General features: G+C 36.7%; 55 protein-coding genes, 5 tRNA genes and 5 rRNA genes (1 of these 65 running past the window's edge). 40 read left to right on the top strand and 25 right to left on the bottom strand.

Annotated features, from left to right (window positions below):
- Nucleotides 1–16 precede the first annotated feature (16 nt).
- From PFY09_RS15915 to PFY09_RS15965, 11 genes are all read left to right on the top strand, one after another.
- Nucleotides 17–781 (top strand): enoyl-CoA hydratase/isomerase family protein, encoded by a 765-nt coding sequence (locus PFY09_RS15915; RefSeq protein ID WP_116095989.1) that lies wholly within the window; start codon nt 17–19, stop codon nt 779–781.
- Between the two features lie 119 nt (nt 782–900).
- The gene (locus tag PFY09_RS15920) at nt 901–1,518 is read left to right on the top strand and encodes a hypothetical protein (protein ID WP_108411091.1); all 618 of its coding nucleotides are present in this window, start codon (nt 901–903) and stop codon (nt 1,516–1,518) included.
- 4 nt (nt 1,519–1,522) lie between these two features.
- On the top strand, nt 1,523–2,059 hold the full coding sequence (locus PFY09_RS15925; RefSeq protein ID WP_271160339.1) for a hypothetical protein: 537 nt from the start codon (nt 1,523–1,525) through the stop codon (nt 2,057–2,059).
- Nucleotides 2,056–2,346, top strand: coding sequence for a winged helix-turn-helix domain-containing protein (locus PFY09_RS15930; RefSeq protein ID WP_076395182.1), 291 nt, complete (start codon nt 2,056–2,058; stop codon nt 2,344–2,346). The genes PFY09_RS15925 and PFY09_RS15930 overlap by 4 nt, the downstream gene beginning before the upstream one ends.
- 66 nt (nt 2,347–2,412) lie before the next feature.
- Nucleotides 2,413–2,703, top strand: a complete 291-nt coding sequence (locus PFY09_RS15935) for a hypothetical protein (RefSeq protein WP_271160340.1) — start codon at nt 2,413–2,415, stop codon at nt 2,701–2,703.
- Nucleotides 2,704–2,707: 4 nt separating this feature from the next.
- The gene (locus tag PFY09_RS15940; RefSeq protein WP_408640173.1) at nt 2,708–2,857 is read left to right on the top strand and encodes a hypothetical protein; all 150 of its coding nucleotides are present in this window, start codon (nt 2,708–2,710) and stop codon (nt 2,855–2,857) included.
- 285 nt (nt 2,858–3,142) lie between these two features.
- Nucleotides 3,143–3,448, top strand: a complete 306-nt coding sequence (locus tag PFY09_RS15945) for a hypothetical protein (RefSeq protein ID WP_271160341.1) — start codon at nt 3,143–3,145, stop codon at nt 3,446–3,448.
- Between the two features lie 9 nt (nt 3,449–3,457).
- A complete protein-coding gene (locus PFY09_RS15950; RefSeq protein WP_271160342.1) occupies nt 3,458–3,943 on the top strand; it encodes a Coq4 family protein in 486 nt (161 codons plus the stop codon).
- Between the two features lie 9 nt (nt 3,944–3,952).
- Nucleotides 3,953–5,329 carry a DUF4153 domain-containing protein gene (locus PFY09_RS15955; RefSeq protein ID WP_271160343.1) on the top strand — a complete coding sequence of 459 codons (1,377 nt, stop codon included), beginning with the start codon at nt 3,953–3,955 and terminating at the stop codon, nt 5,327–5,329.
- A gap of 168 nt (nt 5,330–5,497) precedes the next feature.
- Nucleotides 5,498–6,037: a hypothetical protein gene (locus PFY09_RS15960; protein WP_271160344.1), complete on the top strand. Its 540-nt coding sequence runs from the start codon at nt 5,498–5,500 to the stop codon at nt 6,035–6,037.
- Between the two features lie 52 nt (nt 6,038–6,089).
- Nucleotides 6,090–6,602 carry a hypothetical protein gene (locus PFY09_RS15965; RefSeq protein ID WP_271160345.1) on the top strand — a complete coding sequence of 171 codons (513 nt, stop codon included), beginning with the start codon at nt 6,090–6,092 and terminating at the stop codon, nt 6,600–6,602.
- Between the two features lie 79 nt (nt 6,603–6,681).
- Here PFY09_RS15965 and PFY09_RS15970 read toward each other — a convergent pair whose 3' ends face one another.
- From PFY09_RS15970 to PFY09_RS15980, 3 genes are read right to left on the bottom strand one after another with little or no spacing between them, the layout of a single operon-like run.
- On the bottom strand, nt 6,682–7,365 hold the full coding sequence (locus PFY09_RS15970; protein WP_271160346.1) for an FKBP-type peptidyl-prolyl cis-trans isomerase: 684 nt from the start codon (nt 7,363–7,365) through the stop codon (nt 6,682–6,684).
- 29 nt (nt 7,366–7,394) lie between these two features.
- Nucleotides 7,395–7,844, bottom strand: a complete 450-nt coding sequence (dtd, locus tag PFY09_RS15975; RefSeq protein WP_108410163.1) for a D-aminoacyl-tRNA deacylase — start codon at nt 7,842–7,844, stop codon at nt 7,395–7,397.
- Between the two features lie 9 nt (nt 7,845–7,853).
- The gene (locus tag PFY09_RS15980) at nt 7,854–8,225 is read right to left on the bottom strand and encodes a helix-turn-helix domain-containing protein (protein WP_271160347.1); all 372 of its coding nucleotides are present in this window, start codon (nt 8,223–8,225) and stop codon (nt 7,854–7,856) included.
- 167 nt (nt 8,226–8,392) lie between these two features.
- Between PFY09_RS15980 and PFY09_RS15985 the strand changes: the two genes are divergently transcribed.
- Complete coding sequence (locus PFY09_RS15985; RefSeq protein WP_271160348.1) at nt 8,393–8,626, top strand: hypothetical protein; 234 nt, start codon at nt 8,393–8,395, stop codon at nt 8,624–8,626.
- A gap of 62 nt (nt 8,627–8,688) precedes the next feature.
- Complete coding sequence (locus PFY09_RS15990; RefSeq protein ID WP_271160349.1) at nt 8,689–9,789, top strand: hypothetical protein; 1,101 nt, start codon at nt 8,689–8,691, stop codon at nt 9,787–9,789.
- A gap of 153 nt (nt 9,790–9,942) precedes the next feature.
- On the opposite strand, the gene PFY09_RS15995 is transcribed toward PFY09_RS15990, so the two are convergent.
- Nucleotides 9,943–10,395, bottom strand: coding sequence for a hypothetical protein (locus tag PFY09_RS15995; RefSeq protein ID WP_076395205.1), 453 nt, complete (start codon nt 10,393–10,395; stop codon nt 9,943–9,945).
- A 109-nt stretch (nt 10,396–10,504) separates the two neighbouring features.
- On the opposite strand from PFY09_RS15995, the gene greA reads away from it, so the two are divergent.
- The 7 genes from greA to PFY09_RS16030 all read left to right on the top strand — a co-directional run bounded on the left by greA (nt 10,505) and on the right by PFY09_RS16030 (nt 16,482).
- Entirely contained in the window at nt 10,505–10,975 is a 471-nt protein-coding gene (gene greA / locus PFY09_RS16000; RefSeq protein WP_076395207.1) for a transcription elongation factor GreA, read from the top strand.
- A 54-nt stretch (nt 10,976–11,029) separates the two neighbouring features.
- Entirely contained in the window at nt 11,030–11,419 is a 390-nt protein-coding gene (locus PFY09_RS16005) for an HIT family protein (RefSeq protein WP_076395209.1), read from the top strand.
- Between the two features lie 76 nt (nt 11,420–11,495).
- The gene (gene clpX / locus PFY09_RS16010; protein ID WP_076395211.1) at nt 11,496–12,683 is read left to right on the top strand and encodes an ATP-dependent Clp protease ATP-binding subunit ClpX; all 1,188 of its coding nucleotides are present in this window, start codon (nt 11,496–11,498) and stop codon (nt 12,681–12,683) included.
- Between the two features lie 77 nt (nt 12,684–12,760).
- Nucleotides 12,761–14,788, top strand: coding sequence for a T9SS type A sorting domain-containing protein (locus PFY09_RS16015; RefSeq protein ID WP_271160350.1), 2,028 nt, complete (start codon nt 12,761–12,763; stop codon nt 14,786–14,788).
- A gap of 6 nt (nt 14,789–14,794) precedes the next feature.
- Entirely contained in the window at nt 14,795–15,016 is a 222-nt protein-coding gene (locus PFY09_RS16020) for a signal peptidase (protein ID WP_076395213.1), read from the top strand.
- A 61-nt stretch (nt 15,017–15,077) separates the two neighbouring features.
- Complete coding sequence (locus PFY09_RS16025) at nt 15,078–16,364, top strand: peroxiredoxin family protein (protein ID WP_076395215.1); 1,287 nt, start codon at nt 15,078–15,080, stop codon at nt 16,362–16,364.
- 44 nt (nt 16,365–16,408) lie between these two features.
- Nucleotides 16,409–16,482 (top strand) — tRNA-Met (locus tag PFY09_RS16030).
- Nucleotides 16,483–16,626: 144 nt separating this feature from the next.
- On the opposite strand, the gene PFY09_RS16035 is transcribed toward PFY09_RS16030, so the two are convergent.
- From PFY09_RS16035 to PFY09_RS16085, 12 genes are all read right to left on the bottom strand, one after another.
- Nucleotides 16,627–17,925 carry an HlyD family secretion protein gene (locus PFY09_RS16035; protein WP_076395216.1) on the bottom strand — a complete coding sequence of 433 codons (1,299 nt, stop codon included), beginning with the start codon at nt 17,923–17,925 and terminating at the stop codon, nt 16,627–16,629.
- 79 nt (nt 17,926–18,004) lie between these two features.
- A complete protein-coding gene (locus tag PFY09_RS16040) occupies nt 18,005–18,202 on the bottom strand; it encodes a bacteriocin-like protein (RefSeq protein WP_271160351.1) in 198 nt (65 codons plus the stop codon).
- Between the two features lie 24 nt (nt 18,203–18,226).
- The gene (locus PFY09_RS16045) at nt 18,227–18,457 is read right to left on the bottom strand and encodes a bacteriocin-like protein (RefSeq protein WP_076395221.1); all 231 of its coding nucleotides are present in this window, start codon (nt 18,455–18,457) and stop codon (nt 18,227–18,229) included.
- 28 nt (nt 18,458–18,485) lie between these two features.
- Nucleotides 18,486–18,665, bottom strand: a complete 180-nt coding sequence (locus PFY09_RS20865) for a bacteriocin-like protein (protein WP_076395223.1) — start codon at nt 18,663–18,665, stop codon at nt 18,486–18,488.
- A gap of 70 nt (nt 18,666–18,735) precedes the next feature.
- Entirely contained in the window at nt 18,736–20,928 is a 2,193-nt protein-coding gene (locus tag PFY09_RS16050; protein WP_076395225.1) for a peptidase domain-containing ABC transporter, read from the bottom strand.
- Between the two features lie 80 nt (nt 20,929–21,008).
- Nucleotides 21,009–21,209 carry a bacteriocin-like protein gene (locus PFY09_RS16055; protein WP_076395228.1) on the bottom strand — a complete coding sequence of 67 codons (201 nt, stop codon included), beginning with the start codon at nt 21,207–21,209 and terminating at the stop codon, nt 21,009–21,011.
- 13 nt (nt 21,210–21,222) lie between these two features.
- Nucleotides 21,223–21,396 (bottom strand): bacteriocin-like protein, encoded by a 174-nt coding sequence (locus PFY09_RS16060; protein ID WP_157967282.1) that lies wholly within the window; start codon nt 21,394–21,396, stop codon nt 21,223–21,225.
- A 25-nt stretch (nt 21,397–21,421) separates the two neighbouring features.
- On the bottom strand, nt 21,422–21,619 hold the full coding sequence (locus PFY09_RS16065; protein ID WP_076395230.1) for a bacteriocin-like protein: 198 nt from the start codon (nt 21,617–21,619) through the stop codon (nt 21,422–21,424).
- Nucleotides 21,620–21,723: 104 nt separating this feature from the next.
- Nucleotides 21,724–23,229, bottom strand: coding sequence for a thioredoxin domain-containing protein (locus tag PFY09_RS16070; RefSeq protein WP_271162353.1), 1,506 nt, complete (start codon nt 23,227–23,229; stop codon nt 21,724–21,726).
- 134 nt (nt 23,230–23,363) lie between these two features.
- A complete protein-coding gene (locus tag PFY09_RS16075) occupies nt 23,364–24,461 on the bottom strand; it encodes a TlpA disulfide reductase family protein (RefSeq protein ID WP_271160352.1) in 1,098 nt (365 codons plus the stop codon).
- Nucleotides 24,451–25,878, bottom strand: a complete 1,428-nt coding sequence (locus PFY09_RS16080) for a TlpA family protein disulfide reductase (protein WP_271160353.1) — start codon at nt 25,876–25,878, stop codon at nt 24,451–24,453. The genes PFY09_RS16075 and PFY09_RS16080 overlap by 11 nt, the downstream gene beginning before the upstream one ends.
- Nucleotides 25,829–26,080: a bacteriocin-like protein gene (locus tag PFY09_RS16085; protein WP_271160354.1), complete on the bottom strand. Its 252-nt coding sequence runs from the start codon at nt 26,078–26,080 to the stop codon at nt 25,829–25,831. The genes PFY09_RS16080 and PFY09_RS16085 overlap by 50 nt, the downstream gene beginning before the upstream one ends.
- Nucleotides 26,081–26,329: 249 nt before the next feature.
- On the opposite strand from PFY09_RS16085, the gene PFY09_RS16090 reads away from it, so the two are divergent.
- Nucleotides 26,330–26,701, top strand: a complete 372-nt coding sequence (locus PFY09_RS16090) for a helix-turn-helix transcriptional regulator (protein ID WP_271160355.1) — start codon at nt 26,330–26,332, stop codon at nt 26,699–26,701.
- A gap of 114 nt (nt 26,702–26,815) precedes the next feature.
- On the opposite strand, the gene PFY09_RS20870 is transcribed toward PFY09_RS16090, so the two are convergent.
- The 4 genes from PFY09_RS20870 to PFY09_RS16105 form a co-directional block, all read right to left on the bottom strand.
- Nucleotides 26,816–26,953 carry a bacteriocin-like protein gene (locus PFY09_RS20870; protein WP_408640174.1) on the bottom strand — a complete coding sequence of 46 codons (138 nt, stop codon included), beginning with the start codon at nt 26,951–26,953 and terminating at the stop codon, nt 26,816–26,818.
- A gap of 14 nt (nt 26,954–26,967) precedes the next feature.
- On the bottom strand, nt 26,968–27,111 hold the full coding sequence (locus PFY09_RS16095) for a bacteriocin-like protein (RefSeq protein WP_165796748.1): 144 nt from the start codon (nt 27,109–27,111) through the stop codon (nt 26,968–26,970).
- Nucleotides 27,112–27,123: 12 nt separating this feature from the next.
- Nucleotides 27,124–27,285 carry a bacteriocin-like protein gene (locus PFY09_RS16100; RefSeq protein ID WP_271160356.1) on the bottom strand — a complete coding sequence of 54 codons (162 nt, stop codon included), beginning with the start codon at nt 27,283–27,285 and terminating at the stop codon, nt 27,124–27,126.
- A gap of 99 nt (nt 27,286–27,384) precedes the next feature.
- Nucleotides 27,385–27,822, bottom strand: coding sequence for a hypothetical protein (locus tag PFY09_RS16105; protein ID WP_271160357.1), 438 nt, complete (start codon nt 27,820–27,822; stop codon nt 27,385–27,387).
- Nucleotides 27,823–27,950: 128 nt separating this feature from the next.
- Here PFY09_RS16105 and PFY09_RS16110 point away from each other — a divergent pair, with 128 nt between their 5' ends.
- Complete coding sequence (locus tag PFY09_RS16110) at nt 27,951–29,798, top strand: tetratricopeptide repeat-containing sensor histidine kinase (RefSeq protein WP_271160358.1); 1,848 nt, start codon at nt 27,951–27,953, stop codon at nt 29,796–29,798.
- Complete coding sequence (locus PFY09_RS16115; protein WP_271160359.1) at nt 29,795–30,406, top strand: response regulator transcription factor; 612 nt, start codon at nt 29,795–29,797, stop codon at nt 30,404–30,406. The genes PFY09_RS16110 and PFY09_RS16115 overlap by 4 nt, the downstream gene beginning before the upstream one ends.
- 268 nt (nt 30,407–30,674) lie before the next feature.
- Here PFY09_RS16115 and PFY09_RS16120 read toward each other — a convergent pair whose 3' ends face one another.
- From PFY09_RS16120 to PFY09_RS16135, 4 genes are all read right to left on the bottom strand, one after another.
- Entirely contained in the window at nt 30,675–31,634 is a 960-nt protein-coding gene (locus tag PFY09_RS16120) for a DUF3810 domain-containing protein (RefSeq protein WP_333781127.1), read from the bottom strand.
- Between the two features lie 91 nt (nt 31,635–31,725).
- Nucleotides 31,726–33,171: an MFS transporter gene (locus PFY09_RS16125; protein ID WP_076395237.1), complete on the bottom strand. Its 1,446-nt coding sequence runs from the start codon at nt 33,169–33,171 to the stop codon at nt 31,726–31,728.
- Between the two features lie 41 nt (nt 33,172–33,212).
- The gene (locus tag PFY09_RS16130) at nt 33,213–33,941 is read right to left on the bottom strand and encodes a lysophospholipid acyltransferase family protein (RefSeq protein WP_228408161.1); all 729 of its coding nucleotides are present in this window, start codon (nt 33,939–33,941) and stop codon (nt 33,213–33,215) included.
- Nucleotides 33,942–33,944: 3 nt separating this feature from the next.
- Nucleotides 33,945–34,403, bottom strand: a complete 459-nt coding sequence (locus PFY09_RS16135) for a GtrA family protein (RefSeq protein ID WP_076395241.1) — start codon at nt 34,401–34,403, stop codon at nt 33,945–33,947.
- A 233-nt stretch (nt 34,404–34,636) separates the two neighbouring features.
- Here PFY09_RS16135 and PFY09_RS16140 point away from each other — a divergent pair, with 233 nt between their 5' ends.
- The 8 genes from PFY09_RS16140 to PFY09_RS16170 all read left to right on the top strand — a co-directional run bounded on the left by PFY09_RS16140 (nt 34,637) and on the right by PFY09_RS16170 (nt 47,401).
- Nucleotides 34,637–34,903 carry a hypothetical protein gene (locus PFY09_RS16140; protein WP_087710611.1) on the top strand — a complete coding sequence of 89 codons (267 nt, stop codon included), beginning with the start codon at nt 34,637–34,639 and terminating at the stop codon, nt 34,901–34,903.
- Between the two features lie 180 nt (nt 34,904–35,083).
- Nucleotides 35,084–35,935 (top strand): ATPase, encoded by an 852-nt coding sequence (locus PFY09_RS16145; protein ID WP_076395245.1) that lies wholly within the window; start codon nt 35,084–35,086, stop codon nt 35,933–35,935.
- 21 nt (nt 35,936–35,956) lie between these two features.
- Nucleotides 35,957–38,251, top strand: a complete 2,295-nt coding sequence (locus PFY09_RS16150) for an NADP-dependent malic enzyme (RefSeq protein WP_271160360.1) — start codon at nt 35,957–35,959, stop codon at nt 38,249–38,251.
- Nucleotides 38,252–38,502: 251 nt separating this feature from the next.
- Nucleotides 38,503–38,706 (top strand): bacteriocin-like protein, encoded by a 204-nt coding sequence (locus PFY09_RS20875; RefSeq protein WP_408640191.1) that lies wholly within the window; start codon nt 38,503–38,505, stop codon nt 38,704–38,706.
- A gap of 171 nt (nt 38,707–38,877) precedes the next feature.
- Nucleotides 38,878–39,462: a Holliday junction branch migration protein RuvA gene (ruvA, locus tag PFY09_RS16155; protein ID WP_271160361.1), complete on the top strand. Its 585-nt coding sequence runs from the start codon at nt 38,878–38,880 to the stop codon at nt 39,460–39,462.
- Between the two features lie 6 nt (nt 39,463–39,468).
- Entirely contained in the window at nt 39,469–46,560 is a 7,092-nt protein-coding gene (gene sov / locus PFY09_RS16160; RefSeq protein ID WP_408640175.1) for a T9SS outer membrane translocon Sov/SprA, read from the top strand.
- 111 nt (nt 46,561–46,671) lie between these two features.
- Nucleotides 46,672–47,049, top strand: coding sequence for a glycine cleavage system protein GcvH (gcvH, locus tag PFY09_RS16165; protein ID WP_076395258.1), 378 nt, complete (start codon nt 46,672–46,674; stop codon nt 47,047–47,049).
- Between the two features lie 25 nt (nt 47,050–47,074).
- On the top strand, nt 47,075–47,401 hold the full coding sequence (locus tag PFY09_RS16170) for a VanZ family protein (protein ID WP_256041052.1): 327 nt from the start codon (nt 47,075–47,077) through the stop codon (nt 47,399–47,401).
- Between the two features lie 434 nt (nt 47,402–47,835).
- Here the strand turns inward: PFY09_RS16170 and PFY09_RS16175 are convergent, their stop codons facing one another.
- Nucleotides 47,836–47,979, bottom strand: a complete 144-nt coding sequence (locus PFY09_RS16175) for a hypothetical protein (RefSeq protein WP_271160362.1) — start codon at nt 47,977–47,979, stop codon at nt 47,836–47,838.
- Between the two features lie 628 nt (nt 47,980–48,607).
- Between PFY09_RS16175 and PFY09_RS16180 the strand changes: the two genes are divergently transcribed.
- From PFY09_RS16180 to PFY09_RS16220, 9 genes are all read left to right on the top strand, one after another.
- Nucleotides 48,608–50,122 (top strand): 16S ribosomal RNA (locus PFY09_RS16180).
- A 273-nt stretch (nt 50,123–50,395) separates the two neighbouring features.
- Nucleotides 50,396–50,469 (top strand) — tRNA-Ile (locus PFY09_RS16185).
- 83 nt (nt 50,470–50,552) lie between these two features.
- A tRNA-Ala gene (locus PFY09_RS16190) sits at nt 50,553–50,626 on the top strand.
- Nucleotides 50,627–50,784: 158 nt separating this feature from the next.
- Nucleotides 50,785–53,539 (top strand): 23S ribosomal RNA (locus tag PFY09_RS16195).
- A 195-nt stretch (nt 53,540–53,734) separates the two neighbouring features.
- A 5S ribosomal RNA gene (gene rrf / locus PFY09_RS16200) occupies nt 53,735–53,842 on the top strand.
- Nucleotides 53,843–55,310: 1,468 nt separating this feature from the next.
- Nucleotides 55,311–56,827 (top strand): 16S ribosomal RNA (locus tag PFY09_RS16205).
- A 292-nt stretch (nt 56,828–57,119) separates the two neighbouring features.
- Nucleotides 57,120–57,193: transfer RNA gene (locus PFY09_RS16210), tRNA-Ile, on the top strand.
- An 83-nt stretch (nt 57,194–57,276) separates the two neighbouring features.
- A tRNA-Ala gene (locus PFY09_RS16215) sits at nt 57,277–57,350 on the top strand.
- 158 nt (nt 57,351–57,508) lie between these two features.
- Nucleotides 57,509–57,671: ribosomal RNA gene (locus PFY09_RS16220) — 23S ribosomal RNA — on the top strand; it runs 2,592 nt beyond the window's last position.
- The 16S, 23S and 5S rRNA genes sit together here with 4 tRNA genes alongside, the layout of an rRNA operon.

Raw genomic sequence — 57,671 nt, forward strand, 5'->3', positions numbered from 1 at the left:
CCAATTAAAACTAAAAATGAACGAATTTGTAGTATCAGAACTAAAAAACAACATTGCCGAAATTACATTCGGAACTCCGAAAAGCAACTCGCTTCCGGGAGCCATTCTCGAAAAATTAGCACAGACCATTCTGGATGAAGGTGCGAAAGAAGAAGTAAAAGCCATTCTTGTAAAAAGTGAAGGGGAAAAAGCTTTCTGTGCGGGAGCAAGTTTCGATGAACTTCTGGAAATTGAGGAACTCGAAAAATCCACAAAATTTTTCGGAGGTTTTGCCAAAGTTCTGAATGCAATGAGAAACTGCGGAAAAATAGTCGTTGTTAGAGTTCAGGGAAAAACCACAGGTGGCGGAGTTGGAATTGCGTGTGGGGCGGACTACTGTTTTGCAACCAAAGACTCTGCATTAGCCTTAACGGAAATTAATCTCGGAATCGGGCCATTCGTGATCGGACCGTATGTGGAAAGAAAAATCGGAAAGTCTCAGTTTTCGGCAATGGCAATTGATGCGGATTTCAGATCTGCAGAATGGGCAGAACAGCACAATATCTATCATTCGGTTTCAGAAACTATTGAAGAAATGGATACCAAGCTGGAAAAATTCCTTCAGACTCTGGCTTCAAGAAGCAGCGATGCTTTAGCTTTAATTAAAAAGGTTTCATGGGAAGGAACAGATCATTTTAACGAACTGATGCCTGCAAGAATTCATATGAGTGCAAGTCTGATTCTGGAAGATTCTGCAAAAAAGAATATTGAATCCATTAAAGAAAGATTAAGAGCAAAGTAATTTATACATTGAGCCGTTGAGAAATCAGCGGCTTTTTTTTGCAATAAATTCTAAATTTCCCAAAAAAATATTTTGCAGATTCAAAATAAATAATAACTTTGTAATTCAAAGTTCTTTTTATGGAATCAAAAAACTATCACGAAGACTTATCACACATTCGCTCTATGATGGAGCGTTCTTCCAGATTTATTTCTTTGAGCGGGTTGTCCGGAGTTGTTGCGGGATTAGCGGCAATTATAGGAGCAGTGTATGTATATTTTGTTTTTCAGAGAGAGGGAATTGATTATTTTGATGGGGAAAGAAATATTTTCGGACCTTCTTTGGTGAAAGAACTTGTCATCATCGGCATTGTTATTTTAGGGGTTGCATTGCTCAGTGGTTATATTTTCACAGCCAATAAAAGCAAAAAGAAAGGTTTGAAGATCTGGGATGCGACAACTAAAAGACTTTTGGTTACCTTTGCAGTTCCTTTGGTAACGGGAGGTTTCTTTTGTCTGGCGCTTCTTTATCATCATCTTTTTGTGTTTATTGCTCCGGCAACACTGCTGTTCTACGGACTGGCTTTGGTAAGTGCGGAAAGATACACATTAACAGATATAAAATATTTAGGTTATTGCCAGATTGTTTTAGGATTAATTTCCTTGTTCTTTTTAGGATGGGGACTGGTTTTCTGGACGATTGGGTTTGGTGCTTTGCATATCGTGTATGGATTGATAATGCATAAGAAATACAAATAGAATTGTGAAAAAATGGGGGATATTTTTAATCATTATTTTTGCAATGGTCATCTGCAGAACTTATGTATTTTGGGTATTTTTCTCTTACGACACAATTAAAGAAAGAACGGTTTTAGATATTGCCAACGAGAAACTGAAAAATCGGTTAAAGGAAACTGGAAGTAATACATCTGTAGAAGATCTCATTCAGGATTCTTTGAAACAAACTGCTTCTACCCTTAGTTTTTCATTTGATAAATGTGATCATGAAACGGATAAATTAGTAGAAACCAAAAAAGCAAACTGTATCGGTTACTCAGCATTTTTAGCTTCTGTTATTCAGTTTAAATTGAAGCAGAGCGGACTGCAAAATGATTGGAAGGTTCATCATAACGTCGGAGAAATTTATTTAATGAATGAAAATATCAACAGACATTTTAATTCTGAATTTTTCAGAGATCATGATTTTGTAACCGTTGAAAATGTAAAGACAAAGGAAATTATAGGTGTTGATGCAACAGTGTATGATTATTTCAGAATAGACAGGATAAAATTAAAATGATAAATATAAATCAACTCAACAAAGAATTCGAAAGCCGTGTAAGATTGGGCATTATGTCCGTTCTCATGGTAAACGACTGGGTTGATTTCTCAGAAATGAAAAGCCTGCTGGAAATTACGGACGGAAATCTTGCCAGTCACAGCAATGCGCTGGAAAAAGCAGCATATATAGAAGTGAAGAAAGAATTTGTAGGCAAGAAACCCAAAACATCGTATCGCGTAACCCAAAGTGGAAGAGAAGCCTTTACAGAACATCTTAATGCTTTGGAAAAATTACTCGGAAAATAGAGATTAAATTTTTTTATTTTTAAACTTTGAAACACAAAGTACTTTTAATAATTTAAAACAAAAATTATGACTTTAGAAAAACAAAAAACAGCTATCATTTTCGCAGTTCCTGCATTATTAATGCTCACTGCATTTTTTGCCAATCTTTTTGCAGAAGGCTGGAACTGGTCACCCGCTGATTTTGCTGTTGCGGGCGGACTGCTTTTCGGAACCGCATTTTTTATCAATCTGGTCATCCGATCGAAAAGAGCTTTGCCGTATAAACTGCTGATCTGCTTTGTGATTTTATTAGTTCTGGCTTTAGTCTGGATCGAGCTGGCTGTCGGGCTTTTCGGAACTCCTTTCGCGGGAAGTTAACCATGTGAAAAACAGAAAATATATTTCCGGAGAAATTGATCTTAAAGATGGAAAAATGCTTTACATCAACCGCGCTTTGGGACATTCTTTTCAGGTTCGCTTTATGGTGCGTCCGGAAATTACGGTTTTTAAACTTATAACTGATGAAAGATAAATATAACCATATTGCATTGATTTATTTCTCTATAAGTTGGTTAATCGGAATTTTAATTATAGCAGGCATGATATTAAAAATTAGTGATGATCTTGTCTTGACTTTGATTTTTTTATCAGCAATTAATCTGATCATTAATCTAATTTCAATCGTTTTGCTGTTTACTTTTATATTTATTTTTCCTGAAAACCGTGTTCAATTTAAAAATTCTTTGGTATTAATGATGTTTAATTTTCCAATCCTCTCTTTTCTATACTTAATATCAACAATATAAATCAATAAACAATGAATGAAAAAACGATAATAAACATCGGAAAAACTCTGTTTTGGCTTTCATTCGGGCTGGGAAATATTTGTCTTTTCGGATATATTTTGACTAAGCTTGATTATTTTGTGATGGGCGGAATTGTAGTTCTTGAAGGTGGATTTATAGTCAATCTTACCACCACTTTGATTTTGATCATTTATGGAATTTTTAATAAACCTCAAATGAAAGTTTGCTTTAAATCTATTTTAATAATGCTGATCAATATTCCAATAGCTGTAATATATGCATATGTTGGGATTTTCACAGTGTTTTCTAAATTTTAAATATAAATTATGAAAAAAATACGCATACAATTTCTTCTGTTCGTTTACAACAAAACCCAGAAGCTCTACAGGAAATATTTCAAGAAAAAGAAAAGGCAGTGGCAATTTACCGAAAAACAACTGCTGGAGTTTCAGGAAGATTCTCTGGGCAGAAAATTGGGAGAATTTTATAAAAAACATGGTTTTACGATGATTCCCAAAATGGAAAATCACGATGTTCATCATCTTATTACAGGATGCGGAACCAATTTCGAGGACGAAATCGCCATGCAGTTTCTCCTGTTGGGAAACGGAAAATTGAACGCTCATCTTTTGGCTGCGATTGTTTTGGGAAGCATCATTTTACCGGAATACTACAAAATCTACATCAAAGCCTACAAAAAAGGACAAAATATGCGGCCTTTTCACCAATGGGATTTCGAAGCGCTGCTTTGGCAGAATTTTGAGCACCTGAAAGATTTTATTCAGCAAAAAAACACAACTGTACTATACTAAAACTAACCTATGAAAACACATCATTATATATTTCTTACGACCTTGCTTTTTGTCATTGTATTTTATGATCAGAATGTAGGTCTCAATCTCGGAATTATCGGAATTATTTATGCCGTGCTTACTTTCTTCAGGACTCCTGAACGAAACAGAACCAAAACATTTATTTTTCTTTTTGCAACTAGCATTATTTCGAGTGCTGCGTTTGCGTGGTATGGAGATTTCCCTTCATTTTTAGCGGTGGCAACTTCACTTTTATTACTAGGCTACCGCTCAAGAAACCGCAGGACGAAAATCCTTTTGCTGGTTCCTGTTTTTGTGACGAACTGCTTTACTTCATTTTTCAGGATTCTGAATTTCGATGCATGGCTTCCCAAAAGAAACGTTTCCGGTTTGTGGCAGAAAATGCTGGCTTTTGTAATAATTCCTTTAATTCTGATCTCTGTTTTCTTCGGGATTTATTCCGCAGCAAGCGATCATTTTGCCAATTTGTTTAATAATATTGAGCTTGATATTAATTTCTGGCAGCTATTGGTAATGATTGTTTTAGGATTTTTCATTGCCTTTAATTACTGGAATTTTGCGGTTGAACGATTTATTTACAAGAGCAACCGATTGCTGGATAATAATTTCGGGGAGAAAGATAAAATCCAGAAAGCAACCTATTCTTTTCTTGATCTGGATGCAGAAAGAATGAGCGGCGTGATCTCTTTATTTTCTTTGAATATTCTGCTCGTATTTTTCATTTTCACCTACAATTATGAACAGTTTTACGAGTCTGTAAAAAGTCCTGTGAAGCTTTCCGAAGAAACACACGAAAGAGTAAATGCCGTAATCATATCCATCATCATGTCGATTATGATCATCATGTTTTATTTTAAATCAAATTTCAATTTTGATCCGAAAGCAGGGCTGATGAAAATTTTAGCCAAAATCTGGATTTTCCTGAATGTCATCCTCGTTATTTCTACTATGATCAAAAACTCAGAATACATCATTAATTATGGTTTTACCTACAAAAGATTAGGAGTGTATGCATTTTTAATTCTGGCTTTAATTGGGTTGTTTACCACATTTATTAAAATTCAGAAGCAGAAGAGAAATGTTTTTCTTTTCAATACGATGGCCTGGTATATTTACGGAGTAATCCTCGTTTGCAGCTACATCAATTGGGGCGGAATCATCACTTCTGAAAATATGAAGCGTAAAGATTTTGCTTTAAACTACCATAAAACTCAAATTAATTTCAGCGAAAAACAATTATTAAAATATGCGGAAGAGAAACATGATAATACTTTAAAATCCGAAATTTTAAATTTAGAAAGAGTTAAATTCCAACAAAATGAAACGTTTCTTTCTAAAGTTCTGTATTATCAGAATTTGAAATAAGCTGATCGTTGTTCAAACCTCACAGGTTTCAAAAACCTGTGAGGTTTTTTTAATCAATCAGAAAAGATTGTCATCAAAAAATCATCTAAATAATCAATGGAACAATTTTGGCATCTTAATAAACTTTAAAAATCAAGACGGCTTAGATCGTGCTTAAAAATTATTATTATGAAAAAATCCTTATTGCTCATCCCGTTACTTATTGTTTCATGTCAAAAAGAATCTGCTCCGGCAGAAACTCAGAAAAATGATTCAGTAATCGTAAGCGAACAATCTGATACTGCTCCGAAAATGGATTCCGCAGCCGTAAAAATGAAGGATTCTGTGATCAACAACGCGCCGAAAACCAAAGAAGTTCTTAAAACCGGAGTCATGAGAAGTGTGAAGGACGGAAAGATTACCAGAACGGTAGATGCAGAACAGTTTCCGTTAACTTTAGGAGAAGAATTTACAAAAGACGGACAGGAATTTATTCTTAAAATCATCAATTTCGATCAATCTAAAATAAAGGCAAAAATTTCGACCAATGAAAAGGATTTCAACATCCGCTTTAACCAGATCAAACTTCCCAACGGAGATTATGACGGACCTTTCGGAAGAGAAATTACATATGACGTCAAAGGTAAAGGGGAAGTGTGGCTTATGATCGGGAAAAGCAATATGGCTTCCGGAAATACCAAAGGCAGTTTTACCGTAAGTGTAGAATAATTTTCATCATTTTGGTACAGTTTCTGCAAAGACAATCTTAAAATTCATCATTATGAAAAATATATTTTTGACGGCGGCAGTAGCTTCAGTAGCTCTGGTAAGTTGTGGAACGGTGCAGTCGTTGGTTCAGAATACATTTCCTTATACAGCCAATGTGTTAGTTTCCACAGGAGTTCCCGCAGATAAAGAAGTTTCTTCTACTTCCACCGCTTCCAACGTTCAGACTTGGTTTGGAGGAAATAACAATGCAAACATTAAAGACGTAAGAATATCGGATGCAAAAGTTTCTGTTGTTTCTCCTACAGGAGGAAGCCTGAATGCTTTCAAATCCATAAAAGTGTACATATCATCCAGCGGAACGGCCGAAAGACTGGTTGCTTCGAGATCCAATATTTCTACAGATGCTTCAAGTTTGAATCTTGATCTTGCAACTTCAGGATTTTTGGATGAGGTGGTAAAAAGTACGGGGGTTACCGTAAGAACGGTTTATGAACTGAAGAACCAGACAAGTTCTGACATGAACCTTAGAATCGCACTAAATTTCAGCAGCGTTCCTGCAAATTAGTTTTTTTATAAAAGTTTATTTAAAAAAAACGTCTTTCAGATTTCTGAAAGACGTTTTTGCTATTTTTTAACAGGAAAGATTATTTAAAATCTACCAGTTCAACATCAAAAATAAGAGTGGCTCCCGGAGGAATTACGCCACCTGCTCCGTTATCTCCGTATGCAAGATCAGACGGAATGTAGAATCTGTATTTTGCACCTTTCGACATCAGTTGGATTCCTTCTGTCCAGCCTTTGATCACCCCTGAAATATTTAATTCGATCGGTTGTCCTCCGTTTTTATCCGTAGAATCGAAAACGGTTCCGTCCATTAATTTTCCGGTATATTTTACGTTTGCAGAGCTTGAAGCTGTAGGTTTTCCTTTACCGTCACCTTCTTTAAGAACTTCATATTGTAAACCGCTTGCTGTGGTTTTTATGTTCTTGTTCAGTTTATTTTTAGCTAAAAAATCGGCACCTTTCTTTTTGTTTTCCTCTGCTTTTACTTTTGCTTCAGCCTGTTTTTTTTCGTTCTGCTTCTGCATAAAGCCCTGTAAAAAAGTTCCCATTTCTTCTTTCGGGAATAAACTTGGCTTATCTCCGAAAGCATCTTTAAAACCTTGTGCCAATAATTCAGGATCTGCCGGAAAGCCCTGCTTCTTCATGTTTTCAGCAATATCAAGACCGATGTAGTAAGAAGCTTTCTGCTCGTCTGTATAAGATTTCTGAGCGAATGCAAGATTTACTCCTGTTAAAAGAACTAAGGTAAATAACGTTTTTTTCATTGTTGAATGTAAATATATTTTCTGCGAATTTAAGCTTTTGTAACGGAATCCATCACAATTGTTACCGGACCGTCATTAATTAACGAAACTTTCATGTCTGCTCCGAAAATTCCGCTCTCGGTTTTCAGTCCGGATTTTGAAATTTCTTCTTTAAAATAATCAAACAAAGGAATGGCTTTATCCGGCTTTGCTGCTTTAATAAAAGAAGGGCGGTTTCCTTTTTTGTAATCGGCAATCAACGTAAACTGACTGATGCACAATATCTCTCCCTGAATGTCCTGAACGGAAAGATTCAGTTTGCCATCTTCATCCCCAAAAATCCTGAGGTTTAAAATTTTCTGTACAAGCCAGTCTGCATCGCTTTTTTCATCATTTTCATCAATTCCTACCAGAAGCATTAGTCCGTTTCCGATTTCCCCGACAATTTTTCCATCCACTTTTACGCTGGATTCTGAAACTCTTTGTATGACAACTTTCATTACAAATTTTTAGCTGTTCTTTGTTTTCCAGAATTCTACCTGTTCTTTCAGCTCTCGGATGCGTTCTTCATACATTTCAATTACTTTCTCAGATAATTGATTGATGGTGATGTGAGTATCATTGTTAGTATTGTTTTGAATTACAGAATCTGTATCTTGATTATTTTGAATCAAACTATCTGCACCAATGAAAAGTTCTTCAGGTTTTATATCCAATTCTTTACTCAATTTTTCAATATGATTAACCCAAGAGTTTGTTTCACCAGTTTCTATACGGCTGTATGCTGAACGGGAAATCTGTAGTCTTTCAGCCATTTCTTCCTGAGAAAAACCTTTAGTTTCTCTCAATCTTCTTATTTTACTTCCTATCTGAATGTTCATTGTGATCTAATCTAATATTATACTGATAACAAAAGTAACAAAAACTATCTTTCCAATTCATAAAATTTATTCCTCCCGAAAAAAGAGAATAGATTCCCGAAAATAGAACAGTAAGGTATCGGAATAAAATATATATTTGAAGCATCAAATTTTTAATTCAATACAAAATGAAAAAATCTTATTTCCTGATGCTTATGGCATTGGTATTCTTATTGCAGGGATGCAGAACAGAAACTATTAACGAAGAAAACAACCAGTACAACCATGAGGTTACCAAAGCATTGTATGATATGCAGAAGGTTCCGCAATTCAGCTCTTTTATTTCCCGCGCAAAAAGCAAAAAAGAGAATTCCAAAAACAGTCTTAGTGTTGTAAATGATAAGAGCAAAGTACTTGTATAACAAAGCCGGACATTACCTCTTATTCTACCCTTGTACGGAATGCAGATTCTGGCTTTGAAATTTTGGTGTATTCTGTTGATAAAAACGGAAAAGAATCTTTTTACAAAGCAAAATATATCCCTGAAAATAAAACGGTAAATAACAAAATAGAAAATTTTACAGGGAAAGTAGAATTTAGTAACGAAACTGATGAACTTTTACAAACGGTTCGTTACAGCAATGGCGTTGTAGTAAATACAAGTGAAAAAACGGGTATAAATTCCAAATCTTCACCCTGCCATTATTATGTTACCATTACTGCCGTTAGATGTACAGCAGGAGATGGACACGCGCCGGGAGAAGCGTGCAGCGGTACAGCAGATCAGCAGCCTTATTATGATGTATATGTAAGCCAATACTGTAATCAGGAGCAGGACGCCGGAGGTTTTACAACAGGCAGCGGAAGCTATGGAGAGACGGGCGAGTATGGAAGTTATGGCGGAGGATTCAATGCTTTGGAACTTATCATGAATAATACAGATGCCTATCACTGGAATTTATTTAATCAGCTAAGTGCAGATAACAGAACTAAAATTTATGAATTGCTTATGTATAACGCAATAGACGGAAGTATGTATAATTTTATGATTAGTTTTTTTGATCAAAATCCTACTACTACTGTTCAGCAGTTTCAAGATTGGTTTTCCAATCAAAATAGTTTATCCTTCGATAGCACTGTAAATGGAAATAATTCTATTTTATTTAATAATTTACAAGATTTTAAATCAAGTTTAGCATTAAAAAACAGTAATTTAATAACTGAAAGTTCGGTTTTACAAGATAACGGTTCGGAAAAAGTAGTTTCAGCAAGAGTAAAACGAACAGGAGTTTGGGGAAGTGGAGAAGAGGTTAGAATTAAATTAAAAAAAGTTAATAATGTTTGGGCTTTTGACAGTGTAACATCTACTGAATATGGCTTAACTTTGGGTGTTTGGAGTTTCACTCAGCTAGACTATAGCCAAAATACAAGTTCAAATATTTTAACTGTTGAAGTAACTGGTCTTGAAAATTATAATGTATTTTTAGAAGGTTTAGGAACCGTGTATAAAGATAGGGTTATGATAAAAGTTAAAATTAACATTAATACGGGGAATATTGTTAGTATTGAATTTATAGATTTATAAAATATGGAAACAATAAGTGAGTTCAGCTTTGGTTTATTTTTTTTACAGATTATAGCATTAATTTTTCTTATTATAGTCTGCTATTTCGTATACAAAATTTATAAAAAGCTAAAATAAAAACCAAACCGCAGAAAATCTCTGCGGTTTTTATTTCTAATAATAAATATTTAAAATTTTCCCTGAAGGATCATAATTGTAAAGATACGTTTTCGGCTGTACATTGGCTACAGCAGTGGGTTGTCCGGTTAATAAAATCCATTGGGCATTGTCTTTCGGGCAGACAATTCTGATGTTGTCCTGAACTTCCAGAGTCGTATTGTTATCGGGACAAATGTGAGGGGCGTTTCTGTCGTAGGCTTTAAAAGAATTGTCCGATGCTCTTACCACAATTAGTCCCTTCGTTCCGGATTGCTGCTCATTGATGTAAACCCAGCCACCAACCTGATTTAGTGCATAGTAAGCAGGGAGGTTCAGATTTAGCGTAACGTTGATCGGGTTGTTTGGAAAGCAACTTACGGTGTCTTCACGGCTTCCGCAGGAATGTATAGATAAATTACTGAAAATCAATAATGTGATGATAGATAATATTGAAAAAGTTTTTTTCATTTCAATTTAAATTTTTATATATTTGTAAAAATTAAACGATTATTACACGAAAACATTGTCCGGCAAATGTCGGATTATTTTTTTATACTAAAACTAAATTTTGAAAATTATGGCAAGCTATGTTACAAAGGAGGGATTAGAGAAAATGAAAGCTGAGCTGGAACAGTTGGAAACTGTAGAGAGACCAAAAATTACTCAGCAGATCGCAGAAGCAAGAGACAAAGGAGATTTGTCGGAAAATGCAGAATATGATGCGGCAAAAGAAGCTCAGGGAATGCTTGAAATGAGGATTTCTAAGCTGAAAGATGTGATCTCCACTTCAAAAATCATAGACGAAAGTCAGCTCGATACTTCAAAAGTTTCAATTCTTACCACAGTAAGACTTAAAAATAATGCAACCAATCAGGAACAGGTGTTTACACTGGTTCCGGATAACGAGAGCGACCTGAAATCCGGAAAGATCTCAGTAAACACACCGATTGCAAAAGGATTGCTTGGAAAAGCGGTAGGAGAAACGGCAGATATTACTTTACCAAACGGAAACAAACTGTCTTTTGAAGTATTGGACATTACCCTGTAATGAAAGAAAAAGAACTGAAGTTTAATTTCTAATCAAAAACATTTTTAAGTAAAAATGAGCACAATATTCACAAAAATCATCAATGGCGAGATCCCCTCATATAAAATTGCCGAGGATGAAAACTTTATTGCATTTCTGGATGCAATGCCTTTAGTAAAAGGACACACGTTGGTTGTTCCCAAAAAAGAAGTTGATTTAATTTTTGATCTGGACAGTGAAGAATATAAAAATCTTTGGGGTTTTTCTCAGAAAGTTGCCAAAAAAATTAAAAAAGCAATTCCGTGTGTAAGAGTGGGTGTGGCGGTTGTAGGATTAGAAGTTCCTCATGCACATATTCATCTCATCCCGTTAAATACCGTGGAAGACATGAATTTTAAAAATGAGCGTTTAAAACTTACGGGTGAAGAATACACTGAGATTCAGAACTCTATTATTAATTCTTAAAAAATAACAGAAACTCGTAAAGCAGATTTTTACGAGTTTCTTTACTCTATACCTTATTATATATTACGTATAAAAAATGAATTCAAACCAATGTTCTTTCTGCGGAAGAAAGAGAAATGAAGTGCAGATGCTGATTTCGGGTCAAAACGGCTTTATTTGCGAAAATTGTATCGAGCAGGCTCATGCAATCGTGAAAGACAGCAGTTCAAAATCAGGTTATGCTCCGGCAGAAAATATAAACGAACTTAAGAAACCGAAAGAGATTAAAGAATTTCTCGATCAGTATGTCATCGGGCAGGATCAGGCAAAAAAACAATTGTCGATTGCTGTGTACAATCACTACAAGAGATTACTTCACGCTCAGGACGAAAACAGAGAGGTAGAGCTTGAAAAATCAAACATCATCATGATCGGTGAAACGGGAACAGGGAAAACGCTGCTGGCAAAAACCATTGCCAGAGAACTGAATGTTCCTTTCTGTATCGTGGATGCTACGATTTTAACGGAAGCTGGTTATGTAGGTGAAGATGTGGAAAGTATTCTTTCAAGGCTTTTAATGGTTGCCGATTATGATGTGGAAAAAGCGGAAAAAGGAATCGTTTTTATTGATGAAATTGATAAAATCGCCAGAAAATCAGATAATCCGAGTATCACAAGAGACGTTTCCGGAGAAGGAGTTCAGCAGGGATTACTGAAACTGTTGGAAGGCAGTATTGTAAATGTTCCGCCACAGGGAGGAAGAAAACATCCGGATCAGAAATATATTCAGGTGAATACACAAAATATTCTGTTTATTGCAGGAGGAGCTTTCGACGGGATCAAAGAGATCATCGAAAGAAGAATGAACAAGCAGGCAATAGGTTTCAGTTCGGAAAAAATTAACAAAACGGATGAAGACGAGTACATATTAACAAATATTAATGCCATCGATCTTCGTTCTTTCGGTCTTATTCCTGAACTTTTGGGAAGATTCCCGATCATTACTTATCTTGATAAGCTTACGAAAGAAACAATGGTAAGAATTATGAAGGAGCCTAAAAATTCAATTGTCAATCAGTTTATCGAACTTTTTAAAATGGATGGAGCCGATCTGAAATTTACAGACGGGGCTATTGAAAAAATTGTAGAAGAAACTATTGAAAAAGGATTAGGTGCAAGAGGCTTGAGAGGAACCACCGAAAAGGTGCTTGAGGATTATATGTTCTCCATAGGTGAACAACAGGAAATAGTATTAACGGAGGATAATATTTTTGTTAATAAATAAAATATTTTTGTTTTTTAGTAAAAAAAACATAACTTTGCATTTGAGATATTGTATTAACACACAAATATTTATATACAATGAGAAAAAGTTTATTTGCTATTGGTTTATTGGCAGCTACTTATTCTGTTCAGGCGCAGAATGTTCTAGTACACGTAGATGACGCTGCTACTACGTATGTGAGTGAAGGTACTTTGGTATATAGTGGAGGAGGAATCCAGACCAGAGGAGCTGGTATCGTAGATGTTCATGGGAACGTTATGGTAGATGCCACCCCGACAGATGCTTTCAAAACAATTACCACCGGTGGTGCCAACAAAACAGATGGTGGAAACATCGTCTTAAGACTTAATACACCGGGAAGTTACGATTCTTCCACTTACGGTCAGCTTTATATTAATGGTATTTCTGCAGGCAATCTTACCGGTGTGGTAAGTAAGGAATACAGAACCGCTAAGAATGGTAATGGAAACTATTTCCAACAAATGGCATTGCCTTTTGCCGGAAAAGCGTACAGTACTTTATCAACAGAGTTGAACAAGACTTTCGGGACTACAAGAACCCTTAACAATCCGGGATTTGTTAACAATGATTTGATTTTATCATGGAATAACGCAAGTGCGGTTTCTGATCATGTTACAAATCTTGCCAACACAACTCCTAATTCCCCGGCATATTATATGCTAGGATCAAGATCAAACAATCTTGATTTAAGTACTCCGCCATCAACTTTACCAACTATTGCACCTACCCCTACAGGTACTGTTTATACCTTAAACGGAGCTCCTGTACGTTCTGAAGATCTTACAGCAGTGAGTCTGCAGAATGCAGGTAATGTTTCTTTTGGAACAAACGGACTTGGTTACAATACTTATGGAGAGCAATATGCAACTTATCTTCAGGATCAGTTCTCTAATACTACTGGAAAATTCGTAGGAAATTTCGGTAAAAATATTTATCAGTTTGGTAATCCATATTTTACTAACCTTGATTTATCCAGAATAGGATATGTTGAAAGTGGCGGCGTTACAGACGGAAACGCTGTATCTAATATATGGGGAGTAAAATATACTACCGGTACAGTAGTTAGTTACGCAGGAGGAAGCAATGGAGGAGGGGGAACCTATACTACCGGAGCTCAGGTTCAGACGTATACTACATTAGGAGTTCCTGTAGGAGATACAGGACTTATCATCAAGCCGATGCAGACTTTTGTATTAAAGCTTAGAGATAATACAGCACAGACATTGAATTTCTCTACCCTGAGAAGATTCAATAGCACTGTTAGAGCTGCAAATGTAGACTACAATGTAAATGCTGCTAAATCTTCAGCAAATACAACCTTCGGACAAAAAGGAACTACCAATACTGTAAAACAACTTGGTGTAATTGCTCTGGATGCTAATGGTAAAGAAGTTGGAAGAACATATTATGTGGTAAATCCTAATTTTACAACAGGACACCAGACATCATCTGCAACAACAGTTCAGGCTTCTGCTACAGGAGGAGATGTTATCGGTACTTTTGAAGAAGCTCCAAATGGCGGGTATGATAACAATAATCTTAACTATTGGTTGTATATTAATGAAGCTAACGAAGTTAATTTCTTAGGTAAGAACATTAAACTGGTTAATTATAATACCAATGTAGTTAAGTCATATAAATTTGAAGTTAAAGAAAACGGTGAATTGGTAAATAACGGAGTACATCAGTTATCTTCAGGAATCGGATTCTATTATAAGGCTGCTAACGGTAATTTACAGCAAGCTGTTCAGGGTGGAACTACTTCTGCTATTACTACTGAAGCTGATCTATATTATGGAGAGCTTACTGGTGTGGTATTAGCAACAAATGATACTAAATCTCCATCAAGAACACTGGTTGTTTACAACCCTGCAATTGATAACTATATCGTTAGATTTGATCCTAATTGGAAAAAAGCAGACATCGAAGTTTATGATATGAGTGGTAAATTAGTAATCTCTAAAAAAGCTGTTGAGACTTCTAGAGACTTCGTAATTGAATTGGATAAAAATATCAAGAATTCTTACGTAGTAAAAGTTGTTTCAGACAAAGGAGATATTGTTAACACGAAAATCTTAAAATAATTGAATATGAAAACTATTAATAAACTGGTCTCTACTTTTTTTCTTTTTGCACTATCATGGGTGAGCGCACAAGCACCACCAAACCCTGGTGACGGGGGAACCGGAGGATCCGGTTCAGGAGGAACTGTAGTTTCCTCACCGATAGATATGTATGTGTATGCATTAGGAATTATTGCTGTTTTATTCATCGCATTTTTTACTAAAAAGTATACAGCTAAGAAAGCATAAAATTTTATTAAAATACTATTAAACTCTCTGATTACTCGGAGAGTTTTTTTATTTTTACGTTATGAAAAAAATTTTTACAATATCAGCTTTAGCAGCTGCATTTTCATTACAGGCTCAGTTTACAGTCTCCATTCAGGCTCCTGCCGATTTTAAAGATCAAGACGCAATTTTATATACTTTAAATGGTTCTAAGGATATTATTGTAACGAAAGAACAAAGTAAAAATAATGTATGGACTTTTAAATATCCCAAAAATTATATGGGAATGATGAAAGTCTATTTTCCCAACTCCAATAATACTTTCAATTTCATTTCAGAAAATAAAAATGTAAGTGTTAAGCTTGAAACGCAGGCTAATAAAATAAAGGATATCGTTTATCTTGATGAAGCCAATGATGTGATGAGTAAGCTTCAGGAAGGCTCACAGAAGAAAGAACTTATTCTTCCTGCTTTAGCACAGATCAAAGAATATTATAAAGACAATACGGAGTTTGGAAAAGCTTTAAAGACTGAAATCAACAGACTTTCAGGAAGCTCTTCCGGAATAGATCAGGCGCAGCATCCTTTTATCTATTATTACAATACCAATTACAGTAAATTTTTGTCTGGTGATGCTTCTAAAAAAGTAACTCAGGACGAAATCATCAATTTTATTGATAAGTCTAACGATATGTTAGAAACATCATCACTGTTGAGACCAATTTTAGTAAGTTATCTGAATTCGGGTGGCAATACTAATGTTACAGCCTCTGTGGATAAACTTTTAGATATATTAAAAGTAGAAACTCCCCGAGGACAGACCGTACTTTCTGAATTGATCGATATTTTTGATGTATATGATATGCAGGATTTCAAGGATAAATATCTTAATCTGGCTAAAAATCTAAAATGCACAATTACCGACAGGCTTGCTTCCACGTTGAAATCTAATGCCAACGTTGAAATGGGAGCAGTTTTCCCTAATTATAAGTTTAATTCACCGGTTAATACTACTGCTAAATCTTTACAGGATATTAAGGCTGATAAAAAGGTAGTTATTTTCTGGTCTTCCACGTGTTCTCACTGTGAAAGTGAGCTTCCTCAATTATTGGCTAAATACAGCGATTTGAAGGCTAAAAATGTTCAGGTTGTTGGTTTATCTTTAGATGTGGATAAAGATTCTTATTCTAAAAAGATTGCAGCATTTCCATGGGTAAATGATTCTGAACTGAAAGGTTGGAACAGTACTTACGTAGATACATACAATGTTCATGCAACTCCTACGTATTTTATTTTGGATGCTAACAATAAGATAATCAGCAAACCAGAGCATGTTGGTGATGTTTTGGAATATTTTAAGTTAAAATAAATTTGGAGGGAGTAAATATTTTTGTATATTTGCACCACCAAAACGGCGAGGTAGCTCAGTTGGTTAGAGCGCAGGATTCATAACCCTGAGGTCACGGGTTCAATTCCCGTCTTCGCTACATATGAATAAAAGGTTTCAAGAAATATCCTGAAACCTTTTTATTTGATAATCATGGTAGTTTTCTATTTATAAAAATCAGCTATTTTTAACGGAATACAAAAAATAAAACCGAAACAAGGGCGTTCCGGTTTCTATATTTGTATTAGCTTTGATATCCTAATAATTTTCTCATCTGATAAAAGAAGCGCTCAATCAACCTTAAATCCTGAGTAACAATTTCCGCACTTCCTTTTAATTCTTTATCGAAAACCAAGTTTTTATTGTAGCTGGTTTTTAATCCTTTTGGAAGAAGTACATCTACGTAGTAATTTCCTTCTTTATCGGGAGACAGAGAAATATTCTGTACTTTTCCTTCTACGATTCCGTATTCCTGATAACGGTAATTGTCGAGCTTAATCAAAACCTTTTCACCCGAAGCAATCTTACCTGAGTTGGTAGCCGGAACCGACATTCTGCCGACTAGTTTTTCCCGGTTTTTAGGAAGAATAGATAAAACGGCATCTCCTGCTTTTATAAACTGATTTTCGCCGAAAAACTGCTGAAAACTGGCAATACCATCTGTATTCGAAATAAGAAGATAATTTTGCTCCCATTGCTTCAGCGATTTTCTCAATTGTTCAAAAAGCTGTAAAGTCTGGGAAGAGTAGGTAATTTTATCTTTTTCTGTGTTAATAGCTGTTCCGCTTTTTGTTTTATTTAAATTAGAAATTCCTTCTTCCATCTGTGAAAGAGAAATGTTGATGTTTTCTAAATTTTGCTGCGCCTGTATGTATTTTATTTTTTCATTTTCAAGCTCCATGGAGGAAATAACTCCTTGATTGAATAACTCCTGAGAACGGATGTAATTTTTCTTGGTAAGCTCATATTTTGCCTGTTCAAGGCTTTTTTGCTGTTTGGTAGTGGCAATTCTTACCCTGTATTCGGAAAGACTCTGGTTAGCGGCAAGATTTTCCGGAGCGTAAGGCTGCAGTCTTGTAAACAGAGCTTCATCCTGAAAAGCTTTTGCAAAACTGTTATAATCTCCCTGAAGTTCTCCCAATTTGAAATGAGAGGTTTCGCTGAGTGGAAATGATGATAATCTATTGGGTGATAAAGAATCGATTATTTTTTTTAATGCAAGAACATCTTTGTAGTTGGCAGAAGACTGCATGACCATCAATACCTGATCTTTTTTAACTTCCTGATGATCTTTGATAAATATTTTTTCAATTTTAGAATTGGTTCTGGCTTCTAATTTCTCCGGTGGATTTTGTGAAGTCACAATAATAGGCGCAGGAATAAATTCCGGATATTTGATGACGTAGCTCATTATTAAAATAAGCACTAAAATCAAAAATATAATGGTATTTCCCCAACGGATCATCCAGTGAGGAGGTTGGGTCAAAATATCCTGAACACTTTCAGAACGAAGCTCAATATTATCTAAAATGTCTTTTTCCATATTTTAATAGAAGCAATCTTCCGTTAAGAAGATTGCTGTTTTATGCATTAGATTTAAGTTGAAATCTAAAAATTTTTAATTATTTGCAAATTTGCGGTGAGTACATATTCTGATGAATACATGCACTTCTTTTTGAGCACCACATAAGGTTGCAGCCACAATCGTACGGTTCTCCCGGAAGTGGTGGTTCAGGTGGGAAATATGCTCCGCAATCGTTTAATCCTCCTCCTTTAAGATCTTTTAAATCTTTTCTTGTTAATTTTTTTAAATTTTTCATAATTAAAATTTGTTTTAGTTTGTATTAAAGATGGCAGTTTTCTGCACTGTAAAAATTCATGTGTACGCAGGCAGACATTTTTTCACACCATGCAAGGTAATTACATCCGCAGTTATAAGGCTGTCCAGGCATTGGAGGGTCTACCGGAAAATAGTCTCCGCAATCGCTACCTCCTAAACCTTCACCCGGAAATCCGCCTCCGCTCCCTTTTACATGTTTAAGATCTTTGCGCGTTAATTTTTTAAGATTTTTCATAGTAATTTTAAATGTGATTTAAATTGAATTACTGACAAATGGGCGGATAATAATTCCCGTTAATATCCATACACGACTTTTCCTCTGCAATATACCATCCAGTACCGCCGCAGTGGCAATAATAAATAGAGTCGTCCGGATATGAGGGCCCGCCTGCTCCTTTTACGTTTTTAAGATTTTCTCTTGTTAGCTTCTTCATTTTTTTCATAAAATTTGATTTTGTAAATTATTCCTACTCTATAAGCTTTTCGGATTTCGCTATATGATATACCTGAAATTTAATTTCCAAGTTCTAACTGATTCTTTACCAATCGGTAATATTCTCCTCTCAGAGCAACCAATTCCGCATGATTTCCTTCTTCTACTACTTTTCCTTTATCTAAAACAATGATTTTATCGGCGTGTTTTACAGTGGAAAGCCTGTGAGCGATCACAACTGCTGTTTTTCCTTTGAAGAACTGTTCGAGATTTTCCATGATCACTTTTTCATTGTTTGCATCCAAAGCAGAAGTTGCTTCATCAAATAAAATATAATCAGGAGATTTATAAACCGCTCTTGCAATGAAAAGTCTCTGCTTTTGCCCGCCGCTCACTCCCAAACCTTCATTTCCGATTTTTGTGTTGTAGCTTAATGGCAATTCTTCAATAAATTCTTTAATGTTGGCGATTTCTACGGATCTCCTCAATTTTTGCTTATCTACATAATCTTCACCAACGGCAATATTATTGGCAATAGTATCATTAAAAACATATCCTTCCTGCATTACCACTCCGCAATGATCTCTCCAGAATCTCGGGGAAATATTATTGAGTTTTGTATTTCCTAATCGAATTTCTCCCTGAGAAGGTTCGTAGAATTTCATTAAAAGTTTCAAAAGTGTTGTTTTTCCGCTTCCGCTTGCTCCTACAATGGCTGTCGTTTTCTGAAAAGGAATGCTCAATGTAAGATTTTCAAAAACCGGAACATCGGAGCCGGTATATCTGAATGAAACGTTTTCCACCAGAATGTCTTTTTCCGGAATTTCGTGGGAATATTGCTCTTCCTTATTCTCCTCGTCATCCTTATCATGAATTTCACCCAATCTTTCCAAAGAAATTTTAGCATCCTGAAACTGTTTTATAAAATCGATCAGCTGAAGCAAAGGGCTGTTTAATTGTCCGATGATATACTGAACTGAAAGCATCATCCCTAACGTTAAATTTCCTTCAAGCACCAATTTTGCCGAAAGAAAGCTCACGAAAATATCTTTCATCTGGTTAATGAAATTTCCTCCTACAGACTGCCACTGTTCCAAAGACAAAGATTTTATTCTCAGCTTGAATAATTTCACCTGTAGAAATTCCCAGTCCCATCTTTTTTGTTTCTCGGCATTATGCATTTTTATCTCCTGCATTCCGTTGATCAGTTCGATCACTTTGCTCTGCTCCTGAGAAACCTGCGAAAATCTTTTGTAATCGAGTTCTTTTCTTTTGCTCAGGAAAAAACTGATCCATCCGATGTAAGCTGCCGCTCCGATAAGATAGACGATAAACAGCCTGTAATCATAAAATAACAGTACGATACTGAAAATAATAAGATTGACTAATGAAAACAGGGTGTTCAGCGAAGAACTTGTGAGAAGCTGCTCGATTCTGTGATGGTCATTAATTCTCTGCATGATGTCTCCGGTCATTCTCGTATCGAAAAAACTGATCGGAAGCTTCATGAGTTTAATAAAGAAATCGGAAATAATAGAAATATTAATCCTTGCCGAAAGATGAAGCAAAATCCAGCTTCGGATCATTTCAATTCCCATTCTTCCCATAAAAAGCATCACTTGTGCTAAAAGGACAAGATAAATGAAATTAAGATCCTGATTCTGAATACCAACATCGACAATACTCTGGGTAAGGAAAGGGAAAATCAGAGAAAGTAAACTTCCTGCCAAAAGACCTACTGCGAGCTGGATAACCAGCGATTTATATTTTAATACATATTTTGAAAGAAAAGAAAAACTGGCTTTACTTTCCTGATCATCAAATTCTGTTTGAAAAAAAGCAGGGGTGGTTTCTAAAATAAGTACAATTCCCTCTTCTGTTTTTTCATTGGCATTTTCACCGATCCATAACTTGATGAATTCTTCTCTCGTGTAGGTAATGAGTCCGTATCCGGGATCTGAAACGTAAACTTTGTTGTTTTTGTCTATTTTATAAACAACCACGAAGTGATTTTTATTCCAGTGGACAATACAGGGAAACGGAACTTCCTCTGCAAGAGATTCAAAATTAATCTGAACTCCTAAAGAACGGAACCCAAGGTCTTCCGCAGCATCACTCAATCCGAGTAAGCTGCTTCCTTCCCTTGTCGTTTCTGAAAGGTTACGAATTTGTTGGAGCGAGATACTTTTGCCATAATGTTTGCTTACAATACGAAGGCAGGTAGGACCGCAGTCTTTTGAGTCTGGTTGACGATAGAAAGGAAAAGATTTCAATGATTGACGTTTTTATTTATAAATAAGTTGCCGCCGGTTCGACGACAACTATTTCTTTCAAAAAATTAAATTTTTAATTTTTATAGAAGATCTGCATTCCATCCTGCAGGAAAGCAATAGCTTTCTTCTGAATATGAGCAGGTTTTTCCTGTGGCTGCCTCACACTCTGCTTGTGTAGCATATGGACGATAATATGGTGATTTTGGTCCAGGACATCCTTCTTTTACACCTCCTTTTACAGATTTCAAGTTTTCTCTTGAAAGTTTTTTTAGATTTTTCATAGTAATTATTTATTTAAAATGCGCATTGCGTTGCCATTTGTTGTAAACTTCTGCATAATCCGTCGAACTGACCGCCGTTTCTGCAGCATACAGAAGTTCCGGGGCAGTAATCATCTTCGGTTCTGCAAGCAATTCCACCTGTAACTGTTTTTAGTTGATTTCGGTTAAGCTTTTTTAGATTTTTCATAATTTAATGATTTGGTTCTGTTATTTTATCCAAAGATTGGATCAATGCAGAAAGATGGTTTACACTGAGTTCCACTCATGCAAAGAACTGTACATCCGTTCAGACACATTACTTCTGTACGGTTTGGGCAATACCATCCTCCCATTCCGTCACTTACCGGAGGACCGTAACCTCCCTGAATCATTCTGAGATCTTCTCTTGCAATTTTCTTTAGATTTTTCATAGTATAATAATTTGTTTGATTTCCTACTCTTTTTAAGCTTTTCGGATTCCGCTTTAAATTTTTCCTAAATTAGTGAATTTTGTATTACAAAAATTAATTACCCGTTAAATTTCTTCGTCTTCAGACAATTCATCAATAAAATAGTAAATATCTTCACGATCGTATTTATCCGGAAACTGATAACCGTTGATCAAAATGATTGGGGTAAAATTTAATCCAGCATTTCTGTTTTCGGCAGACATTTCCACAAGAGGAGTAAGATCCTCCTGAGCGGAATTCGTTCCTGCTTTTTGTCTTACTTTATTTTCATCTTTGTTTTCAAACCAATATTCTATAAGTTGTAAGAACTCCTGAGATGGTTTATTTCGGTAGGTATACATGAAATCTGAAATCAGATTCGTGAATTTCTCGTTCTGTTTATCCGGAGAATAGTTAAATCTCATCTGCACTGAAATGTCATTTGGATATTTTGTAAGTAAAGTTTCTACAATTTTATGAGCATCTTTACAAAATCCGCAGTATGGATTTGAAACAATCGATAAATGCAGTTTGGCATCTTTATTTCCTATAAAGAAAGTTTCATTATCAGAAAATGTTACTTTTTCTTTTTCTGATAGTTCTCTTTTGAAAAGTTCATAATTTCTTTTGAATCTTAAATTTTTTGCATTCGATTTTTGCAGAGTTTCTCTTTCTTCAAGCGTATTGTTTAAATACAAAACCATTGAAAATACAGCAATCCATAAAATAATACTAAGTAAAGCGGTTTTCAGATCAAAAGAGATAATTGGAAAAAGCAAAACACTGATTAAAATCTGGGCTGTTAAAATAGAAATAATCAAAAGGCAGACACGGCAAAAAGTTTTTTCAACAAATCCCTGAACATATAAAGAATAGCCGATTGCGATAACCGAAGCAAAGGTAAAACCTTTAATAATAAGTGAAGTTGCAGGAAGAAACAATCCTAAAATGGTAAGTCCAACAAAATAGATCAGAGAAAAATCTGAGAACTTAAGCCCTAAAATGCTTGTCTTATCCTGTGTAATGATTTTGCTGCAGGAATTTACAGCCTGATTTCCTGCTGTATCTCCACAAATACTTCCGATAACGGTAGAAGTATTTCCGAATTTCTGATTGAAAAGTTCTAAAGAAATATACACTCCTACCAATGATAAAACATTGAAAACCGCTTCATACCAAGCTAAATTAATTGCTGAATAGATTAAAACAACCGCAAAAATAGCATAAATAAAAGGTTTGTAGCTTGTCACGGATTTTTGCTCAACTTTATCTTTTTCAAACAGCAAAACAAAATCTGTGGATTTTTTGTGCAGTTCTTCTTTATTTAAAGTCTTTGCTTTATCGGAATAAATGGAATATTGTGTGCCGTTTTTTTTAACGAGCGAAAAAGAATTATCTACAATGGTAATAAACTCTTCAGGAAGTTCATCCCAGTATTCTTTATCTAATTCGTACGCATCATTTCGTACGCCCATGAAATTTAATGTGTCGCTGAAAGCTAAAGCAGAAGGATAATTTGGGTGTGAGTTAAACTGAAAAAGAAACTCCTGTTTGTCGAGTTTTAGATAGTTAATGAGTTTGTCCAATAGCATATTAATATTTTTCATCTAAAATAAGCAGATGTTTGAAAAAAACAAATACTTTTTTCATTTTAACGTGATTTATGTTTATTTTATTGCTTATGAATGTTTTATATTCAATTTTATAAGTGATATATACGATTTTACTATTTGCTACTAATAAAATCCTGCAAATTTTTCTCTGAAGATAGACCAACAGTAGACTTTAAAATCTTAGAATTGTTATCAAGAAGAACAGTATATGGAATCGCACCATTTAATTTGAAATGCATCTGAATTTTTTCGTAGTTTGGATCTTTTCCATTGAAGATGAATTGCCTCCAATTCATTTTTTCTTCATTGAGTGCTTTTTTCCAAGCATTTTTATCTTCATCAATTGAGATTGAAATAAATTCTAATGATTCATCTTTTTTCCTGTACATGTTTTTCAAAAGAGGGATTTCCTCTCTGCAAGGTCCGCACCAACTTGCCCAGAAAACAACCAGATGCTTTTTATATTTTGAATCCAAAATAGCAGATTTCTCACCACTGATATTTTCCAATGAGGGAAGCGATGTATTTTTCTCGGTGTATCTTTTTTTGTTGTAGGCGGATAAATTTTTAAAAGTTGTACTTTGAGTAATTTCTCCTTTGAAAAGTTTTAAATATTCATCGACCTGTTGCGGAGAAAAGCTATTTTTATTTTCATTAATCTTGTATAATAAATGATATGAAAAAGGAAACTTAATTAATTTTTCTTTAATAATTGGAAAGGCTTTAGGAGTAATATTATCAAATAAATCACCATCTACATCATAAAAAGCTTCTGTTTGTTGTCCGGCTTTTAAGGGAGGTCCTGTTACTGGTTTTCTGCCCGGAGGAAGCTGAATTCCAACTAAAGTGTCATATTTTAAATTGCCCATAATTTCAATTATCGAATCAGATAAAAATACGCTAGTTCCCCAACCTGAACCTTTATATTTTGCATTTGTCCTAAAAGAAAAAAAACGCAAAACTCCTTTTTTATCAATATGGTCAATTCCAATATAGACAGGCTCCTTTTCAAACCATTTATGAGATATTTTAAATACACCATTAATACTTTTTACACTATCTACTTTATTACTAGGATAATCTTTAAAAAGGTATACAGTTCCATCTGGTAAATTAGGAATATTACCTTTGATTATGGTTGTTTTTGCATGTTTTTCACATGATAGTAACGACAGAAAGAAAATGAACGTTATTATAGAATTAATTTTCATCCAAAATTGCTTTAAGCTTAATGTCAAAATTATTGTCACTTGGTCTGTCAAAGTCATCTGAAATTACCTCAAACTTATTATTGAATAAAAGAAACCTTGGAATTGAACTGATTTCAAAGTATTTTATAAAAGGATGACTAGAGTTGCTGATAATATAATTGGACTCATCATTTATATCCTTTTTTAGGAATACGTTCCATTTTTTTTGATCGTTATCTATACTAATACGAATGAATTTTATTTTATCACTATATTTTTTTTGTGCTATTTTCCAATTAGGTATTTCTTTAAGACATGGTACACACCATGTAGCCCATAAGTCTACTAAAATTAATTTTTCATTTTTTACTGACAATATATTTTTAATGGCAACTTCATTTAGTTTTGCATCTTTAATAGTGGAGTTTAGTATATTTTTAGACAGAACTTTCCCTTTGCTTTTCTCAGTTGCTTTTTTGAGGCTGCTTTCTCGGATATACTTTTTCATAATATCAATATCATTCTTACTTAAAGTATTATCATTTTCCATGTAATCCAAAAGAAAACCATCTAAAGCCTCTGTTTTAAATAATTTTTTATCAAGAAATTGTAAGTTATCAATCAAATGATGATTCTTATTTTTAAATGATATATACCGTAATAAATTTATTATTAAACTTTTATTTTGTACGGCATTAAGTCTGTTTAATATTAAAATATTGTTATTAACTATATCAAAGTATTTGTCTAGTTCTTCAATTACTTTCTGATTTGTAATTTTTGAAAAATCTACATTAAAAAGTTTATTGTAGAAATATATTTCTAAATAATCATTTATCGCCTTGTATTGAAAATCAGTATAATTAGTAGAATCTTGCTTAATTATAGCTAAATTATTGTCATATTTTTTTTTAAGCGACTGTATGTAATTACCAGAATTATCCGGTTCTTCAATAGAATAAATAGTATTATCCGATATTAAGGTATTCAGAATAGCATTTTTCTTATTTCCTGTATAAACGGATCCATTTTTACGAAATTCAAATGTTAAAGTATCATTTTTACTAAAAACCAAATATCTTTGAACTCTTGTTTTTCCGTTAACCAGAGCATAGGATTCAAACACTGTTGGTTTTGTTAGTGTTATTTCTTTACTTTCTTTTACATTTTTTTTAGTTCCAGAAATTGAGAAATTAAAATTTCTATGATTTACAAGAGTATTTAGAGCAAATGTTCCTGTATCATAAAATGAAACATTTGTAATTAAATTCAGTGTATCTATTCGTAATGCATTTTCAACATTATTAATATTTTTAGTGTCTTTTTTTTGACAATTTACAAATACTAATAGAAGTAAAAGGAAGAGTAATAAACTCTTCCTATATTTTTTAATGTCCATATCCATCGCAACCACAATCATAAGAACATCTAGTTCCACTGTTAGGATTTCCAATTAAATTAAGACACTGTTTATTTGCCTGTGTCTGCTGGTTAGAGCAAGAGCTTATTGTAGGGGTGTCAAAAACACCATATCCTCCACCTGCATATTGAACACTAATTCTGCATGATCCCCCTCCAGGTAATCTACCTCCATTAATTTCTTTCAAATCATTTCTCGAAAGCTTTTTCAAATTTTTCATTTGTCCATTTTTTTTGTATTAAATAATTTTTTTTGTCATACAATCCCTGACATAGGGTTCTACTGATCAGTTTTTCATCTATATCTGTACATATATAAATGAGTTTTTTTAAAGCGCTTTATCAATATTGATTTTCAAAACTATGAAAAAATATCTCACGATTAATGGATAAAAATTGCAATTTTCCTGCAATTTTTTTGCAAATTTTGCGTTTGATTTTTTATAAATTTGCAAAATAAACACAGAGGGATGATACAACAAAAACTAAAAGACCTTAGAAAACAAAGAAAACTATCTCAGCAATACATGGCAAAAATATTATCTACAGATCCTTCCAGCTATTCCCGTAAAGAAAATGGGAGATCGAAAATTTATGATGACGAATGGGAGAAACTGGCAAAAGCTCTGGATGTTTGTGTTGATGATATCAAAGAACCTGAATTTTCGGGAGTTGTTCATCATGATAACTCAAGTTTCAATGATAATTCTGAGAATTATTACAATCAAAATTTTAATATTCCAAACTCTGTTTTAGAAAGCCTGCAGGATTATATTTCATTGCTTAAAAGAGATGTTGAATTACTTAAAAAAGAAAATGAGATTTTAAAATCTCAGAAATAATTTTACAATTATCTTATAATTTGTATTCAGTTAAAAAGTTGAGAAACACCAAATGCTTCTCAACTTTTTTAATTTGTGAATTGCTTTTTCTGCAAAATTTTTCCTGAAATTTTTCTAAACCGGAGTTAAAACTCTAAGGCAGTAAGGATTTGTAGGGCAGGTTCTATCCTTACAGCATTTTACGATGTATGGAGATATTCCGCCCGTTAAAACTTTTAATTCTGCTCGGCTCAACTTTTTTAAATTTTTCATAATTCTTTTGTTCTTTACATATTACATTGTCTTGGTAATCGGCAAAGCGTACCACAACAGATAGAACCTCCGGGACAATAACCGTCATCCGTTCTGCAAGCCAGTCCTCCTAAAACCGCTTTCATTTCGTTTCGATCTAGTTTTTTAAGATTTTTCATAATTAAAGGGAATTAACGGCATAGTTCATTAGCTGGTTTACACGTTCCATCCGGACACAATTGCTGTCCTCTTTTACATTTACAGATTGCCGGCGGAAAAGGTCCTCCGCAGTCGTACCATCCTCCATTCAAAGATTTTAATTCTGGTCGGGATAATTTTTTCAAATTTTTCATAGAATATTAATTTTAATTATTCCTACTCTTTATCGCTTTTCGGATTCCGCGTTAGATATTGATGATGATTTGCAATTCATCATATTCTGTTTTTTTTAATTATTCCTTGGTAAAAGATTGCTGCATACTTACGTTTGGCGAAACAATTTCCAGTTCAATCGTATAATTTCCCGATAACAGATCAGATGTATCAATCGTATAGGAATTTGTAGGGCTAATCTGTTGCGCTTTCTTGATATTCCATGCCGAATCATAAATAGTAAATGCGCTAAGATTTCTATTTTGTGGCATTAACTGAATGATTAGTGAGTTCTTGGTTTGTCGGATAAGTAGTTCTATAGCATCTGATGTTGTTCCGCTTCCCTGTCCGCTTGTTCCCGTTGCTTTGGTTCCGTCGCCTTCAGAACTGACTGCCAGATTCAGGGTGCAATCTGTACATGAAGAATTTGACTGACCTGAAAAAGATCCTGGATTTTTTATGCTTTGCCCAAAATAGAAGGAGGAGCCTAAAAAAAGAAGTAATATTGTTTTTAACATCATAAATTGGTTTTGTTTTATCAAAAGTATTATTAATCAACTGTATACACTATCCCATAAATATGGTATATTTACTTTTTATGATGAAACATTTTATTTTATTCTGTTTATTAAGCAGTGTCTTTTTTATGGCTCAGAAAAAGGATACTGAGATTGAAGATTTCCTTACAAAATACAGAAGAAATTTAATCACAGATTTAGACTCTTCTGTGTATTACATCAACAAAGTGAAAATAATCAGTGAAAGAAAAGGGGATAATTTTTATCTTTCTAAAGGATTGTATGGACTGGGATATTGTTTTTACCAGAAAGGAGACATTGAAAAAGCACAATACTATATTAAAAAATCGATTCCTGTTGCTTTTCGTTCAGATAATTTTCAGACTCAGGCTCTTGCTTATAACCAATTGGGACTTATTGAAAATAATAAGAGCAATTACCAGCTTGCAATACAGCTGTTTTTAAAATCATTAAAAATTTCTGAAAAGCGGGAGCTTAACGAAAAAAGCTTTGCCTTAAAAAATTTGGGAAATCTGTTTTTATCTCAAAATGATACTGTTCAGGCAATACAATATTTTCAGGAAGATTATCGGTTTACAAAAGAGAAGAATTTAATTTCTGAGCAGTTTGGAAGCAGTAATAATTTAGGCATGATTCTGCGGAAAAAAAATCCGGATTCAGCATTGATGTATTTCACAGATGCACTTTCGATAGCCAGACAACTGGATCAGAAAAAGTGGCAGTATGACATTCATATCAATCTGGCTGTCTTTTTTATGGGCGATCAAAGGAAAAATCTGGATGCTGCTTTATCGCACCTCAAGGCTGCAAAAATATTGATTGAAGATATTGGAGATTCGAGCTTAAATTTTTTATACTACTATAATTTAGGAGGATATCATTATAAAAAAAGACAGTATTCTGAGGCGATAACTTATTATTTAAAAGCAGAGAAAATTGCAGATAATCCTGCGATTCCGTTGGATTATAAAATATCATTGATGGATGATCTCAATACAGTTTTCAGTAAAAACGGAGACTACGAAGAAGCTTATCAGTACCTGAAAATCTACAATAAATTGAATGACAGTGTTTTTAGCGTTGAAAAAAACCGAAACATCAATGAAATTATTACCAGATACGAAGTTGATAAAAAAAACAGCCAGATTAAGCTCCTGAATCAGCAGAAAGAACTGCAGGCTAAAAAGAATAAATTAGTGGTTGTTACCTCTCTTTTATCTATTTTTATATTAACGGGTTTTTTATATTTCGGATATAAAAGAGCTCAGTTTCTTAAAAAATTAAGGCTTCAGGAAAATATTAATCATCAACAGGAAAAAGAAAGATTATTAAGAGAGCAGGAACTTAAAGAAATGACTGCTCTTGTAAAAGGACAGGATATTGAACGGAATAGAATTGCCAAAGATCTTCATGACGGTGTCGCGGGTGATTTGGCAGGAATAAAACTCTTATTGGCAAAAGAGAATGCGGATCTTAACAATAAAAATTTAGATAAAATTCAGGACAATATTTCTAATTTATTTCAGGAAATAAGGGAGATTTCTCATAATCTGAGTATTAATAATCTGAGAGACAAAAATCTTAAAGATCTTTTACTGGATTTGAAAACCATTTATGAGCAACGCAATGAATTCAGTTTTTATCTTTACATCTATCCTGAAAATGCATTGGATGATTTAAGCGAAATTAAAAAAATAAACCTTTACAGAATTTTGCAGGAATTGCTGAATAATATTTCCAGACACGCCAAAGCAACAGAAGTAGAGTTGTCCGTCAACAGAGATCTTAATGATATTAATATTTTCATTACGGATAACGGAGTCGGGTTTTCTATGAATGAAAAAGGAGTAGGGCTTAAAAATATTCAGGACAGATTGGAAATCATATCAGGTGAAATAAATATACAGTCTACTAAAGACAAAGGAACAACTGTAATTATTGATTTAAAACAATGAGAAGTACAATAAAAATTGCCATTATAGATGATCATCTTATTTTTTTAAAAGGTCTCACTATGCTTCTGGAGCAGGAAGAACATTTTAAGGTAATTTATTCCTGCAATACTTATTCTGATCTGATGAGAAATTTACAATCTGAAATTCCGGATCTGTTGATTACTGATATTTCCATGCCTCAAATTAACGGAATCGAACTGTCTAAAATGATAAGAAAGCTTTATCCGACCGTTAAGATCCTGATTATGAGTTCTTATTCCAATATGGTTTCTACGGATGATGTAGATGGATATTTGCTGAAAGATGCAGATTCTGATGTACTTATTGCAGGTATAAAAAATATGGTCTGGAATGATGCAAAAGTATTTCACAAAGATTTTCAGCCTGCAGCGAAATATGATTTCAACAAAAATATTGTAAGCAAAAGAGAAAAAGAAATCATAAGCTATATTGGAAAAGGTTTTACAACAGAAGAAATTGCAGAAAAGCTCTACATCAGCAAACATACTGTAGAAACCCACCGAAAGAATATTTTCAATAAGCTTCAGGTGAATAATATTGCGGCTCTCGTTAAAAAATCCATTACTTTAGGATTGCTGGATGTTTAATTTTTATTTTTGGAAAAGACATTTTATGACAATAATCTTTTTATCAGCTATTTAGTGTGAATAAAAACAATTTCAAACGAACTCAAAAAAACTTAAAAATTCATAAAGTTTTCATAAAGTTTTTAAAAAAAGTAAAATTACTTTTGTATTTCTGAAAAAAATTGTACTTTTACATCGCCTTGAATGAGGGAACAAGTCAAGGTAATAAATTTTTTTTCATCATTTGTGTTTTTAGAATCGTATCGCCTGATACGATTCTTTTGTTTTTTTATTCCTTTTCGTAATTCATCAGAAGATCAATAAAATAGGAGTAGGTAACCGTACCTTCCTGCTGATTGCTTTTCAGGAAAAGGTTGTTCGTAAAGCCGAAAAAGTCATCCAGCAATCCCTGATGTTTCAGAACAAAAGCCTTTTCATAAGCTCTGTCTTTTTTCATCTCTGGAGAATAGTTTTTCAAAACAGATTTTACAAATTCCGGATCTTTATCTGCGATAAAATTCAACAGGCTTTTTAAGGTAAAATATTCTGTGCTGTATCGCAGATCTGTATTTTCCGAATGAATCCCGATGAGATATCCCACGAAATTCGCTTCCTGCTCTCTGGCAAAACCAAGCTGGTGAGAACTTTCATGTGCAGAAGTGAAAGGAATAAGCGTATTCGGCAATTGTGAGTTGTACTGAGCTTCTGCTGTGAATGGATTGTAATATCCCAGAATTCCGGTGAAATTCATCACGTTTTTAAATAAGCTGGGTTTGAAGGAATTAATTTCAGAAGCTTTTTTACCCGAAATGTTTTCTGGAAGTTTTGTCTGCTGCGAAAGAATTTCTGTCTGAACAGCTTTTAGATCTTTCAGAATAAAAATTCCGTTTTTATCTTCAGAAGTCAGTTTTCGTGTTTCCTTGCATCGCGCGAGATATTTTAAAGCCAATACTTTTGCCTTTTCAACAGTAGGTTCTTTCTGGCTTGGTAGCTTTTTAATAATAGGAGTCTGAAAATAGAGCATTCCCCAGAATATCTGATACGAAAAATAGAAGATATTTATGCTCATTAATATTTTTAAAAAAGAAGAATTCCTGTTTTTCTTTTTAAATGATGTAATGATACAATACACAAGAAAAATTCCCAACAAAATATAAATTACATCTCCAAAGGAAAAAGGAATCCAAGAAAATATAATCTGATGAACCGTTTTCTGAACTTCAAAAAAAGTCTCAAAAAAAGAAATCATGATTTCAGATTTTGAAAAAGCATAAAACAAAAGAAATTGGGCAAGTAATAAACCTGCCCAAAATCTTTTCTTATATTGTATGTTCGTTTTCTTAATGACCACTTCCTTTTGTGATTTTGTCAAGATCAATTCCCTGAGATTTTAAAATTCCGCTTACTCTTATAGCATAGAAAGCAAGATAAGCAAAACAGATCACCCCTACAATATAACTGAAGTGAATATTGGTAAGATCTGCTACATATCCCTGAATAAGGCTTACAATTCCTCCTCCCATAATCATCATAATCAATAACCCTGAACCCTGATTGGTGTGTTTTCCCAAACCATTGATGGCTAAAGCGAAAATACATGGCCAAAGAGTAGAACAGAATAGTCCAACGCTTGTAAAAGCATATACAGAAACCATTCCTTCAGTAAACATACCGGTCAGTAAAGCGGTAATACCTGCAGCCGAGAAAATAAGAAGCATTCTCGCTGGATTTCCTTTACTCAAAATGTCACAGATAATCATTGCAATAATAATTAATCCGTAAACATAGAAATGAGACAGATCGTGCTTTGCAATTGCATTTACCAAAAGGAATACCCCAAAAGCAAGATAAGGAGCTAAGAATCTTAAAATCTTTTTAAATCCTGCACTTACGTCGAAAGCTTCAACAGCACCAGTCCAACGACCGATCATTAATGAAGCCCAGTATAATGAAATATAAGGAGCGACATCTTTTGTTTCAAATCCTAAGCTTTTTTCCATATAAGCAGGAAGATTACTTGCGGTAGAAACTTCCACACCTACATAAACAAAGATGGCAATCATCCCTAAGATAAGCTGTGGATACTGCAATGCAGACTTTCTGTGCTGTCCTTTTACGCTGTCATCCGTATCTTCGGTAATTGTTGGAGTAACTGCCGGAAGCGAAGAAAATTTAAGCATAATCGCAACCAGAACAAAGGCTGCTCCTAAAATAAGGTAAGGAATTTTTACACTTTCAACACTTGCATTATTATTCGATGCAGCTGCAGATCCGAAAATCGCAAAAGAAACAATCAGCGGACCGATTGTAGTTCCAAGATTATTGATTCCTCCTGCCATTGTTAATCTCTGAGAACCTGTTTCAGATGGTCCGACTTCGATGGCTAAAGGGTTGGCAACAATCTGCTGTAAAGAGAACCCCAATCCCACAATAAATAAACCGGAGATCATTAAAGGGAAAGAATGCATATTGGCAGCCGGATAGAACAGTAAAGTTCCTGCTGCAGAAATAAGAAGCCCGACAATAAGCCCGTTTTTGTAACCTATTTTATTCACCAGATCCTGCTTTAATCCCGCAGAGACCAGCATATAAATCAAAGAGCCCACTGTATATGCCACATAGAAGCATATCTGTACAAGCATACTTTCGGTTTGAGATAAATTAAAGGCTTTTTGAAAAACCGGGATCAAAATGTCATTACTTGCCGCCACAAATCCCCAGAAAAAAAATACAGTAACCAATGGGATAAATTGTCCCCAATTGGTTTGTTTAGAATAATTTGACATATTTGTTGAAAATTTCTGAAAACAAATATATATTATTTCTATTAATTATAGTGTTTTAACAATGTTTTTTTTATTGTCTCAAAAGCGGACGATTTAAGGTCTTTCGGTGATTCTGAAGGAGTTAAAATTCCGTTGAAATAAACTTTTGCTTTACCGGGATAACCTTTGGAATTGTCAAACGGGAAAATTTCCTTTAATCCCACGAAAGTAAAGACCACAATAGGAGAGTTGTGTTTTGAAGAAAGCGTAAATGCACCGTCTTTAAATTCATCCAGAATAATGGACGTGTCATCCGGAACACCGCCTTCCGGAAAAATAACAATGCTGTTTCCTTCTTCCATTTTTTCGGCGCATCTCCGGTAAACATCGGCGCGGCTTCTTGCACTTTTACGGTCTACCATCACACAGATCCTTTTATAGATGGTTCCGAAGATCGGAATTTTTACCAGTTCTTTTTTTCCCACAAAGCAAACAGGATGATCTGCACACAAAATACACATCAGCATAATATCCATAATCGATGTGTGGTTAGATATGAAAACGTACTGTTGGTTTTTGTCTAATTTCTGATCAGAAAGCTTCGTAAGATCGTACCGCAGACCCATCCCGAAAAAAATACAGTAGCTCCACCATCGTACAAACCGGTAAGCATATTTATAATGGTTTTTATTGAATGATAAAATATAAACCGGAATTCCGAAAAGAATGGTGAAGACAAATGCTAAAATCAGCATCCAGAATCTCCAGAGGTAATTTAAAACTTTCGTCACAGCCTATCCGTTAAAGATTACTTTTTTCTTGATGGAATAATTTAAAACCGAAACCAGCAGAATGGCAGCAATTTTACTGATCATTTCCGGACTCAGCGTATAAATAATCAAATCTATATTATCCTTAAATATATAGCTGTAGAAAATCTGGAAAAAACCGAGACTTAATAATGTTGAAATAAAAGAAACCATCATAAAATAGGCAAATTCTTTTCTTTTGGAATGCTTTCCTCTTTCGAAAACAAACCAGATGCTCAGGAAATAATTGGTGATGATTCCGCAGCTTGTAGAGAAAATATTACTCAGCGGATAATGAATTCCGTGGAAATTGGTTTCGCGCGGAAAAAACTGAGGAAGGGAAGTGCTGAAGAGTTTAAAACTCCCGATTTCCACAACCGCACTGAGTCCTCCTGCAATGATGAAGAACAAAACCTGTTTCTGACGTAGTATTAAATCTCTCATCCAATTTTTATGATATGCAAATTTATAATTATATGTTAAACCGATAAAAAAAGATGTTAAATATTTTTTTAGATTCAAAATTATTTCTAAATTTAATTTTCAGAATGATGTAAACCTGACCTGATAATAAATTCATTTTCAACTATTTGTGTTGATGGTTTTTTCTATCTTGTAATGCGCGATTAGAAGCATACGATCAAAAATTTTTACGACCACATTTTAATAATATTTGTATGAAACGTCAAAACAAATACAGAAAATTCCAGCTTCAGCAGCAAAATATTGAAGCTCTAGAAAGAGAAAATTCACGCTTCAAACGTGTCTATTCCGAGTATGAAAATATGTCTAATGAACTTTGGAATCTTGAAAATGCAACAGACGAACCTGTTCCCGATGACTTCATCAATGCCATGATTCTTCAGACCTCTTATCTGGAAGATGAAATTGAAGACTGGCTGATCCAGTTTAACGATAAAAAGACCACAGACATAAAACAATAACAATGCATCTGGAAAAAAATTACTGAAAGAGAGCTTTACGAAATTAGTGGGCTCTCTTTTATTTAATGCAAAAAAGATAACAGAATTGTTATACCACAAATAACACATATGTCATGTTCAGAATCCATCATCTTACAAGATAAATTCATAATTTAGCATCCTTAAACTAAAATGTAAAATATGGTTGCTATTGTTGATAGTGGTTCTACAAAATCCGACTGGGTAATTTTGGACGATTTTAAAAAGGTCTTCCTGAAAACAGAAACCATTGGCTTCAACCCAAACTTCATCAACAAAGAACTTATTGTTCCTGAAATTGAAAAAAATACAAGCCTTACCACCGTTAAAAATTCGATTAAGAAAATCTTTTTTTATGGTTCAGGATGTGGTGTTCAGCAAAATTGTGATATCATTATAGAAGAGCTGGGCAAAGTATTCATCGGTGCAGAAATTATTGTTAAAGAAGATCTCACGGCTGCAGCTTATGCCGCTTACAGAGGGAAACCTGCCATTGTCTGTATTTTGGGAACCGGTTCCAATTCTTGCTATTTTAACGGAGAAACCATTAAGATCCAGTTGCCTTCTCTCGGATTTCTTGTAGGAGACGAAGGAAGCGGAAGCGCAATCGGAAAGCAACTGGTAAGAAGATTCTTTATGCAGAAACTTCCCGCAGATCTCTCATCGGAGTTTGAAGAAACGTATAAGCTGACTGTGGAGGAAGCATTGAAAAACATGTATCACACTCCAAGACCCAATGCGTACTTAGCAGATTTCAACAAGTTTGTAGTGGAAAGAAAAGATCATCCGTATTTACAGAAAATGGTGCATGAAGAAATGCTTAATTTTTTCGATTATCAGGTGCTTCCCTATGTAGAAGCCAAAGATGCCGAGATCAATTTCATCGGATCAATAGCCTATTATTACGAAGATGTTTTACGTTCTGCAGCGGCAGAGCTTAATCTTAATGTGGGACAGATTGTTCAGAAGCCTATCGAAAGTCTCGTAAGCTACCACATACAATATATATTATAATTAAATAACAAAATTCATTATATGTCAAGTAAAACCCACCGCGACGAAAAGAACTTTAATCAGGCGGCTTTAGACTATCATAAAGCCGAACCTAAAGGTAAGATCGAAGTGATCCCTTCAAAACCACACTCATCTCAGAGAGATTTGTCTTTGGCGTATTCTCCGGGGGTTGCAGTTCCTTGTATGGAGATCCACGATAAGCCTGAAACGGTGTACGACTACACCGGAAAAGGAAATCTGGTAGCTGTTATTTCAAACGGTACCGCAGTTTTAGGTTTGGGAGATATCGGTGCAGAAGCTTCAAAGCCGGTAATGGAAGGGAAAGGTCTTTTGTTCAAAATTTTTGCGGACATTAACGTTTTCGATATTGAAATCAACGAAAAAGATCCTGATAAATTCATAGAAATTGTAAAAGGTATTGCTCCTACGTTTGGAGGAATCAATCTGGAAGATATTAAAGCTCCGGAAGCATTTTATATCGAACAGAGACTCAAAGAAGAACTGGATATTCCTTTGATGCACGACGATCAGCACGGAACGGCGATCATTTCTGCAGCAGCATTAATCAACTCTCTTCAGATTGCCAATAAAAAGATTGAAGAAGTGAAAATGGTGGTGAACGGAGCAGGAGCAGCAGCAATAGCCTGTACCAATCTTTATATTTCTCTTGGTCTGAAAAGAGAAAACGTATTGATGTGCGACAGTAAAGGAGTGATTAACCACAAAAGAGAAAACCTTACTCCGGAAAAAATCGATTTTGTTGCTCAGACAGACATCGAAACATTGGAAGATGCCGTAAAAGGTTCAGATGTTTTCGTCGGATTATCAAAAGGAAATGTAATGACGACGGAAATGTTGCTGAGCATGAATGAAAATCCTATCGTTTTTGCATTGGCAAATCCGGATCCGGAAATTGCGTACAATGTAGCCCTTGAAACCCGCAAAGATGTCATCATGGCAACAGGAAGAAGTGATTATCCTAATCAGGTTAATAACGTTCTCGGTTTCCCTTATATTTTCCGCGGAGCATTAGACGTTCAGGCAAAAGGAATTAATGAAGCAATGAAACTGGCGGCTGTTCATGCTATTGCAGATCTGGCAAAAGAGCCTGTTCCGGAGGCGGTAATTTTAGCGTATAATATTCAGAATCTGCAGTTCGGAAGAGAATATTTTATTCCAAAACCGTTTGATAACCGTTTAATTACAAAAGTATCCAGTGCGGTAGCAAAAGCTGCAGTAGAAAGCGGAATTGCCAGAAAGACAATCACCGATTTCGAAGAATACGAAAACAGCCTTCTCGACAGAATGGGAAGAGACGAGAAGTTAGTAAGAATGATGCAGAACCGTGCAAAAGCCAATCCGAAAAGAATTACTTTAGGAAATGCGGAAGAATACAATGTTCTGAAAGCGGCGCAGATTTTATATGAAGAAGGAATTGCCTATCCGAGTCTTTTAGGAAATAAAAAATACATCAAAGAGCAGATGGAACATTTCGGGATCAATCTTGATATTCCGATTATTGATCCAAGCGACGACGATCAGAAAGAAAACAGAAAAAAATACAGAGAAACACTTTGGAAACTTCGCCAGAGGAAAGGAATGAACGAATACAAAGCAAAAAGATTCGTTCGCCAGAGAGATTATTTCGGTCCTTTAATGCTGAAACATGGCGATACAGACGGATTAATTGTTGGTTTCTCTAAAAATTATACCTCCGTTCTTAGACCAGTTTTAGAAGTAATTGAAAAAGATAAAGGAGTCGATAAAGTAGCAGCAATGATGATGATTTTGTCTGAAAAGAAACCAATTTTCTTTGCAGATACCTCAATCAATCAGAATCCTACAGCGGAAGACTTGGTAAATATTGCTAAAATGGCAGAATTTACCGTAAAATCTTTTGCCATCGAACCGAGAATCGCCATGCTTGGATTTGAAAACTTCGCAGCCATCTCCGAAACTTCAAAGAAAGTAGCAAAAGCAGTCAGCATCCTTCACGAAAAATATCCGAAAATGATCGTGGACGGAGAAATTCAGCCGGATTTTGCGATGAATTCAGATCACTTAAGCGATTATCCATTCTCAAAATTAGGAACAACGCCTGCCAATACATTCATTTTCCCGAATCTTGAAAGCGCCAACTTATCCTACAAGATCATCAGAGGAATGAAAGTAGCACAGGTAATCGGACCAATTTTGATGGGTCTGAAACAGCCGGTTCACGTTTTACAGATGCGTTCAAGCGTAGATGAGATTGTAAACCTTGCAACCATTGCCGTTCTGGATGCTCAGAGAAGAGAGAAAAAAGATAAGAAATAATAAAAAATCTGTTCTTTAAGATAGAAAGCAGTACACAAAATAACGGTGTACTGCTTTTTTTTGCGTCCTAATTTCACAATTTTGTGATATTAGGACAGGCAAATTTGTATTTTGAAAATCTTTTGAAATACCTATGAATACTAGCTTTTCTAAGGGTGTAATAAATTGTAAAATACATTTTCAGAATTAATTATTTAAATATCTGTTCAACAGGTAGGTAAATTAAATACTTTAGGAGAACCAAAAATTACATTAAGAAAAATTTCAAAAAACTTTCAAGAGAAAATTTAAGACAGATTGCAGGAGGCGGACCCGGAGGAAGGCCATTGCAGTCTCCGGACGGAGGATATTACTGCCTTCCTTCTCAGGGACAATTATGTTTGGTAGGATGTACACCTACCTGCGTAAACGGAGCATGCAACATCAGCATGTGTCTGGATATAAATCCGGTGTAGATTTTTGTAAAATTAAAGTAAGAAAATGAAACCTGTCCATTTGGATGGGTTTCGTTTTTTTTGAGAAATTATTGCATTTACAGTTAAAAATTAAGTTAAAAATCATTCGCGCGTGAAATGAAAACATAACTTAGTTTAAATTACTATATTTGGGAGTTATAAAAATTAATAATGATATTTTCACTTCAAGGCATTGTTCAGGAACTTACGCCTACTTACGCAGTAATCAACGTACAAGGAGTTGGTTACTATGTAGGTATCAGTTTAATGACCTCACAAACCCTCACAACCAATAAAGAAACTTTTCTTTTTATTCAGCAGATCATCAGGGAAGACGCTCAATTGTTATTCGGATTTAACACTCGTTCAGAGAAAGATATGTTCAATCTGTTAATAAGCGTTAATGGAGTAGGAGCCGTTTCAGCACTTATTTTACTGTCTACTTTAAGTCTTGATGAGATCGCTTCGGCAATCCTCTCAAAAAACAGCGCACTCATTCAGAAAGCCAAAGGAATCGGGGCAAAAACAGCCGAAAGAATCATCGTGGATCTTAAGGATAAAGTACAGAAATTCAGCAATCCCGAAGAAAACATTTCCACGTTTGCAAATAATAAAATCAAGGAAGAATCGTTATCTGCATTAGAAGTTTTGGGCATTCCTAAGCGAATGAGCGAGAAACTTGCGGATAAAATCATGAAGCAGGATCCTAATATTTCAGTAGAAGAGTTGGTAAAACAAATTTTAAAAAACATTTAACATTTGGTGGCGAATAATAAATATTTCAATATAATTCTGTTCCTGTCGTTTTTGCTTGTGTCTACATTTACATTTGCACAAAGGCGACCTGCAGCAAAGGTAAGCGATACCGCAATTATCAAAAAAGATTATCAGTTGGCAGATCCTACACAGTATGAAGCCTACTACGATATAAAAACAGGAATGTATTTCGTATATCCTAAAGTAGGAAATACCATAACAGGACAGCCGACTGCGATGTCTCCGGAAGATTACAAAGAGTTCATGATGGAAGCGCAGACGAAGGCTTACTATAAAGAAAAATCAGACCGTTACAGTCTGATGTTCCGGAAAGATAAAAGCGATGCGGCGAGAAAAGGTTTAATTCCTTCATTACAGATCAACAACAGGCTGTTCGAAACCATTTTCGGAAGCAATAAAATCGAAATCATTCCTTCCGGGTATGCTTCTTTCGATTTAGCCGGATTGTATCAGAAGATTGATAATCCACTGATCTTACCGCAAAACAGAAAGAGTTTTACGTTCGATATCGACCAGAGAATTCAGCTTGGTTTATTGGGGAAAGTAGGAGAAAACCTTCAGTTGAAAGCCAATTATGACACCCAGAGCGGTTTCGCATTTGAGAACAGAATGAATCTCGTCTGGCAGGCAAAAGGAAGCTGGAAAGACCTTCAGCAGAAAGGTTTGCAGGATGTAGATAAGCCAAGTGCAGGAGGAGAGGACAAAATCATCAAAAGAGTAGAATTCGGTAACGTTAATATGCCGCTTTCCACCAGTCTCATCCGTGGTTCACAGTCTCTATTCGGGGTTAAAACAGAATTTCAGTTAGGTAAAACCTTCGGAACAGTCGTACTTTCCCAACAACAGGGTGAAGCAAGGAATATTACGGTTCAGGGTGGCGGTGTCATGAATACATTTAAATTAAATGCAATTGATTACGAAGACAACCAGCACTACTTTTTAGGACATTATTTCTTGGATAAATATGATGGCGCCTTATTGAACTATCCTCAGATCAATTCGAAGATCAGCATTACAAGATTGGAAGTCTGGGTTCTGGATCAGGGGAATAGCAACTTACAGTACCAGAAAAGTATTGTCGGAATTAGAGATTTGGGGGATGCTCCCGGAGTTCTTCCCGATAACAATCAGCCGGGTTTCAACCTGTATTCCACGATTAACGGATTACCGGGTTTAAGAGACGCAAGTACTGCATATAATGCCATCAAAGGACAGAACCTTCCTGTTGCGACAGGAACAACAGAAGTTTATCAGGATGGTGAACACTTTATCTTTAATAAAAAAGCAAGACGATTAAATACCAACGAATATACCTTACAACCGCAGTTAGGATACATTTCATTAAACCAGAAACTGAACGATAATCAGCTTTTGGCGGTTTCTTTCTCCTACACGGTGAACGGAAGCAATCAGGTGTACAAAGTCGGGGAATTCTCTGAAGAAAGTACTGTTTTAATGGCGAAACTTCTTAAGCCGAATACAACGGTAAAAACAACTTCGCCGATGTGGAATCTGATGATGAAAAACATCTATTCTCTGGATGCAGGACAGGTTAATCATGACGGATTTATCCTGAATGTGTTATACAGAGATCCACAATCCGGAGGTAAAGTAAATTATCTTCCGGTTGCCAATAATCCACAGGTAAGCAATGTTCCTTTGATCAAATTATTAAACTGGGACAGACTGAATGCCAACGGAGATTTACAGAACAACGGAACTTCAACGGGAGACGGTATTTTCGACTTTGTTAACGGAATTACAATACGTCCGGAAACAGGAAGGGTGATCTTTACTAAAGTTCAGCCATTTGGAAGCTATATCCAGAATGTCATCGGAAGTAACGATCCACAGTACGTGTTCTCAGATCTATACAGCCAGCAAAAACAGGTTGCTACATCCAGCAATCTTGCACAGCGTTACACCATCGAAGGTCGTTACAAAGGCGTTCAGGGACAGGGAATTTCTCTGGGAGCAGTTAACGTTCCTCAAGGTTCCGTAAAAGTTTCTGCAAACGGAGTTCAGCTTACGGAAGGGATAGACTACACCGTAGATTATATGTTGGGAACCGTTACCATCATCAATGAACAGGTAAAACAATCCGGACAGGCAATTAATATTTCACTGGAAAACCAGTTAACATTCAATACCCAAAGAAAGAGATTCATGGGATTGAATTTAGAAAGAAGATTCAATGAAAACTTTATTTTGGGAGGAACCGTTGTAAACTATTCCGAATCTCCGCTTACTCAAAAAGTAAACTATGGTCAGGAAGCTGTTAATAACACAATGGCAGGAATCAATTTGATGTATAACAATCAGCTTCCGTTCCTTACGAGATTAACAGATAAAATACCTTTGGTAAATACAGAAGCACCATCCAATTTGAATTTCAAAATGGAAGCAGCTTATTTACTTCCCGGTTTAAATAAAGGAATCAACGATCAGTCTTATATTGATGATTTTGAACAGACCACTTCAAAAATTACTTTAAAAGAACCTACAGCGTGGAGCTTAGCTTCAAAGCCGGAAAAGAATCAATCTGATCCTTTATTTACAGGAGCAGGAAAAAATAATGATATCACGGAAGGATATGGAAGAGGTTTGTTATCATGGTATAACATCGATCCGAGATTTTACGGTGTGGGAGGAAAAGCTCCAACAGGAATCACGCCGCAGTCGGTTTCCAATCACGCTTCAAGAAGGGTTCAATTCTCAGAAATTTTTAACAACAGAGATTTCGTAGCAGGAGAACAGACGTATACCAATACTTTTGATATTTCGTATTATCCGGCAGAGAAAGGGCCTTACAATTCCAATCCGGCTACAGAAACAACCGCACAGAGATGGGCGGGAATCATGAGACCGATCAGCATTTCCAACTTCGTAAATTCCAATATCGAATATGTTGAATTCTGGATGATGGATCCTTATGCAGATGGCAATACTTTAGGTACGAATCCAAAACTTTTACTGCATTTAGGAAACGTTTCTGAAGATATCCTTAAAGACGGACAGATGCAGTACGAAAACGGATTGCCAACACCTTCGGCTCCGTCTACCACTACGGCTTCAAACTGGGGAACACAGCCGAAGCAGCCACCGATTCTTTATGCATTCTCAAGTGAAGGAGCAGACAGAACCGCTCAGGATTTGGGGTATGACGGTTTAAGTTCGGATCAGGAAGCGGCATTGTTCGGAAATACATTCATCAATCCGGTTACCAATGTTTCCGACCCTGCAGTAGATGATTTTGTATTCTATATGTCTGAAAAATTCACCGGAACTCAGGCGTCATCTTTGGTTCAGCGATACAAGTATTTCAGAAATCCGGAAGGAAACTCTCAGAGCAACTCTTTAGAAGTGGCTTCACAGACTCCGGATGCGGAAGATATTAATAAAGATTACAACTTAGATCAGACGGAAAGCTACAACCAGTATGAGGTAAGCTTAACTCCGGGAAGCCTTACTTTAGGACAGAATAACATCGTAGACGTTAAAACAGTTCAGGCATCATTCCAGAACGGGCAGACTTCGCAGGTAAAATGGTATTTATTCAGAATTCCGGTTTCCCAGTACGTAAATACAGCAGGAGATCATGATGCATCCATTTTGAATAATGTACGATTCGCGAGATTATTATTAACAGGTTTCGATCAGACTTCAACGTTAAGATTCGGAACCATGGATTTGGTGAGATCAGACTGGAGAAAATATCCTAAAAACATTGCCAATACAGGAAATTCAGGAGCTACAGATGAAGGAACAACCGTTGCAGATAATAATAACTTCGAGGTAGGGAGTGTAAATATTGAAGAAAATGCACTGAATCAGCCGCCTTACGTTCTGCCTCCGGGAATAGACAGACAGATTTTAAGCGGTAATGCAGGGGCACAGAGACAGAATGAAGCTTCTTTATATTTAAAAGCGACATCCCTTGCTCCATCTGAAGCGAGAGGAGTATTTAAAAATACTTCTCTGGATATGAGAAGATATAAAAAACTAAAACTTTTTGTGCACGCTCAGGATCCTGGTAAAAGAGTATTCGGTTTTAATAAAGAAACCAAGTTCTTCATCCGTTTCGGTAGTGATGCCACGGATAACTACTATGAATATGAATCTTCACTTTTCATTACACCATCTAACGCTACAACACCGATGGAAATCTGGCCGATGGAAAATGATGTGGATTTAAATATTCAGGATTTTGTTGATGCTAAAATAAGAAGAGATAAAAATCATCCGACGCAAATTGTACAGAGATTAAAAGATGAGGTTTTTGATCCGGGGAATACTTTTAAAAGTCTTTACATCAAGGGACGTCCAAGTTTAGGAAACATTACAACCATCATGATTGGTGTCAGAAATGGTTTCGAAAGAGGAACTTCCGGAGCTGTAGCACTCGACAGGATTCTTTGGGTAAACGAAATCCGTCTCTCTGAAATAGAAAATGACGGAGGTTATGCAGGAAATGCGAGCTTAAACTTCAATCTGGGAGATTTTGCAACCGTGAATACAAGTGCTTCTTATACTTCAGTAGGATTTGGAAATATTGATTCTAAACCAGCCGAGAGAAACCAGTCGACTCAGTCTGCATTCAGCATCAATACCGCAGTAAATGTAGATAAATTTTTACCTGAAAAAACAGGAGTTAAAATTCCGGTAAACTATTCTTATTCTCAGACTATTGAAGATCCGAAGTACAATCCTCTGGATACGGATGTAGAGTTTAAGAAAGCAGCAAACAAAGAGCAGCTTAAAAAAGTAGCAAGAACTTATACACAGCAAAGAAGCATCGGCGTTGTGAATATGCATAAAGAAAGAATGAATCCGAACAGGAAACCTAAGTTCTACGATATCGAAAACGTATCGGTAACGGCGGTTTACAACGACGATTATTACAGAGATATTTATACCAAGAAAAATTACAGACAGTATCTGAGAGGGTATGTGGATTACAACTACACATTCAAACCTTGGGTAATCCGTCCGTTCAATAAAATGATCAGCGATACGGCGAAGTCTACGAAATATCTGAGATGGGTAAAAGAATTTAACTTTAATCCTGTTCCTACAAGATTCTCTTTCAGAACTGAAATCGACAGAAATTACAACGAGTTGCAGTTCAGAAATATTGATGCCATCCTTACAGGAAACTATGGTGATGACTTTGCAGCGATTAAAAACAGAAACTTCTATTTCGGATGGCAGTATGGTTTAGGATTTAATTTTACCAAATCTTTAAAACTGGAAATTAACTCGGCAACCAGAACATTGAATGACAATGTGGACGTTAATACAATGGACAACAGTTCTATTTTCGGAAATGTATTAAGAGCGGGTAGACCTGTACTGTATAACCACAGAGTTCAGTTAAACTATAAATTACCGTTCCAGTATCTGCCATATCTCGATTTCATCGATGCGGAATTAGGTTACGGATTTACCTACAACTGGAATGCAAGATCTACGGTGTTACTGGCAAGTCCGGACGGAAGTTTAGGTTCAATCGGTCAGAATACAAATGTCATTCAGGCAACCGGAACGGCAGATTTCACCAAGTTCTTTGGACAGTTTAAGTATTTCAAAAATATTTCGGCAAAATTGCAGAAACGTAAACAGGAAATAGATTCATTAAACAATGCTTATACGCAACAGTGGGAGAAAAACAGATATGCTTATAAAAGATATAAATTCAAAAACAGACTGACTCCGCTTCAGAGCATGGCGTATTTATTAACATCCATGAAGCAGTTAGATATCAATTATTCTGAAAACAACGGAACAGTGCTTCCGGGATTGCTATCGGCTCCGAACTGGTATGGTTACGGACAGACTTTGGGAGGTCCAACCATCGGGTTCCTTTTCGGATCTCAGGCAGACATCAGAAGAACGGTAATGGAAAACGGATGGGTAAGTGATTCCGAATTTATGACAGATCCTTATGTACGAATGTCGACACGCGAGCTACGGGCTAATTTGCAGGTTATGCCGATGAACGATCTCAGAATAGACATCAGTGCACTGCATAATTATAACCGAAACTTTACCCATACAGGATTTAATTACAGAGATCCGAATACGGGAGTTGCCAATCCGAACTACACATTTGCAAATGATTTGGTAACCTATTCCAACTCGGTTGTTTTATTAAAGACAGCATTCAAAGACGGAGCGGCAATTTATCAGGCAATAAGGCAGAATGCACAGGCTTTATCTCAGCAGAAGCAGGGCGCTTTAGAGCCAAACGGATTCAAAGACGGTTATGGAATTTCAAATGCCTATATTTTGATTCCTGCATTCAGAGCTGCGGTGGAAGGAAAAACAGTAAAAGAAATGACCAACCCTAAAAAGGCAGGACTTCCGATTCCAAACTGGAAGATCACTTACTCAGGGTTGAGAAATATCCCGATCATCAACGGACAATTCTCAAAGTTTGATCTTTTACATTCTTATCAGGCGACTTATACAGCAACAGGAATTCAGTCCAGTATTGATTATTTCAACAGTCTTAATGCTTACGATGCAACGCAGAGAGATATTAATGACGATTATATCAATCCGTTCACTTTTGCTCAGGTAGGTTACGTAGAAAACTTCTCACCTTTGATCGGAGTAGATATGACAATGAGAAACAATATTCAGTTGGGTATTCAGTACAACAGATTAAGAACATTGTTACTCGGATTGGTAAACCATACCTTAACAGAAGATTCAAACAGCGAATATGTAGTGAGAGTAGGATATATCATCAGAAACTTCAGATTAGGAATGACGAATGTGAGAGGACGAGGAAAAGCAAAAGGAAGTGACCTGAACATCAGAGGAGATTTCTCGCTGAGAGACAGCAAGACGAGCATCACCAATATTTTACTGGATGATTCTCAGGTTACAGGAGGTCAGAGATTGATGAACATTAAAGTTTCAGCAGATTATAATGTATCACAGAACCTTAATCTTAGAGTATTCTATGAGCAGATGACTTCTAAATATAAAATCTCAACAGCCTTCCCATTGTCAACAATCAGAGCAGGTATTTCTGCCACATTTACATTCGGAGACTCAGGCGGTTTCTAATTAGAACGAAAATAAATTTAAATGTCCCTCAGTTTTTGAGGGACATTTTTTATATCCGATATTTGAACCTTCTGGAATTTTGAATACATTTGTACAAATAAAAAATTAAAAATGAACACACCATCAGAATTAAAGTACACGAAAGATCACGAATGGATCAAGATTGAAGGAAATGTTGCTACAATCGGTATTACAGACTTCGCACAGGGAGAACTGGGAGATATCGTTTATGTAGATGTAGACACTGTAGATGATGATCTTGAAGGAGGTGCCGTTTTCGGAAGTGTAGAAGCTGTAAAAACAGTTTCAGATTTATTCTTGCCAATCTCAGGAAAAGTGATCGAATTCAACTCAGAATTGGAAGACCAGCCTGAATTGTTAAATTCAGATCCTTATGGGAACGGATGGATCATCAAATTAGAAGTTGCTGAAGGTGCAGATCATTCAGAATTACTTTCTGCGGAAGAATATCAGGCAATCATTGGATAAGATTTCAAAAATATTCAGTAAGATATTGCCCATTTATTGGGCATTTCTTACTTATATGCTTCTCAGACCGGGAGAAGAAAACCATGAGTATTGGTTTATGTTCAGCGGTATTGACAAGATTTTGCATCTAAGCATTTTTGCGGCATTAGGTTTCTTTTTCATTGCCGCTTTTCCAAAAATCAGATTTTACTATTTCATCCAGATCATTCTGCTGTATGCATTTCTTACCGAGATCCTTCAGGAAGAAATGGGATTGGGAAGATCAATGGAAACCTTAGATATTGTTGCCGACACTGTAGGCTGTCTCATCGGATACTATATATATAAATTCTTGGAAAAACGATTTCTTTAATTGCGAAAAAATGTTTCGGTGGTCATGAAGGGGATCAAAGCGACGAAGCAATATCAAAAAAATATCATCTTCATTTTAAAAATTCTTCCTCATTAATAAACTTTTTTTACAAGGAGCTATTTCCCGCTATCCACTTTATCTTTTGGGTTACGGGCTCCGCTTCGCTCCGCCCGCAACCCAAAAGGATGCCGTTTCTATCGGGGCTAGGAATTTCAGAAGCCTTACTGAGATACCGGCAGACTTTTCATTTGTAGGTGCATAAAGAGATACTAATCTTACATCGGATTTTTAAATACATATATAATAAAGAAAAAAACTGTCTAAAAGCCATTAATTGAATATTTCAGAATTTTGTTTCTAAATCTTCAGTGTATATTCTTAATGACATTCTGGATACATTCTCTTTTTCATTTGTAAATCATCTCCTTGCTTTCTCAATAAACTTTTTCTTCTCCAGCTTCTTTTCTTTGCTTACGAACTCTCTCCTCTCCAATACTTCCCATCAAGCCCATCCATTTTCCCCTCAAATCCACGAAACTTTGGTTCAAAATCCACTCTTTCCACTCCTTATCCAACATTTTCACGGAGTAAAAAACTTTAATCGAGTAATGTGGAAAACTATGGATAACCATTTAAACTCAAATAAACCAGTATTTTAGAATACAAAGTTACCCACAATTACAGCTTCAGCGTAAATATTATGTTAAATATATTTGGAAGAGCAGGTTTAAAGTCTCTATCTTTGCGGCACTGAAAAACGAAATAGGATCAGTAAGCGGAGACGAGCTTTTAGATAAGCGACATACTTTAATAAAATGCCTGGGTAATACTTTTATAAGGTATTAAAAGGATACGGATCAGGGGGATATTTTATTTTAAATTAATTTAGAAAAAAACTTAAAATAAAACTTGCTCAGAATAAAAAGATTTGTATCTTTGCAGTCCCTAAACGGGGAAGCGCAGGAGTGAGGGATTAAATGGCAGAGAGGGGTTAAGGTTAGTAAAAAAAAACTTTAAAATTTTCTTCAAAAACATTTGGTCAGAATAAAATAAAGTATTACTTTTGCACTCGCAAATACGAAACGAAAACGACAGAGAATTAGTTTTGTAGGAAGCGAAAGAATGGAAGATCATTGACATACAATATAACAACCAAGTAAGGAAAAACTAAAGCGTTAAAAAACTTTGAGTGAGTCAGACAAACATACAATGGAGAGTTTGATCCTGGCTCAGGATGAACGCTAGCGGGAGGCCTAACACATGCAAGCCGAGCGGTAGAGATTCTTCGGAATCTTGAGAGCGGCGCACGGGTGCGGAACACGTGTGCAACCTGCCTTTATCTGGGGGATAGCCTTTCGAAAGGGAGATTAATACCCCATAATATACTGAGTGGCATCACTTATTATTGAAAACTCCGGTGGATAGAGATGGGCACGCGCAAGATTAGATAGTTGGTGAGGTAACGGCTCACCAAGTCAATGATCTTTAGGGGGCCTGAGAGGGTGATCCCCCACACTGGTACTGAGACACGGACCAGACTCCTACGGGAGGCAGCAGTGAGGAATATTGGACAATGGGTGAGAGCCTGATCCAGCCATCCCGCGTGAAGGACGACGGCCCTATGGGTTGTAAACTTCTTTTGTACAGGGATAAACCTATTTACGTGTAAATAGCTGAAGGTACTGTACGAATAAGCTTACTAACTCCGTGCCAGCAGCCGCGGTAATACGGAGGGTGCAAGCGTTATCCGGATTTATTGGGTTTAAAGGGTCCGTAGGCGGATCCGTAAGTCAGTGGTGAAATCTCATAGCTTAACTATGAAACTGCCATTGATACTGCGGGTCTTGAGTAAGGTAGAAGTAGCTGGAATAAGTAGTGTAGCGGTGAAATGCATAGATATTACTTAGAACACCAATTGCGAAGGCAGGTTACTATGTCTTAACTGACGCTGATGGACGAAAGCGTGGGGAGCGAACAGGATTAGATACCCTGGTAGTCCACGCCGTAAACGATGCTAACTCGTTTTTGGTTTTTCGGAATCAGAGACTAAGCGAAAGTGATAAGTTAGCCACCTGGGGAGTACGAACGCAAGTTTGAAACTCAAAGGAATTGACGGGGGCCCGCACAAGCGGTGGATTATGTGGTTTAATTCGATGATACGCGAGGAACCTTACCAAGACTTAAATGGGAATTGACAGATTTAGAAATAGATCCTCCTTCGGGCAATTTTCAAGGTGCTGCATGGTTGTCGTCAGCTCGTGCCGTGAGGTGTTAGGTTAAGTCCTGCAACGAGCGCAACCCCTGTCACTAGTTGCCATCATTCAGTTGGGGACTCTAGTGAGACTGCCTACGCAAGTAGAGAGGAAGGTGGGGATGACGTCAAATCATCACGGCCCTTACGTCTTGGGCCACACACGTAATACAATGGTAGGTACAGAGGGCAGCTACACAGCGATGTGATGCAAATCTCGAAAGCCGGTCTCAGTTCGGATTGGAGTCTGCAACTCGACTCTATGAAGCTGGAATCGCTAGTAATCGCGCATCAGCCATGGCGCGGTGAATACGTTCCCGGGCCTTGTACACACCGCCCGTCAAGCCATGGAAGTCTGGGGTACCTGAAGTCGGTGACCGTAACAGGAGCTGCCTAGGGTAAAACAGGTAACTAGGGCTAAGTCGTAACAAGGTAGCCGTACCGGAAGGTGCGGCTGGAACATCTCATTTTAGAGCGTTGAAGAACGTTAAACAAAATTAGTGTAGCAATACACAAAGTACTTACTTAAAGTAAAGCTTTAGTTTTTTATTTGGTTGATATATATAAATGATAAGCGATAAAAGATAGATGATGCTACCCATCACTGATCAGACATCGGTTATCAATTATAAATAAAAAAACCCACTAGAAATTAGTATAAGGGATAAGAGATTGAGAAATGAAAGATTGTAATGCGGTATGAATAATATCAATTATTACTGATCAATCATCACTCATAACAAAGTCTCGTAGCTCAGCTGGTTAGAGCGCTACACTGATAATGTAGAGGTCGGCAGTTCGAGCCTGCCCGAGACTACTAATTAAGGCGGCTGGCAAATCGCTTATGGCTTATGGCAAAAAATCCAGAAGCAATTAGCAAGAAGCCAACAGCACCTAGAGGGGGAATTAGCTCAGCTGGCTAGAGCGCCTGCCTTGCACGCAGGAGGTCAAGGGTTCGACTCCCTTATTCTCCACAGTTTTGGAAGTTTGATTTAAAAGTTACGATTGGAGCCAAAAACAACAATTGTTCATCAGACAGAAGAGAAGAAATTAAGATCATTGACATTAACGGTAAAGACATCACAAAGAGAAAACCGAGCACTTATAAGTGCTTGAGTAACCTAAAAATAGGAAAGAAATCGTTAAGGGCGTATGGCGGATGCCTAGGCTTTCAGAGGCGAAGAAGGACGTGGTAAGCTGCGAAAAGCTGCGGGGATTGGCACACACGAATTGATCCGCAGATGTCCGAATGGGGCAACCCGGCATGTTGAAGACATGTCACCCAGCAATGGGAGCAAACCAGGAGAACTGAAACATCTAAGTACCCTGAGGAAAAGAAATCGAAGAGATTCCGTAAGTAGTGGCGAGCGAAAGCGGATTAGCCCAAAAGTCTTTATATGTTTAAAAGAATGTTCTGGAAAGAACAGCCATAGAGGGTGATAGCCCCGTATTTGAAAGGCATACATAGATGATAAATGAGTAGGGCGGGACACGTGAAATCCTGTCTGAATATGGGGGGACCATCCTCCAAGGCTAAATACTCCTGAAAGACCGATAGTGAACAAGTACTGTGAAGGAAAGGTGAAAAGCACTTCGAATAGAAGGGTGAAATAGAACCTGAAACCGTACGCCTACAAGCGGTCGGAGCAGATTAATTCTGTGACGGCGTGCCTTTTGCATAATGAGCCTACGAGTTAATTTTACTAGCGAGGTTAAGGACTTCAGGTCCGGAGCCGGAGCGAAAGCGAGTCTGAATAGGGCGCATAGTTAGTAGGATTAGACGCGAAACCTTGTGATCTACCCATGGGCAGGTTGAAGCTTTGGTAACACAAAGTGGAGGACCGAACCTATTGACGTTGAAAAGTCTTCGGATGACCTGTGGGTAGGGGTGAAAGGCCAATCAAACTGGGAGATAGCTCGTACTCTCCGAAATGCATTTAGGTGCAGCGTCGTATATAAGTTTATTAGAGGTAGAGCTACTGATTGGATGCGGGGGTTTCACCGCCTACCAATTCCTGACAAACTCCGAATGCTAATAAATGTTCTACGGCAGTGAGGGCATGGGTGCTAAGGTCCATGTCCGAGAGGGAAAGAACCCAGACCAACAGCTAAGGTCCCCAAATTTCTGTTAAGTTGAAGCAACGCGGTTGGACTGCATTGACAGCTAGGATGTTGGCTTGGAAGCAGCCATTCATTTAAAGAGTGCGTAACAGCTCACTAGTCGAGCGGTCCGGCATGGATAATAATCGGGCATAAACAGAATACCGAAGCTATGGATTTATAATTAATTATATCTGGTAGGAGAGCATTCTATCGGCGCAGAAGCAGTATCGTGAGGTATTGTGGAGCTTATAGAAAAGAAAATGTAGGCATAAGTAACGATAAAGGGGGCGAGAAACCCCCTCACCGAAAGACTAAGGTTTCCTCAGCCATGCTAATCAGCTGAGGGTTAGTCGGGACCTAACGCGAACCCGAAAGGGGTAGTGGATGGACAATGGGTTAATATTCCCATACTTGCTCACACTAAAAAGGGGACGGTTCGACGTAGCTATTGAAGACGGACGGAAGTGTCAAGGCCTAGCCTTCGGGCGAAGCTGTTATAGTGAAATCGGATCCAAGAAAAGCCGAAGTGAAGCAACCCGTACCAAAACCGACACAGGTGGTCGAGGAGAGAATCCTAAGGTGCTCGAGTGAGTCGTGGCTAAGGAACTAGGCAAAATAGTCTCGTAACTTCGGAAGAAGAGACGCCAACAGCAATGTTGGCCGCAGTGAAGAGGCCCAGGCGACTGTTTATCAAAAACACAGGACTCTGCTAAATCGAAAGATGCTGTATAGGGTCTGACACCTGCCCGGTGCTGGAAGGTTAAGGAAGGGCGTTAGCGTAAGCGAAGCGTTTGACTGAAGCCCCAGTAAACGGCGGCCGTAACTATAACGGTCCTAAGGTAGCGAAATTCCTTGTCGGGTAAGTTCCGACCTGCACGAATGGTGTAACGATCTGGGCACTGTCTCAGCCACGAGCTCGGTGAAATTGTAGTATCGGTGAAGATGCCGATTACCCGCAATGGGACGAAAAGACCCTGTGAACCTTTACTATAACTTCGTATTGACTTTGAGTAAGTAATGTGTAGGATAGGTGGGAGGCTTTGAAGCAGGCACGCTAGTGTTTGTGGAGCCGTCGTTGAAATACCACCCTTTACTTACTTGGAGCCTAACTTCTTTCAGAAGGACATTGCGTGGTGGGTAGTTTGACTGGGGTGGTCGCCTCCAAAAGAGTAACGGAGGCTTTCAAAGGTACCCTCAGCACGCTTGGTAACCGTGCGTAGAGTGTAATGGCATAAGGGTGCTTGACTGTGAGACCAACAAGTCGATCAGGTGCGAAAGCAGGACATAGTGATCCGGTGGTTCCGTATGGAAGGGCCATCGCTCATAGGATAAAAGGTACTCCGGGGATAACAGGCTAGTCTCCCCCAAGAGCTCACATCGACGGGGAGGTTCGGCACCTCGATGTCGGCTCGTCACATCCTGGGGCTGGAGAAGGTCCCAAGGGTTGGGCTGTTCGCCCATTAAAGTGGCACGCGAGCTGGGTTCAGAACGTCGTGAGACAGTTCGGTCTCTATCTATTGCGGGCGTTAGATGTTTGAGAGGGCTTGATTCTAGTACGAGAGGACCGAATTGAACAAACCTCTGGTGTATCAGTTGTACCGCCAGGTGCACCGCTGAGTAGCTATGTTTGGAAGAGATAAGCACTGAAAGCATATAAGTGCGAAACTCGCCTCAAGATGAGACATCTTTTAAGGGTCGTGGGAGATGACCACGTTGATAGGCTACAGGTGTAAAGTTGGTAACAGCATAGCCGAGTAGTACTAATTACCCGTAGATTTATAGCCTATTCATAAGTAATGAGTAATAGGTAATGAGCAATCATGCTTATCATAACTTAGCTTAAGTATTTATAAGTGCAACACTGGTTTTGCCTTTGTGATGAAATTTACCGATAAAAACGGTTCATGGTTGAATGTTTAAGATTCATGGTTCAAAACTTTGAACAATAAACAATAAACCTTAAACCTATATACAACCTTTAGGGTGGTTTTAGCGGTGGGGCTCACCTGTTCCCATTCCGAACACAGAAGTTAAGCCCACCAGCGCCGATGGTACTGCGCAAGCGGGAGAGTAGGTCGCCGCCAGTTTTTATTTAAAAGTCTCATAGATTAAATTCTATGAGACTTTTTTTTGCTCATAACTCTCCATCTCTCATCTTAATCTATCCCTTATCAAAGGAAAGAAGCAAGGGAAAAGTAAAAAGAATCAAGGTAAAAGTAAAAAGAACCAGGAGAAAAGTAACAAGTAAAAAGTAACAAGTAAAAAGAGAAAAGTAAAGGAGCCCGAGGATGTAATCATTCATCAATTATCTTCATTACCTATTACTCATTACCCATCAATAGCAGTAAACAGAAAATTATTTTCTGTCATTGCAAAACAATGGAATCATGGATCGATCTTAAAATATTCTGGCTATAACCATCGAAAAGGTGCAAAATATTCATTAAATATAGCCTTATCTTAAGGTACAAAGATTTTATTTACGATAAAATAAGCATCAATCCTTTGATTTTCTTGCGCCTTAAAGATTTGAGACGAATAAAAATCTTGCATCTTTACGTTTTCCAACAAGAATATTTTTATTATAAAAAGTTTAAGCAAACTCATTGTGAACTACGATTAGTAAACGGTTTTCTAACGGAGACCCTTCGGCAATCTCAGGGAGACTCTCGAATTGACCGTAATATTTAAACATTGTCAGGCTAAGCCTGTCCGAAGCCTTTATTAATAAAGAATAAGTCAATTAATTTAATTATTCTTAAAAAAGATCATATTCCGGTATTTTAAAAATGAAAACACCTTCAATTATTTTTTTATTTAAATCATTTAATACCCTAAAAGATCAAAACTGAATTAATGAAGATTAAATTTTTTACCGTGAACTCATTTTTTCCTCCTCAATTATTCAATACTATTGCAAAAAATCCCTATCAACCTTTCCTTTAACAACACTTCCACATCAAAAAAACAAACATTAGTTTAAAAAAGTATAAAATTATTCTCTCATCATATCAGCGTTTTATGTCCAAATATGAATACAAGATGAAATTAAAGTTAACAAAACTTGTTTTGTAATGCTTAAAGTCTCTATCTTTGCGGCACTGAAAAACGAAATAGGATCAGTAAGCGGAGACGAGCTTTTAGATAAGCGACATACTTTAATAAAATGCCTGGGTAATACTTTTATAAGGTATTAAAAGGATACGGATCAGGGGGATATTTTATTTTAAATTAATTTAGAAAAAACTTAAAATAAAACTTGCTCAGAATAAAAAGATTTGTATCTTTGCAGTCCCTAAACGGGGAAGCGCAGGAGTTAGAGATTGAATGGCAGAGAGGGGTTAAGGTTAGTAAAAAAAAACTTTAAAATTTTCTTCAAAAACATTTGGTCAGAATAAAATAAAGTATTACTTTTGCACTCGCAAATACGAAACGAAAACGACAGAGAATTAGTTTTGTAGGAAGCGAAAGATTTGAAGATCATTGACATACAATATAACAACCAAGTAAGGAAAAACTAAAGCGTTAAAAACTTTGAGTGAGTCAGACAAACATACAATGGAGAGTTTGATCCTGGCTCAGGATGAACGCTAGCGGGAGGCCTAACACATGCAAGCCGAGCGGTAGAGATTCTTCGGAATCTTGAGAGCGGCGCACGGGTGCGGAACACGTGTGCAACCTGCCTTTATCTGGGGGATAGCCTTTCGAAAGGGAGATTAATACCCCATAATATACTGAGTGGCATCACTTATTATTGAAAACTCCGGTGGATAGAGATGGGCACGCGCAAGATTAGATAGTTGGTGAGGTAACGGCTCACCAAGTCAATGATCTTTAGGGGGCCTGAGAGGGTGATCCCCCACACTGGTACTGAGACACGGACCAGACTCCTACGGGAGGCAGCAGTGAGGAATATTGGACAATGGGTGAGAGCCTGATCCAGCCATCCCGCGTGAAGGACGACGGCCCTATGGGTTGTAAACTTCTTTTGTACAGGGATAAACCTATTTACGTGTAAATAGCTGAAGGTACTGTACGAATAAGCACCGGCTAACTCCGTGCCAGCAGCCGCGGTAATACGGAGGGTGCAAGCGTTATCCGGATTTATTGGGTTTAAAGGGTCCGTAGGCGGATCCGTAAGTCAGTGGTGAAATCTCATAGCTTAACTATGAAACTGCCATTGATACTGCGGGTCTTGAGTAAGGTAGAAGTAGCTGGAATAAGTAGTGTAGCGGTGAAATGCATAGATATTACTTAGAACACCAATTGCGAAGGCAGGTTACTATGTCTTAACTGACGCTGATGGACGAAAGCGTGGGGAGCGAACAGGATTAGATACCCTGGTAGTCCACGCCGTAAACGATGCTAACTCGTTTTTGGTTTTTCGGAATCAGAGACTAAGCGAAAGTGATAAGTTAGCCACCTGGGGAGTACGAACGCAAGTTTGAAACTCAAAGGAATTGACGGGGGCCCGCACAAGCGGTGGATTATGTGGTTTAATTCGATGATACGCGAGGAACCTTACCAAGACTTAAATGGGAATTGACAGATTTAGAAATAGATCCTCCTTCGGGCAATTTTCAAGGTGCTGCATGGTTGTCGTCAGCTCGTGCCGTGAGGTGTTAGGTTAAGTCCTGCAACGAGCGCAACCCCTGTCACTAGTTGCCATCATTCAGTTGGGGACTCTAGTGAGACTGCCTACGCAAGTAGAGAGGAAGGTGGGGATGACGTCAAATCATCACGGCCCTTACGTCTTGGGCCACACACGTAATACAATGGTAGGTACAGAGGGCAGCTACACAGCGATGTGATGCAAATCTCGAAAGCCGGTCTCAGTTCGGATTGGAGTCTGCAACTCGACTCTATGAAGCTGGAATCGCTAGTAATCGCGCATCAGCCATGGCGCGGTGAATACGTTCCCGGGCCTTGTACACACCGCCCGTCAAGCCATGGAAGTCTGGGGTACCTGAAGTCGGTGACCGTAACAGGAGCTGCCTAGGGTAAAACAGGTAACTAGGGCTAAGTCGTAACAAGGTAGCCGTACCGGAAGGTGCGGCTGGAACATCTCATTTTAGAGCGTTGAAGAACGTTAAACAAAATTAGTGTAGCAATACACAAAGTACTTACTTAAAGTAAAGCTTTAGTTTTTTATTTGGTTGGTTTATAAGGAAAGTAAAAAGTTAAAAGTAAAAAGATCCAAGTGTAAAAGTGAGGAATATAAAAATTACTTATTACCGATTACTTATTACTTATAAATATATATAAATACAAAACCCACTAGAAATTAGTAAAAGGGAAAGAGATTGAGAAATGAAGAAGGGGAAAAGTATATTACTTATTACTGATCACTCATTACTCATACAAAGTCTCGTAGCTCAGCTGGTTAGAGCGCTACACTGATAATGTAGAGGTCGGCAGTTCGAGCCTGCCCGAGACTACTAATTAAGGCGGCTGGCAAATCGCTTATGGCTTATGGCAAAAAATCCAGAAGCAATTAGCAAGAAGCCAACAGCACCTAGAGGGGGAATTAGCTCAGCTGGCTAGAGCGCCTGCCTTGCACGCAGGAGGTCAAGGGTTCGACTCCCTTATTCTCCACAGTTTTGGAAGTTTGATTTAAAAGTTACGATTGGAGCCAAAAACAACAATTGTTCATCAGACAGAAGAGAAGAAATTAAGATCATTGACATTAACGGTAAAGACATCACAAAGAGAAAACCGAGCACTTATAAGTGCTTGAGTAACCTAAAAATAGGAAAGAAATCGTTAAGGGCGTATGGCGGATGCCTAGGCTTTCAGAGGCGAAGAAGGACGTGGTAAGCTGCGAAAAGCTGCGGGGATTGGCACACACGAATTGATCCGCAGATGTCCGAATGGGGCAACCCGGCATGTTGAAGACATGTCACCCAGCAATGGGAG

The organism is Chryseobacterium gambrini (genome assembly GCF_027920505.1).
In the GTDB taxonomy this organism is placed as follows: domain Bacteria; phylum Bacteroidota; class Bacteroidia; order Flavobacteriales; family Weeksellaceae; genus Chryseobacterium; species Chryseobacterium gambrini.

What these genes read in the sequence shown, in the direction of transcription:
- PFY09_RS15915 (WP_116095989.1), top strand. Translation starts at nt 17, where the DNA reads ATGAACGAATTTGTAGTATCAGAACTAAAAAACAACATTGCCGAAATT.
- PFY09_RS15920 (WP_108411091.1), top strand. Translation starts at nt 901, where the DNA reads ATGGAATCAAAAAACTATCACGAAGACTTATCACACATTCGCTCTATG.
- PFY09_RS15930 (WP_076395182.1), top strand. Translation starts at nt 2,056, where the DNA reads ATGATAAATATAAATCAACTCAACAAAGAATTCGAAAGCCGTGTAAGA.
- PFY09_RS15935 (WP_271160340.1), top strand. Translation starts at nt 2,413, where the DNA reads ATGACTTTAGAAAAACAAAAAACAGCTATCATTTTCGCAGTTCCTGCA.
- PFY09_RS15945 (WP_271160341.1), top strand. Translation starts at nt 3,143, where the DNA reads ATGAATGAAAAAACGATAATAAACATCGGAAAAACTCTGTTTTGGCTT.
- PFY09_RS15950 (WP_271160342.1), top strand. Translation starts at nt 3,458, where the DNA reads ATGAAAAAAATACGCATACAATTTCTTCTGTTCGTTTACAACAAAACC.
- PFY09_RS15955 (WP_271160343.1), top strand. Translation starts at nt 3,953, where the DNA reads ATGAAAACACATCATTATATATTTCTTACGACCTTGCTTTTTGTCATT.
- PFY09_RS15960 (WP_271160344.1), top strand. Translation starts at nt 5,498, where the DNA reads ATGAAAAAATCCTTATTGCTCATCCCGTTACTTATTGTTTCATGTCAA.
- PFY09_RS15965 (WP_271160345.1), top strand. Translation starts at nt 6,090, where the DNA reads ATGAAAAATATATTTTTGACGGCGGCAGTAGCTTCAGTAGCTCTGGTA.
- PFY09_RS15970 (WP_271160346.1), bottom strand. Translation starts at nt 7,365, where the DNA reads ATGAAAAAAACGTTATTTACCTTAGTTCTTTTAACAGGAGTAAATCTT.
- dtd (WP_108410163.1), bottom strand. Translation starts at nt 7,844, where the DNA reads ATGAAAGTTGTCATACAAAGAGTTTCAGAATCCAGCGTAAAAGTGGAT.
- PFY09_RS15980 (WP_271160347.1), bottom strand. Translation starts at nt 8,225, where the DNA reads ATGAACATTCAGATAGGAAGTAAAATAAGAAGATTGAGAGAAACTAAA.
- PFY09_RS15985 (WP_271160348.1), top strand. Translation starts at nt 8,393, where the DNA reads ATGAAAAAATCTTATTTCCTGATGCTTATGGCATTGGTATTCTTATTG.
- PFY09_RS15995 (WP_076395205.1), bottom strand. Translation starts at nt 10,395, where the DNA reads ATGAAAAAAACTTTTTCAATATTATCTATCATCACATTATTGATTTTC.
- greA (WP_076395207.1), top strand. Translation starts at nt 10,505, where the DNA reads ATGGCAAGCTATGTTACAAAGGAGGGATTAGAGAAAATGAAAGCTGAG.
- PFY09_RS16005 (WP_076395209.1), top strand. Translation starts at nt 11,030, where the DNA reads ATGAGCACAATATTCACAAAAATCATCAATGGCGAGATCCCCTCATAT.
- clpX (WP_076395211.1), top strand. Translation starts at nt 11,496, where the DNA reads ATGAATTCAAACCAATGTTCTTTCTGCGGAAGAAAGAGAAATGAAGTG.
- PFY09_RS16015 (WP_271160350.1), top strand. Translation starts at nt 12,761, where the DNA reads ATGAGAAAAAGTTTATTTGCTATTGGTTTATTGGCAGCTACTTATTCT.
- PFY09_RS16020 (WP_076395213.1), top strand. Translation starts at nt 14,795, where the DNA reads ATGAAAACTATTAATAAACTGGTCTCTACTTTTTTTCTTTTTGCACTA.
- PFY09_RS16025 (WP_076395215.1), top strand. Translation starts at nt 15,078, where the DNA reads ATGAAAAAAATTTTTACAATATCAGCTTTAGCAGCTGCATTTTCATTA.
- PFY09_RS16035 (WP_076395216.1), bottom strand. Translation starts at nt 17,925, where the DNA reads ATGGAAAAAGACATTTTAGATAATATTGAGCTTCGTTCTGAAAGTGTT.
- PFY09_RS16040 (WP_271160351.1), bottom strand. Translation starts at nt 18,202, where the DNA reads ATGAAAAATTTAAAAAAATTAACAAGAAAAGATTTAAAAGATCTTAAA.
- PFY09_RS16045 (WP_076395221.1), bottom strand. Translation starts at nt 18,457, where the DNA reads ATGAAAAATCTTAAAAAATTAACGCGCAAAGATCTTAAACATGTAAAA.
- PFY09_RS20865 (WP_076395223.1), bottom strand. Translation starts at nt 18,665, where the DNA reads ATGAAAAAAATGAAGAAGCTAACAAGAGAAAATCTTAAAAACGTAAAA.
- PFY09_RS16055 (WP_076395228.1), bottom strand. Translation starts at nt 21,209, where the DNA reads ATGAAAAATCTAAAAAAACTTTCAAGAGAAAACTTGAAATCTGTAAAA.
- PFY09_RS16060 (WP_157967282.1), bottom strand. Translation starts at nt 21,396, where the DNA reads ATGAAAAATCTAAAAAAGCTTAACCGAAATCAACTAAAAACAGTTACA.
- PFY09_RS16065 (WP_076395230.1), bottom strand. Translation starts at nt 21,619, where the DNA reads ATGAAAAATCTAAAGAAAATTGCAAGAGAAGATCTCAGAATGATTCAG.
- PFY09_RS16070 (WP_271162353.1), bottom strand. Translation starts at nt 23,229, where the DNA reads ATGCTATTGGACAAACTCATTAACTATCTAAAACTCGACAAACAGGAG.
- PFY09_RS16075 (WP_271160352.1), bottom strand. Translation starts at nt 24,461, where the DNA reads ATGAAAATTAATTCTATAATAACGTTCATTTTCTTTCTGTCGTTACTA.
- PFY09_RS16085 (WP_271160354.1), bottom strand. Translation starts at nt 26,080, where the DNA reads ATGAAAAATTTGAAAAAGCTTTCGAGAAATGATTTGAAAGAAATTAAT.
- PFY09_RS16090 (WP_271160355.1), top strand. Translation starts at nt 26,330, where the DNA reads ATGATACAACAAAAACTAAAAGACCTTAGAAAACAAAGAAAACTATCT.
- PFY09_RS20870 (WP_408640174.1), bottom strand. Translation starts at nt 26,953, where the DNA reads ATGAAAAATTTAAAAAAGTTGAGCCGAGCAGAATTAAAAGTTTTAACG.
- PFY09_RS16095 (WP_165796748.1), bottom strand. Translation starts at nt 27,111, where the DNA reads ATGAAAAATCTTAAAAAACTAGATCGAAACGAAATGAAAGCGGTTTTA.
- PFY09_RS16100 (WP_271160356.1), bottom strand. Translation starts at nt 27,285, where the DNA reads ATGAAAAATTTGAAAAAATTATCCCGACCAGAATTAAAATCTTTGAAT.
- PFY09_RS16105 (WP_271160357.1), bottom strand. Translation starts at nt 27,822, where the DNA reads ATGTTAAAAACAATATTACTTCTTTTTTTAGGCTCCTCCTTCTATTTT.
- PFY09_RS16110 (WP_271160358.1), top strand. Translation starts at nt 27,951, where the DNA reads ATGGCTCAGAAAAAGGATACTGAGATTGAAGATTTCCTTACAAAATAC.
- PFY09_RS16115 (WP_271160359.1), top strand. Translation starts at nt 29,795, where the DNA reads ATGAGAAGTACAATAAAAATTGCCATTATAGATGATCATCTTATTTTT.
- PFY09_RS16120 (WP_333781127.1), bottom strand. Translation starts at nt 31,634, where the DNA reads ATGATTTCTTTTTTTGAGACTTTTTTTGAAGTTCAGAAAACGGTTCAT.
- PFY09_RS16125 (WP_076395237.1), bottom strand. Translation starts at nt 33,171, where the DNA reads ATGTCAAATTATTCTAAACAAACCAATTGGGGACAATTTATCCCATTG.
- PFY09_RS16135 (WP_076395241.1), bottom strand. Translation starts at nt 34,403, where the DNA reads ATGAGAGATTTAATACTACGTCAGAAACAGGTTTTGTTCTTCATCATT.
- PFY09_RS16140 (WP_087710611.1), top strand. Translation starts at nt 34,637, where the DNA reads ATGAAACGTCAAAACAAATACAGAAAATTCCAGCTTCAGCAGCAAAAT.
- PFY09_RS16145 (WP_076395245.1), top strand. Translation starts at nt 35,084, where the DNA reads ATGGTTGCTATTGTTGATAGTGGTTCTACAAAATCCGACTGGGTAATT.
- PFY09_RS16150 (WP_271160360.1), top strand. Translation starts at nt 35,957, where the DNA reads ATGTCAAGTAAAACCCACCGCGACGAAAAGAACTTTAATCAGGCGGCT.
- ruvA (WP_271160361.1), top strand. Translation starts at nt 38,878, where the DNA reads ATGATATTTTCACTTCAAGGCATTGTTCAGGAACTTACGCCTACTTAC.
- gcvH (WP_076395258.1), top strand. Translation starts at nt 46,672, where the DNA reads ATGAACACACCATCAGAATTAAAGTACACGAAAGATCACGAATGGATC.
- PFY09_RS16175 (WP_271160362.1), bottom strand. Translation starts at nt 47,979, where the DNA reads ATGTTGGATAAGGAGTGGAAAGAGTGGATTTTGAACCAAAGTTTCGTG.